Annotated in this window: 52 protein-coding genes and 1 pseudogene (2 of these 53 only partly in view); 25 read left to right on the top strand and 28 right to left on the bottom strand. The window is 65.7% G+C overall.

Annotated elements, in window-relative coordinates:
- A protein-coding gene (locus J2W14_RS16685) for an Nramp family divalent metal transporter (protein WP_307464571.1) crosses the window boundary here: on the top strand, positions 1-743 show its 3' portion. The gene continues 559 nt to the left of window position 1, outside the view; only the last 743 of its 1,302 coding nucleotides appear in the window; its start codon lies beyond the left edge, outside the window; it ends in the stop codon at positions 741-743.
- An 85-nt stretch (positions 744-828) separates the two neighbouring features.
- Here the strand turns inward: J2W14_RS16685 and J2W14_RS16680 are convergent, their stop codons facing one another.
- On the bottom strand, positions 829-1,365 hold the full coding sequence (locus tag J2W14_RS16680) for an ArsR/SmtB family transcription factor (RefSeq protein ID WP_307464568.1): 537 nt from the start codon (positions 1,363-1,365) through the stop codon (positions 829-831).
- Between the two features lie 74 nt (positions 1,366-1,439).
- On the opposite strand from J2W14_RS16680, the gene J2W14_RS16675 reads away from it, so the two are divergent.
- On the top strand, positions 1,440-2,690 hold the full coding sequence (locus tag J2W14_RS16675) for an MFS transporter (RefSeq protein ID WP_307464566.1): 1,251 nt from the start codon (positions 1,440-1,442) through the stop codon (positions 2,688-2,690).
- 27 nt (positions 2,691-2,717) lie between these two features.
- Here the strand turns inward: J2W14_RS16675 and J2W14_RS16670 are convergent, their stop codons facing one another.
- Both J2W14_RS16670 and J2W14_RS16665 read right to left on the bottom strand, forming a co-directional pair.
- A complete protein-coding gene (locus tag J2W14_RS16670) occupies positions 2,718-3,611 on the bottom strand; it encodes an NAD(P)-dependent oxidoreductase (protein ID WP_307464565.1) in 894 nt (297 codons plus the stop codon).
- Positions 3,612-3,799: 188 nt separating this feature from the next.
- Entirely contained in the window at positions 3,800-4,828 is a 1,029-nt protein-coding gene (locus tag J2W14_RS16665) for a LacI family DNA-binding transcriptional regulator (protein ID WP_307464563.1), read from the bottom strand.
- A 274-nt stretch (positions 4,829-5,102) separates the two neighbouring features.
- Here J2W14_RS16665 and J2W14_RS16660 point away from each other — a divergent pair, with 274 nt between their 5' ends.
- The 7 genes from J2W14_RS16660 (at position 5,103) to J2W14_RS16630 (ending at position 11,755) form a co-directional block, all read left to right on the top strand.
- A complete protein-coding gene (locus J2W14_RS16660; RefSeq protein WP_307464561.1) occupies positions 5,103-6,455 on the top strand; it encodes an NAD(P)H-dependent oxidoreductase in 1,353 nt (450 codons plus the stop codon).
- On the top strand, positions 6,452-7,717 hold the full coding sequence (locus J2W14_RS16655; RefSeq protein WP_307464559.1) for an ABC transporter substrate-binding protein: 1,266 nt from the start codon (positions 6,452-6,454) through the stop codon (positions 7,715-7,717). The genes J2W14_RS16660 and J2W14_RS16655 overlap by 4 nt, the downstream gene beginning before the upstream one ends.
- A gap of 26 nt (positions 7,718-7,743) precedes the next feature.
- Positions 7,744-8,691: a carbohydrate ABC transporter permease gene (locus J2W14_RS16650; RefSeq protein ID WP_307464557.1), complete on the top strand. Its 948-nt coding sequence runs from the start codon at positions 7,744-7,746 to the stop codon at positions 8,689-8,691.
- Positions 8,692-8,695: 4 nt separating this feature from the next.
- Positions 8,696-9,589, top strand: a complete 894-nt coding sequence (locus J2W14_RS16645; protein ID WP_307464555.1) for a carbohydrate ABC transporter permease — start codon at positions 8,696-8,698, stop codon at positions 9,587-9,589.
- Between the two features lie 2 nt (positions 9,590-9,591).
- Complete coding sequence (locus tag J2W14_RS16640; RefSeq protein WP_307464553.1) at positions 9,592-10,776, top strand: ABC transporter ATP-binding protein; 1,185 nt, start codon at positions 9,592-9,594, stop codon at positions 10,774-10,776.
- 170 nt (positions 10,777-10,946) lie between these two features.
- Complete coding sequence (locus J2W14_RS16635) at positions 10,947-11,258, top strand: putative quinol monooxygenase (RefSeq protein WP_307464552.1); 312 nt, start codon at positions 10,947-10,949, stop codon at positions 11,256-11,258.
- Positions 11,258-11,755: a gluconokinase gene (locus tag J2W14_RS16630; RefSeq protein WP_307464550.1), complete on the top strand. Its 498-nt coding sequence runs from the start codon at positions 11,258-11,260 to the stop codon at positions 11,753-11,755. The genes J2W14_RS16635 and J2W14_RS16630 overlap by 1 nt, the downstream gene beginning before the upstream one ends.
- A 92-nt stretch (positions 11,756-11,847) precedes the next feature.
- Here J2W14_RS16630 and J2W14_RS16625 read toward each other — a convergent pair whose 3' ends face one another.
- Positions 11,848-12,474 carry a dihydrofolate reductase family protein gene (locus tag J2W14_RS16625; protein ID WP_307464549.1) on the bottom strand — a complete coding sequence of 209 codons (627 nt, stop codon included), beginning with the start codon at positions 12,472-12,474 and terminating at the stop codon, positions 11,848-11,850.
- A gap of 82 nt (positions 12,475-12,556) precedes the next feature.
- Here J2W14_RS16625 and J2W14_RS16620 point away from each other — a divergent pair, with 82 nt between their 5' ends.
- Together J2W14_RS16620 and J2W14_RS16615 are read left to right on the top strand one after the other, a co-directional pair.
- Positions 12,557-13,450, top strand: a complete 894-nt coding sequence (locus tag J2W14_RS16620) for an alpha/beta fold hydrolase (protein WP_307464547.1) — start codon at positions 12,557-12,559, stop codon at positions 13,448-13,450.
- A gap of 92 nt (positions 13,451-13,542) precedes the next feature.
- Positions 13,543-13,647, top strand: a pseudogene (locus J2W14_RS16615) (flavin reductase family protein); the annotation flags it as partial.
- Positions 13,648-13,693: 46 nt separating this feature from the next.
- Here the strand turns inward: J2W14_RS16615 and J2W14_RS16610 are convergent.
- The 16 genes from J2W14_RS16610 to J2W14_RS16535 all read right to left on the bottom strand — a co-directional run bounded on the left by J2W14_RS16610 (position 13,694) and on the right by J2W14_RS16535 (position 32,952).
- Positions 13,694-14,854: an acyl-CoA dehydrogenase family protein gene (locus tag J2W14_RS16610; protein ID WP_307464546.1), complete on the bottom strand. Its 1,161-nt coding sequence runs from the start codon at positions 14,852-14,854 to the stop codon at positions 13,694-13,696.
- Between the two features lie 4 nt (positions 14,855-14,858).
- Entirely contained in the window at positions 14,859-16,073 is a 1,215-nt protein-coding gene (locus J2W14_RS16605; RefSeq protein ID WP_307464544.1) for a CaiB/BaiF CoA transferase family protein, read from the bottom strand.
- Positions 16,070-17,005, bottom strand: coding sequence for a fumarylacetoacetate hydrolase family protein (locus tag J2W14_RS16600; RefSeq protein ID WP_307464542.1), 936 nt, complete (start codon positions 17,003-17,005; stop codon positions 16,070-16,072). The genes J2W14_RS16605 and J2W14_RS16600 overlap by 4 nt, the downstream gene beginning before the upstream one ends.
- Positions 17,006-17,021: 16 nt before the next feature.
- Positions 17,022-17,795 (bottom strand): SDR family oxidoreductase, encoded by a 774-nt coding sequence (locus J2W14_RS16595; RefSeq protein ID WP_307464540.1) that lies wholly within the window; start codon positions 17,793-17,795, stop codon positions 17,022-17,024.
- Positions 17,795-18,700 carry a dihydrodipicolinate synthase family protein gene (locus tag J2W14_RS16590; protein WP_307464537.1) on the bottom strand — a complete coding sequence of 302 codons (906 nt, stop codon included), beginning with the start codon at positions 18,698-18,700 and terminating at the stop codon, positions 17,795-17,797. Before J2W14_RS16590 ends, J2W14_RS16595 begins: the two co-directional genes overlap by 1 nt.
- Before the next feature lie 117 nt (positions 18,701-18,817).
- Positions 18,818-20,989: a TRAP transporter permease gene (locus J2W14_RS16585; protein WP_307464535.1), complete on the bottom strand. Its 2,172-nt coding sequence runs from the start codon at positions 20,987-20,989 to the stop codon at positions 18,818-18,820.
- Positions 20,986-21,507: a hypothetical protein gene (locus tag J2W14_RS16580; RefSeq protein WP_307464534.1), complete on the bottom strand. Its 522-nt coding sequence runs from the start codon at positions 21,505-21,507 to the stop codon at positions 20,986-20,988. Before J2W14_RS16580 ends, J2W14_RS16585 begins: the two co-directional genes overlap by 4 nt.
- Before the next feature lie 6 nt (positions 21,508-21,513).
- Positions 21,514-22,530, bottom strand: coding sequence for a TAXI family TRAP transporter solute-binding subunit (locus J2W14_RS16575; RefSeq protein ID WP_307464532.1), 1,017 nt, complete (start codon positions 22,528-22,530; stop codon positions 21,514-21,516).
- Positions 22,527-23,219, bottom strand: coding sequence for a carboxymuconolactone decarboxylase family protein (locus tag J2W14_RS16570; RefSeq protein ID WP_307464530.1), 693 nt, complete (start codon positions 23,217-23,219; stop codon positions 22,527-22,529). Before J2W14_RS16570 ends, J2W14_RS16575 begins: the two co-directional genes overlap by 4 nt.
- The gene (locus J2W14_RS16565) at positions 23,212-23,949 is read right to left on the bottom strand and encodes an SDR family NAD(P)-dependent oxidoreductase (RefSeq protein WP_307464528.1); all 738 of its coding nucleotides are present in this window, start codon (positions 23,947-23,949) and stop codon (positions 23,212-23,214) included. The genes J2W14_RS16570 and J2W14_RS16565 overlap by 8 nt, the downstream gene beginning before the upstream one ends.
- Before the next feature lie 132 nt (positions 23,950-24,081).
- A complete protein-coding gene (locus tag J2W14_RS16560) occupies positions 24,082-24,768 on the bottom strand; it encodes a GntR family transcriptional regulator (protein ID WP_307464526.1) in 687 nt (228 codons plus the stop codon).
- 677 nt (positions 24,769-25,445) lie between these two features.
- Positions 25,446-26,654, bottom strand: a complete 1,209-nt coding sequence (locus tag J2W14_RS16555; protein WP_307464524.1) for an MFS transporter — start codon at positions 26,652-26,654, stop codon at positions 25,446-25,448.
- Positions 26,655-26,861: 207 nt separating this feature from the next.
- The gene (locus tag J2W14_RS16550) at positions 26,862-28,241 is read right to left on the bottom strand and encodes a glutamate decarboxylase (RefSeq protein WP_307464522.1); all 1,380 of its coding nucleotides are present in this window, start codon (positions 28,239-28,241) and stop codon (positions 26,862-26,864) included.
- Positions 28,241-30,355, bottom strand: a complete 2,115-nt coding sequence (locus J2W14_RS16545) for a chloride channel protein (RefSeq protein WP_307464520.1) — start codon at positions 30,353-30,355, stop codon at positions 28,241-28,243. Before J2W14_RS16545 ends, J2W14_RS16550 begins: the two co-directional genes overlap by 1 nt.
- Positions 30,356-30,594: 239 nt before the next feature.
- Positions 30,595-32,121 (bottom strand): FAD-dependent oxidoreductase, encoded by a 1,527-nt coding sequence (locus J2W14_RS16540; RefSeq protein ID WP_307464518.1) that lies wholly within the window; start codon positions 32,119-32,121, stop codon positions 30,595-30,597.
- 75 nt (positions 32,122-32,196) lie between these two features.
- On the bottom strand, positions 32,197-32,952 hold the full coding sequence (locus J2W14_RS16535; protein ID WP_307464516.1) for an alpha/beta fold hydrolase: 756 nt from the start codon (positions 32,950-32,952) through the stop codon (positions 32,197-32,199).
- 137 nt (positions 32,953-33,089) lie between these two features.
- Here J2W14_RS16535 and J2W14_RS16530 point away from each other — a divergent pair, with 137 nt between their 5' ends.
- The 3 genes from J2W14_RS16530 (at position 33,090) to J2W14_RS16520 (ending at position 36,006) form a co-directional block, all read left to right on the top strand.
- Entirely contained in the window at positions 33,090-33,419 is a 330-nt protein-coding gene (locus J2W14_RS16530; protein ID WP_307464514.1) for a hypothetical protein, read from the top strand.
- A gap of 80 nt (positions 33,420-33,499) precedes the next feature.
- Positions 33,500-34,864 carry a glutamine synthetase family protein gene (locus J2W14_RS16525; protein WP_307464512.1) on the top strand — a complete coding sequence of 455 codons (1,365 nt, stop codon included), beginning with the start codon at positions 33,500-33,502 and terminating at the stop codon, positions 34,862-34,864.
- Positions 34,864-36,006: an amidohydrolase family protein gene (locus J2W14_RS16520; protein ID WP_307464510.1), complete on the top strand. Its 1,143-nt coding sequence runs from the start codon at positions 34,864-34,866 to the stop codon at positions 36,004-36,006. Before J2W14_RS16525 ends, J2W14_RS16520 begins: the two co-directional genes overlap by 1 nt.
- Positions 36,007-36,038: 32 nt before the next feature.
- Here J2W14_RS16520 and J2W14_RS16515 read toward each other — a convergent pair whose 3' ends face one another.
- Positions 36,039-36,818: an ion transporter gene (locus J2W14_RS16515; RefSeq protein ID WP_307464508.1), complete on the bottom strand. Its 780-nt coding sequence runs from the start codon at positions 36,816-36,818 to the stop codon at positions 36,039-36,041.
- Positions 36,819-37,001: 183 nt separating this feature from the next.
- Between J2W14_RS16515 and J2W14_RS16510 the strand changes: the two genes are divergently transcribed.
- Positions 37,002-37,808, top strand: coding sequence for an SDR family NAD(P)-dependent oxidoreductase (locus tag J2W14_RS16510; protein WP_307464507.1), 807 nt, complete (start codon positions 37,002-37,004; stop codon positions 37,806-37,808).
- A 193-nt stretch (positions 37,809-38,001) separates the two neighbouring features.
- Entirely contained in the window at positions 38,002-38,262 is a 261-nt protein-coding gene (locus J2W14_RS16505) for a hypothetical protein (RefSeq protein WP_307464505.1), read from the top strand.
- 47 nt (positions 38,263-38,309) lie between these two features.
- On the opposite strand, the gene J2W14_RS16500 is transcribed toward J2W14_RS16505, so the two are convergent.
- From J2W14_RS16500 to J2W14_RS16480, 5 genes are all read right to left on the bottom strand, one after another.
- On the bottom strand, positions 38,310-39,350 hold the full coding sequence (locus J2W14_RS16500) for a metallophosphoesterase (RefSeq protein ID WP_307464503.1): 1,041 nt from the start codon (positions 39,348-39,350) through the stop codon (positions 38,310-38,312).
- Positions 39,351-39,397: 47 nt separating this feature from the next.
- Positions 39,398-40,255 (bottom strand): phosphatidylinositol-specific phospholipase C/glycerophosphodiester phosphodiesterase family protein, encoded by an 858-nt coding sequence (locus J2W14_RS16495; protein WP_307464502.1) that lies wholly within the window; start codon positions 40,253-40,255, stop codon positions 39,398-39,400.
- A gap of 183 nt (positions 40,256-40,438) precedes the next feature.
- Positions 40,439-41,314, bottom strand: a complete 876-nt coding sequence (locus tag J2W14_RS16490; RefSeq protein WP_307464499.1) for an aminoglycoside phosphotransferase family protein — start codon at positions 41,312-41,314, stop codon at positions 40,439-40,441.
- Positions 41,315-41,377: 63 nt separating this feature from the next.
- The gene (locus J2W14_RS16485) at positions 41,378-43,381 is read right to left on the bottom strand and encodes a vWA domain-containing protein (protein WP_307464498.1); all 2,004 of its coding nucleotides are present in this window, start codon (positions 43,379-43,381) and stop codon (positions 41,378-41,380) included.
- 23 nt (positions 43,382-43,404) lie between these two features.
- Positions 43,405-44,793 (bottom strand): sigma 54-interacting transcriptional regulator, encoded by a 1,389-nt coding sequence (locus J2W14_RS16480; RefSeq protein WP_307464496.1) that lies wholly within the window; start codon positions 44,791-44,793, stop codon positions 43,405-43,407.
- Between the two features lie 93 nt (positions 44,794-44,886).
- Between J2W14_RS16480 and J2W14_RS16475 the strand changes: the two genes are divergently transcribed.
- The 6 genes from J2W14_RS16475 (at position 44,887) to J2W14_RS16450 (ending at position 52,037) form a co-directional block, all read left to right on the top strand.
- Complete coding sequence (locus J2W14_RS16475) at positions 44,887-45,564, top strand: MSMEG_4193 family putative phosphomutase (RefSeq protein ID WP_307464494.1); 678 nt, start codon at positions 44,887-44,889, stop codon at positions 45,562-45,564.
- 30 nt (positions 45,565-45,594) lie between these two features.
- Positions 45,595-46,296 carry an SCO1664 family protein gene (locus J2W14_RS16470; RefSeq protein ID WP_307464493.1) on the top strand — a complete coding sequence of 234 codons (702 nt, stop codon included), beginning with the start codon at positions 45,595-45,597 and terminating at the stop codon, positions 46,294-46,296.
- A 68-nt stretch (positions 46,297-46,364) separates the two neighbouring features.
- Positions 46,365-46,967, top strand: coding sequence for a TetR/AcrR family transcriptional regulator (locus J2W14_RS16465; protein ID WP_307464492.1), 603 nt, complete (start codon positions 46,365-46,367; stop codon positions 46,965-46,967).
- A gap of 121 nt (positions 46,968-47,088) precedes the next feature.
- Positions 47,089-48,627: an aldehyde dehydrogenase family protein gene (locus tag J2W14_RS16460; RefSeq protein ID WP_307464489.1), complete on the top strand. Its 1,539-nt coding sequence runs from the start codon at positions 47,089-47,091 to the stop codon at positions 48,625-48,627.
- Positions 48,628-50,268 carry a GMC family oxidoreductase gene (locus tag J2W14_RS16455; RefSeq protein WP_307464487.1) on the top strand — a complete coding sequence of 547 codons (1,641 nt, stop codon included), beginning with the start codon at positions 48,628-48,630 and terminating at the stop codon, positions 50,266-50,268.
- A gap of 140 nt (positions 50,269-50,408) precedes the next feature.
- A complete protein-coding gene (locus J2W14_RS16450; RefSeq protein ID WP_307464486.1) occupies positions 50,409-52,037 on the top strand; it encodes an APC family permease in 1,629 nt (542 codons plus the stop codon).
- A 5-nt stretch (positions 52,038-52,042) separates the two neighbouring features.
- Here J2W14_RS16450 and J2W14_RS16445 read toward each other — a convergent pair whose 3' ends face one another.
- Positions 52,043-52,888, bottom strand: coding sequence for an aldo/keto reductase (locus J2W14_RS16445; protein WP_307464485.1), 846 nt, complete (start codon positions 52,886-52,888; stop codon positions 52,043-52,045).
- Between the two features lie 329 nt (positions 52,889-53,217).
- Between J2W14_RS16445 and J2W14_RS16440 the strand changes: the two genes are divergently transcribed.
- Together J2W14_RS16440 and J2W14_RS16435 are read left to right on the top strand one after the other, a co-directional pair.
- The gene (locus tag J2W14_RS16440) at positions 53,218-54,309 is read left to right on the top strand and encodes a type I restriction endonuclease (RefSeq protein WP_307464483.1); all 1,092 of its coding nucleotides are present in this window, start codon (positions 53,218-53,220) and stop codon (positions 54,307-54,309) included.
- Positions 54,306-54,974, top strand: coding sequence for a hypothetical protein (locus tag J2W14_RS16435; RefSeq protein ID WP_307464481.1), 669 nt, complete (start codon positions 54,306-54,308; stop codon positions 54,972-54,974). Before J2W14_RS16440 ends, J2W14_RS16435 begins: the two co-directional genes overlap by 4 nt.
- Positions 54,975-55,179: 205 nt before the next feature.
- Here the strand turns inward: J2W14_RS16435 and J2W14_RS16430 are convergent, their stop codons facing one another.
- Complete coding sequence (locus J2W14_RS16430) at positions 55,180-55,485, bottom strand: hypothetical protein (protein WP_307464479.1); 306 nt, start codon at positions 55,483-55,485, stop codon at positions 55,180-55,182.
- 230 nt (positions 55,486-55,715) lie between these two features.
- Here J2W14_RS16430 and J2W14_RS16425 point away from each other — a divergent pair, with 230 nt between their 5' ends.
- Positions 55,716-56,605, top strand: partial view of a Na+/H+ antiporter gene (locus J2W14_RS16425; RefSeq protein WP_307464477.1) — the 5' end (the start) only. It continues 985 nt past the right edge of the window; the window shows 890 of its 1,875 coding nt (coding positions 1-890); the start codon lies at positions 55,716-55,718; its stop codon lies beyond the right edge, outside the window.

Raw genomic sequence — 56,605 nt, 5'->3', positions numbered from 1 at the left:
TCGCGTTCATCGCCAGCACCATCGTCGCCCAACCGGACTGGTACCGGGCCATGGAAGGCATGACCCCGAGCCTTCCGGCGGGAAGCGAGATCCTCATCGTGGCCCTGGTCGGTACCAACTTCTCCATCAATGCCGCTTTCTACACCTCCTACGGCATCAAGGAAAACGGCCGCACCCGCGCCGACTACCGGGACATCACCCTGGTCGACACCATTCCCGGAATCGTCGCCCCCGGCATCATGACTGCGCTGGTCATCATGGTCTCCGCTGCCGTGCTGGGCAAGACCGGAGCCGAAGCGGGAACCATCAACGCCCTGGCCTCCGTCTTCACCCCGTTGGCCGGGCCAGTCGGAGCCACGGTTTTCGCCCTCGGACTCTCCGGGGCCGCCTTTTCATCCATGATCGCCAACGCCACCGCCGGTGGCACCATGTTCTCCGACGCCCTCGGCCGCGGCGCCACAGCCGGATCCCCCACGGCCCGCATTTTCACCGGTGTCATTCTGGCCTTCGGACTGGTCATCACACTGTCCTTCCAGTCCTCACCTGTCGGACTGATCGTCATCGCCCAGTCCCTCACCGTGCTCATCGCACCCATGCTCGGCGTCCTCATCGTCATCATGGCCAATAAGAAATCCGTCATCGGGGACCTGCGGAACAGATGGTGGCAGAACCTGTTCGGCGCCATCGGCCTCATCGCCATCGTCGCCTCGTCGCTGCGGCTCATCACCACACTGATCGGCTGAACGGACCGGCACCGAAGCGCAACCCACGAGGAGTGCCCCCCGCAATCGCGGGGGCACTCCTGTCTGTGGAACGCTATCCGGCGGTCTAGTCCGGCGATCGGTGCAGGACAAAGATGCCGCCGTAGGCGGGCTGGTCCGGCCGCTGCCGGTCACTGTCGGTGTATTCGCTCAGCACAGCGTGGATGCGCGTGGTGAGGTCCTCGGCGTCTGCCTCGGAGAGGTGCAGCACGAAGCGGGAGAGGCTGGCGAGCGCATCCGGCCCCGCCTCGGCCAGCTCTTCCCGAAACGCCTCGACCGGTGCCAGCGGACCGTCCGGACCGGCGTCGCGCAGTGCGGTGTCCAGATGCCAGGACCGCCCCGTGGAACGGTACGGCTTTTCCAGCGCTCCGCTCTCCCCTGTGCGGACCTCGGCGGGTTCGAGGAATCCGGTGGAGAGCAATTGCCGCACGTGATAAAGCATCGTCCCCGGATCCTGTCCCAGCCGGTCGGCAAGTTGCTTGTTGGTCAGTTCGTGGAGCCCGCACAGGCGCAGGATCCGCAGGCGCAGCGGATGGGCCAGCGCCTTGATTTCGCGGGCGGTGGCGGCGGGCTTCTGCTCCGCGCCCGTCGGTTCTGCGTCCATGTACCCATCCTACAAACTGATGTACTAAATTCAATCCCCTTGAATTTTATCAATCAATAGGGCAGGGTGCACCCATGACCAATTACGCCCCGCAGGTGAAAGAACTGGGTCGTGCGCCGCTGGGTGCGTCTTACTGGAAGCTGTGGACCTCATCCGGGCTGTCCAACCTCGCGGACGGTGTCTTCAAGATCGCGCTGCCACTGCTGGCCGTTCAGCTCACTCAGTCACCCACACTGGTTGCCGGGCTGACCGTCGCGGCGACGCTTCCCTGGCTTCTGTTCGCCTTGACTGCCGGAGCACTGGCCGACCGGCTGGACCGGCGCAAGCTCATGCTGTGGGCCAACCTTAGCCGCGCGGCGCTGCCCGCCGTGCTGGCCGCCGTGATTCTGCTGGATCTGGGCTCCATTTGGGCGCTGTACGTGGTCGCATTGATGGTGGGTGTGGCCGAGACGCTCTACGACACCTCCGCGCAGTCGATCCTGCCCCAGGTGGTGCACCGGGACCAGCTGTCGCGCGCCAACGGCCGGCTCTACGCCGTCGAGCTCACCGCCAACCAGTTCATTGGTCCCCCGCTGGGCGGGCTGCTGGTGGCCGTCGGCGTCGTGGCGGGCCTTGCCGTGCCGGCGGCACTGTGGCTTGGGGCCGTCGGCGGCCTGCTCCTGGTGCCGGGGGCTTTCCGCATCGAGCGGGAGCAGAAGACGACCCTGCGGTTCGACATCGGCGAGGGTCTGCGGTTCCTCTGGAACCAGAAGATCCTGCGCACGCTCGCGGTGATGACCGGGGTGTTCAACTTCGCCTCCAGCGCGGCCTTCGCGGTCCTGGTGCTGTTTGCCGTGGGCCCGGCGTCGGAAATGAACCTGTCCGAAGCGGGGTTCGGCCTCCTGTTGACGGCCTCCGCCCTCGGCGCGTTCGTTGGCTCCTTCATCTCCGAATGGGCGGAGGCGAAGCTGGGCCGGTCGAAGTCCCTGGCGCTCACCATCCTCGGGAGCGCGCTGTTGGTAGGTGCTCCCGCCGTGACCGACAATCCCTATATTCTTGGCGCTCTCCTCTTTGTGGGCGGCATGCTGATCATGCTGTGGAACATCATCACGGTGTCCCTGCGCCAGCGCATTGCTCCGGCCCGCCTGCTGGGCAGGGTCAACAGCGCCTACCGGCTGCTCGCGTGGGGCACCATGCCGCTCGGTGCGGCTGCGGGCGGCCTGCTGGCCCAGTGGCTGGGGCTGCAGGCCATGTTCGGCATCATGGGTGTGCTGACCCTCGCGCTGCTCGGGATGATGCCCATCCTCACGGACAAGGCAATTACCGCGGCCGACGTCGAATCCTGAGTTGCGCTGGCCGGTTCCGGCCCTGACCTACGAGAGAACCGCCAAGGTGCGGTGGATTCCGGTGTGGTCCAGCGCACCGTCGCCTCGGGCCACCATTTGGTCGAATAGCTCCCGCACTGTGCCGCTCAACGGCAGTTTAAGGCCTTCCTTGGCTGCCGCTTCCGAAATGAACCTGAGGTCTTTGAGCTGGTTCTGGGCACTCCCGCCACCGACGAAGTCGTCACTGATCCATCGATGACCCTTCTGCCGGAGGACAGCGGAATCGGCCAGACCGCCTTGCAGCAGCTCGAGCATCACGGCCAGGTCGAGACCCCCGTTGCGGGCAAGGAGCATGGCTTCCGACACTGCCGTCACAGTTGCGGCGACAACGATTTGGTTGCAGGCCTTGGCGAGTGCCCCGGATCCGCTCCGGCCCATATACCGGACCGTGGTGCCCATGGACTGGAATACGGGTTCCACCGACTGCGCCGCGTTCCGGTCGCCACCGACCATGATGCTGAGGGTTCCGTTCTCCGCACCAACAGTGCCGCCGCTGACCGGCGCATCAAGGACGGTGACCCCGTGGTCTTGGTGCACGCGTTCCGCAAAGGCAGCGACGGCGATCGGCGAAACCGTCCCGTGCACCACGAGGATGGGGCGCGCAATGCCCTTCGCCGCCCAGCCGGAGATCAATCCGTCCCGTCCCGGCAGAAGTGATTCGACCTGCTCCAGGTCGGGCAAGACCGTGAGGACGACGTCGGATGCGGCATCGGCCGGCGTTGTGGCAGTGCGCGCACCCAGCGCAACCAGCGGTTCCGCTTTCGCGGACGTCCGGTTCCAGACAGTCAGTTCGCCGTCGAAGGCCAGAAGCCGGCGGGCCATGGGCCCGCCCATGGGGCCGAGCCCCAGAAGGGCGAGCGAAGGTCGCGTGGTTTCCGTCATTTCAATCCTTTGATTCGTGGCAGCCAGCGGCTGCATAGCGGTCCGAAGCGACCAGGCTGCGCCGGTGCCCCGCCTGAGTGTAACTATGGTGGAATCGGTACACTTTTTGTACCACACGGGATGTCGAGTGTAAATCATCGTGTGATTCTTGCCGCCGCGCAGGTTTCCTGCGCCAGCGGTCGGGAGTTCTAAGCGCGAGCTTTCGGCGCTACGATGCTGGACCGCTCGACGAGCTCAGCGTCGACGCGGACGACCGTTGGCGTTGCCGAAGTCCTCCCGCTGGCATGGGCGAGTGCCAGCTGCACGGAGTGCCGGGCCAGCATGTCGATAGGCTGCCGGATGATCGTCAGCGGCGGCGTCATCAGTTCCGTCCAGGGGGAATCTTCAAACACAACAACGGAAAGCTCATCCGGGATCGAGACGCCGGAGTGGACGAGGCGGCGCAGCACCGTGGTCACCTGGGCGGTGTTGGCCACAACGAGAGCTGTCGGCGGATCCTGCAGGTTCAGCAGTGTTGTGGTGGCGTCGCCGCCGGCTGTTCCCCTAAACGCCGCGGAACGGATCAATGCATCGTCCTGCGGCAGTCCTGCGTCCCTGAGAGCCTCACGGTAGCCGGTGATCCTGTCGCGTCCGGTTGTCGAGGTGGCCGGGCCGGTGATCATCGCGATTCGCTTGTGCCCGTATGCGGCCAGCAGGGCCGTTGCCGACCGCGCAGACTCAATGTTGTTGATGCTGACGACGTCGACGTCCGGCATGTCCGGGATTGAACGGTCCACGAAGACCACACCCGTCCCGAGGCTCTGGAGCTTCCTCCAGATTTCAAGATTGTTCCCCGTGGGCGTCGCAATGATCCCGCTGACTCGGCGCTCCATCAGCGTCGAAAGGCGTTCGGATTCCAGCCGGTCATCCTCCTGCGTCGTCATCAGCAGCACCTGGATGCCGCGGGCATGCGCTTCCTGCACCACCCGATCGGCCAAGCGGGCGAAGAACGGATTGGAGACGTCAGCCAGGAGAAGGCCCAGCGTCGTGGGCGGGCCGTGCTTCAGCTCCCTGGCGGCGGTCCGGGGGTGGTAGCCGAGGGTCTCCATAACGTCGTTGACCCTGCTGCGAGTCAGAGGCGCAACGGGACCGGAGCCCGGATTGAGGACCCGGGATACGACCGCAACGGATACGCCTGCGGCGTGGGCAACATCGCGGATTGTCGGTTGCTTCTGCACGCTTGCTCCTCGTTCTGCCGTAGCCACTCCCCCATACGTCTGACGGTGACTTTTTCAGACTAGGGTATTGACCTTGATGAGTAGGTATGACATAAAAGTGTAACCGGTTCCACAATGTTTACCTACTTCAAACGGACGGGCCTGCGTTTCGTGGCTGTACGCAGCGAGATCACGTTTGAAGTAGAGGACGGAACCCCATTGCAACGGCACGCAAACGCCAACGCCGTCGGTTCGCATCCACTCCGGGACAGCGCCGTTTCCACGAAAGGTAACCATGAACCTCCACAAACTCCTGACACAGCGCGAGGCCGAGGGCCGGCCCATCCGGGTCGGGCTGATCGGCGCGGGCCGATTCGGCACGATGTATCTCGCGCAGGCCCGGAACATCCCCGGTATCCACGTGGTGGCCATCGCCGACATCAACGCGGAGCGGGCCAAGGGCGCGCTCAAGCTCGTCGAGTGGCCTGAAGAGGCGTTCGTCGAAGACATCGAGACGGCCATTGCTACGAGGGCCACCACGATCGTCACGGATGCGTCAGCTCTGTTCGACGCGGAGCTTGATGTCATTGTTGAGGCCACCGGCAACCCGATCGTCGGCATCAACCACGCGCTGCGGGCCATTGAAACCGGGAAGCACATCATCATGGTGACGGTCGAAGCGGACGCCCTCGCGGGCCCAGCCCTGGCCAAGCGTGCCACGGACGCCGGCCTCGTGTACTCGCTGGCATACGGTGATCAGCCGGCCCTGATCTGGGAACTCGTGGACTGGGCCCGCACGTCGGGTTTTGACGTCGTCTGCGCCGGCAAGGGCGCCAAGTACCTCCCGCACTACCACCAGATGAACCCGGACAATGTCTGGGAGAACTGGGAATTCTCGAAGGAGCTGACCGACTCCGGCCAGCTCAACCCCTACATGCACACCTCGTTCCGTGACGGAACCAAAGCCTCGATTGAGATGGCGGCTGTGGCCAACGCGGCCGGCCTGCGCCCGTCGGATGAAGGCCTGTCGTTTACTCCCGGGGACGTCGAGGGTATCGCCACAATCTGCCGTCCGGCATCCGTAGGCGGAGTTCTCTCCCACGAGGGCAGCGTTGACGTCATGTCGAGCGTGACCCGTGAGGGCGACTGGATCCCTCACAACACACAGGAAGGCGTGTTCGTCGTCGTCAAGGCCACCAACAAATACGTCTCTGGCTGCTTCCAGGAATACCCGTGGCACCCGGACCCCACCGGCCAGTACGCAGCCCTCTACCGCCCGTACCACTACGTCGGACTGGAACTCAACGTCTCAATCGCCAACGCCGTCCTACGGGGCGTCGCCACGGGCGCGCCTGAAGGCTTCCACGCTGATGTTGTCGCCTGCGCCAAGAAGGACCTGCACGCCGGAGGGATACTCGACGGCGAGGGCGGCTTCACGGTCTGGGGAAAGCTGATTTCCGCGGAAAAGTCGGTCCGGGACGGCGCGCTCCCCGTCGCAATGGCCCACCACGTCAAACTCGTCAAAGATGTCCCCGAGGGCGGCATCGTGGGCTGGGATGACGTCGAAATCGACAACTCACTGGGCGAAGCCCTAACCCTGCGCCGTGAAACCGAGGCCATGGCACTGAACCCGGTTCCGGCGGCATGATCGACCGGCGCACCTTCCTCGGAGCCACGGCTGCGAGCTTGGTTCTCGCCGGCTGCGGAGCCGCCCCGGTCCTCGACGCAAACCGGGCGGCATCCGCCGGCGGAACCCTTAAGTTCGGCAGCTGGCAATGGCTCGAACCGGGCCGCGGCGAGGCCATGTGGAAAGCCATCCAGGCCTATCAGAAAGCCAACCCGTCCGCGGTCCTGGCCCAAAGCACGACCCCGTTCCTCTCGTTCGCGGACAAGCTGAACACAGAGCTGGGCGGCAAGGGCGGGCCTGACGTTTTCGTCGTGCAGGACGTCAATTTCTATCCGCTGGCGGACGCCGGCATCCTGGCCCCGCTCAGCTCCGTGATCTCCTCGCACAAGGGCACGCCGTTTAACCACACCAACGAATCCGGTCTGGTCAACGGCGTGCAGTACGGAATCACGTGGGAACGGCTGAACTGGAACTTCTTCTGGAACCGCAAGATCCTGGAGACGGCGAACGTAACCCCGCCGACGAACGTCGCTGAACTGATCTCGGCCGCTACCCAGATCCGTTCCGCAACAGGCCTGGACGGCTTCGGCGTCCGGCATCAGATGACGGAATTCGATTCATGGTTCATGGACTTCGATGTGTGGACCTATGGGCATGGCGGAGCTTGGTCGGACGGCTCACGCCCGACCATCGACTCCGCGGAGAACATCGCCGGCGTTGAGGCATTTGGTGAAATCTACCGCTCAGGTGCTATGCCTATCGGCGACGACGCGTCAACGATGCGCACCAAGTTCCGCGAAGGCCGCCTCGGCATGATGATCGACGTCTCGTCCACAGTTGCCGGCATCCTGCGGTCCTCCAAGACCCTGACGTCGGCCGACATCGGCTTTGCCGAACGGATCCCGCTCCCCCGGCCCTCGGCCCACCAGGAGATCGTGCTGGCAGTCAACGGGTACGGCAAGAACAAGAACCTCGCTGTCGACTTCGTCGGCTGGGTCGGTTCGGATGAAGGCCAAGCGGCGCTCCGGGCGGCAATGGGCCCGTCAACGCTGGCCACGGACGTGCCGCTGGCTCCCGACTATGCTGCGGCCAATCCGTGGGCCAAGGCGTTCATCGATCTCGCGTCCGAGTCCCGCAGCCCCCTCATCAAGGGCTACGAGGCACAGACCAAGGCCATCATGCGCGAAGTCATGACGCAGGTGGAACGCTACCTCGTGGACGGCGGCGACGCTGCCAAGGCACTCGCCACCGCACAGACACAAGTAACTCAGCTGCTTGGCTGAGCAGACCTAGGCAAAGGATCCGGGCAATGTCGCTCCGAACTTCGATCTCCCCGCCCTCCGTGGCGGCGCCTCCCATACAGGATGCCCCTTCCCGGCATCACATGTGGCAGAGGATCTCTCCATACATCTACATCGGCCCCGCGGTCGTTTACCTGATCATCTTCATGATCATTCCGGTGGTGCAGGGCATCCAGCTCAGCTTCACGAAGACTCCGCTCGTCCGGCCCGACGGCGGAACCGGCGTCGGGCTGGACAACTACTCCCGCCTGCTCAGCAGCCCGCAGTTCTACAATTCACTGGGCGCCACCATCCTGTACACGGCCGCGACCGTCATCTTCGCCGTCGCCATCGGCGCAGGATCAGCCCTGCTCCTGAACCAGGCCTTCAAGGGACGCACGATTGTCCGGGCCGTCATCACCTTGCCCTGGGCCGTTCCCACGGTGGCCACCGCCCTGATCTTCAGCTGGATCTTCAACCGCTCCGACGGTGTCCTGAACGAAGTCGTCGGAGTGCTCGGCGTCGGCCAGCAGGGCTGGTTGGTCGAACCGAAATTCGGCATGGCCGCGGTCGTCCTGACCTCGGTCTGGAAGGTCATGCCCCTCGTCATGCTGGTGGTTCTGGCCTCGCTGCAATCAATCCCGAGCGAACTCTACGAGGCCACCCGCATGGACGGCGCCGGGGCCCTGGAAACCTTCAAGGCCGTCACCTGGCCGCACATTGCCCCCACCGTCAGGGTAGTCACGCTCCTCATGACGATCTGGTCCATCCGCCGTTTCGAGATCATCTATCTCTTGACCGGCGGCGGCCCGGTAGACACCACCAACACCCTCGTCGTCAACGTCTACCGCCAGGCCTTCAGCAACCAGGAACTGGGCCGCGCGGCGGCAATCGGCGCCCTCGGCCTGGTGCTGTCCCTGCTCGTCACGGTTGTCTACTTCATGATGGAACGGCGCAATGCCGCCAAGGAGGCCTAGAACAATGACCACCCAAGAAGCACCACCAATCCCTCGGCCGGCTCCTCACAAGTTGCGGCTGAAGGTACCGGGCAACCGAAACTTCAGCAAACCCGCCCGGTACGTCATGCTGGCCGCCCTCGTCCTCTTCTCAGGCTTCCCGCTCTACTGGATGCTGAACACGGCGCTAAGCCAGGACTCCGAACTGTACGGCCAGGCCCAGGGCTGGTGGCCCCACTGGGAACGGCTCGCTGACTTCGGCGACCTCATCGGCAGCGTCCCCATCTTCAAATGGCTCACGAACTCCGTAGTCATCGCAGGCGGCACCACGCTGCTTTCCCTCGTCTTCGCCGTTTTGGCCGGCTACGCCCTGTCCCGATTCAAGTTCCACGGCAAGGGCGCCGCGGGGTTCCTGCTCTTCGCCACCCAGATGCTGCCCGAGGCGCTGCTGGTGGTCCCCATCTACGCCCTCTTTGCGTCCCTGGGGCTCCTCAACGGCATGGGCGGCCTGATCCTGGCCAATGTTGCCTTCACGATGCCCGTAAGCGTCTGGATCATCAAGGGAGCGATCGATGCCATTCCCTACGAAATCGAAGAGGCCGCTGCCGTCGACGGGTGCCCCCGCGTCACCATCCTGTCGCTGGTGCTCACCCCTTTGATTCTTCCCAGCATCGCCGCAGCCGCCGTCATCAACTTCTTCGACGGGTGGAACGAATTCCTCCTGGCCAAGACGTTTATCGCCGAACGCGACCTCTGGCCGGCGTCCGTGGGCCTGGCCTCGTTCATCGGCCAGTACCTGACTTCGCTGAATTCGGTGATGGCCGCGGCCCTGCTGTTCACCCTGCCGGCTTTGATCTTCTTCCTCCTTGTCCAGCGTCGTATCGTCTCAGGCCTCACGGCCGGCTCAGTCAAAGGTTGATCATGGCAAAGCTCTCACTACGCAACATCAGCAAGCGCTTCGGGGACACCCAGGTCATCCACGACTTCAGTGCGGAAGTCGACCACGGCGAATTCCTCGTCTTGCTCGGCGCATCCGGATCCGGAAAATCGACCCTGCTCCGCATCATTGCCGGGCTCACCGACCCCAGCGCAGGCGACATCATCTTCGACAACCTGCGTGTGAACCGCCAAAGCCCGCGAGAACGCGACATCGCCTTCGTGTTCCAGTCCTACGCGCTCTATCCGCATCTGACGGTTCGGGAAAACATCGCCTTCCCCCTTGCCCTGGACAGGTTCAAGGGCTGGCACCACATCCCGGGAATCAGCGCCGTCGCACGCCGCGTCTTCGGCTCGTCCAAGGAGATCGCCAAGCAGGTGGCCAGTGTCTCGTCGATGCTGGGACTGGATGAGTACGCGCACCGCAAGCCCGGAGGACTCTCCGGCGGCCAGCGCCAGCGTGTGGCCCTGGCACGCGCACTGATCCGCGACCCTTCGATGTTCCTGCTCGACGAACCCCTGTCCAACCTTGACGCCAAGCTCCGGGCGGAACTCCGCGGCGAAATTGTCCGGCTGCACAGGCTGACCGGGAAGACCTTCGTCTACGTCACCCACGACCAGGTGGAGGCCATGACCATGGCCACTCAGATTGTGGTTCTCCACAACGGCGTGGTGCAGCAGCACGCCACCCCGCAGGAGATCTACGCCCGCCCCGCCAACACGTATGTTGCCCGCTTCATCGGCAGCCCGCCCATGAACCTCATGACCTCGGCCGTGGATGACGGGCAGCCGGCACTCGGAGGGCTGCGGCTCCCGGCGCCTGCTGGGATCCGGCTCAGGACCGGCACTGTGACCCTGGGCCTGCGCCCGGAACACCTCACAGTCTCGGCCGACGTCGGCGGTCCCGGCCTGGCGGGAACGGTCCGGAGAATCGAGGACCTCGGGGCAGACACCCTGATCGGCGTCCAGCCCGACCCGGCATCGGGACTGAAGATGTGGGAGCTCAACCAGGACGATCTCCTCTGGATCCGTCAGACGGGGCAGACCCGCCTGATGGCGGGCGATCCCTGCACCGTAACGCCCGAGGCGAGAATGGCCAGCTACTTCGACGGCGATACCGGGCTGAACCTGGCCCCCGCCGAAACTTCAGCTGCCCTGCTGCCCGGGTAGTTCAGCCAGCCAAAGGAAGCCCGCTGCGCGGACTGAATCCATCCGTCGGGGCAGCGGGCTTCTTGCATGCCCTAGGACAACAAGTCACAGCCATGGCGGGCACGTGTGCTGTGCGGCCACGAGCAACTCATCCCCTCGTCCAGACGACCCCCAGAAAGAGCAGGACACACATGTCCATCATCGTCACCGCAGTTTTCACTCCGATCCACGGCGCATTCGACAAGGTCGCCGCCGCCCTCACCCCCGCCATTGCGGAGGTCCACCAGGAACCGGGCTGCCTCCTTTATGCCATCCACGAAGCCCCAAACGGCCAGATCGTCATGATTGAGAAATGGCAGTCCGCAGATCTGCTCGATGCCCACGGCGACGGCGACGCAGTCAAGCGACTCAATTCCTCACTCGAAGGACTGTTGGAAGTGCCGGTAGAAGTCACCCGCTTGGTGGCCATCCCTGCGGGAACCGCAAGCCAAGGGGCACTTTGATGACGCGTCCGATTGTCGTTATGGGGGTTTCGGGCGCAGGCAAGTCCACGGTTGGGTCGGCCCTCGCCGCACGCCTGGGTGCAGAATTCCTGGATGCCGATTCACTTCACCCGCCGGCAAACGTGCAAAAGATGGCCTCAGGCAATCCCCTGACGGATGAAGACAGATGGCCCTGGCTCAAGCTGGTGGGCGCGGCACTTTCCGCGCCCACCAGTGGAGTTGTCGTAGCTTGCTCAGCCCTCCGGCGCGCATACCGGGACGCGATCCGGGCCTCGGCCCCGTCAACTACCTTTGTCCTGCTGAACGTCGCAACTCCGGTGCTGCAGGACCGGCTTCCCCTGCGCCCCGGACACTTCATGCCAGCTTCCCTCCTCACCTCACAGCTCGAAACACTTGAACCGCTCGAAGCCGATGAATCCGGGTTAGCCGTCATGTCGGAGGAAGGGATCGAGTCAACCGCAGAGCGGATACTGCTCCAACTCGGGGCGTCCGCCTGAGCCAGCTACGCCGTTGCCCTTGGGGAACTTCCACCGCGTCACGCCGATGGAGTGGTCCAAACCTTCAGTAGCCCCTTGGCGAGTGCTGCACCTTAAGGCACATCCGAGACGCCCGTGTAGGTCGCGTAGGTGGCGAGTCCGGCCCGTTCATAAACCTGGAGGGAAAGTCCGCCCGGGGTGCTCTGGCTGCTGACGAGGCGCTGTCCCGCGGACGGGCCGCGGTCGGGGAACAGGCGGCGGCCGAGACCGACGATGACGGGGGCGACCACGAGCCGGAACTCATCAATCAGGTCTGCGGCCAGCACGGACTGGACGAGGCGGGCGCTTCCGTGGATCTGGAGTTCCCGTCCGGGTTGTTGTTTGAGTTCCGCGACCTGGGCTTCGACGTCGGCGGAGAGGACCGTGGTCGGGTTCCAGGAGCCTGTTGTCAGGGTGTGCGAGGCGACGTATTTCGGCAGGCTGTTCATGAGCACGGTGAAGGGATCATTCGGGTCCGTGATCTGCGGCCAGTCCCGCGCGAAGGCGTCGTAGGTGCGCCGGCCGAGCAGGAGTGCGTCGGCCTGGCCGAGCCATTCCGCGGCCTGGCGGATGAATGTCTGGTCCATGTAGGGGACCAGCCATCCGCCCCGGGTGAACCCGTCGCTGGTGTCTTCCTCCGGCGATCCCGGGCCCTGCGATACGCCGTCGAGGCTCACGAATTCGGTCACTGTCAGCTTCATGGTCTTCTCCCTGCTCGGCACGGTAAGGCTATGCGTCGCAGACGCCAAGGGCAATGGCTGTGCGTTGGGTCAGAATGGCAGCATGAGCTTTTCATCCTTCGGCCGCATCCAGACCCCTGTGCTGGACATCGGGTACGAGTCCGCGGGTGATCCGGGCGGGACTCCGGTCATCCTGCTGCACGGGTTCCCCTACGACGTCCGGGCCTTCGACGACGTCGCGCCGATGCTCGCCGGCCAGGGCGCCTTCGTGCTCGCGCCGTACCTTCGCGGCTTCGGCCCGACGCGTTTCCTCGATCCGACGACGGTCCGCTCGGGACAGCAAGCCGCCCTCGCGCAGGATCTCCTCGACTTCATGGACGCCCTCAACATCGACCAGGCCGTCGTGGCGGGCTACGACTGGGGCGGCCGGGCGGCGTGCATCGTGGCGGCACTGGACCCCGCACGCGTCGCCGGCCTCGTCACCGTCGGCGGCTACAACATGCACAACCTCGCGCGCTCCGGCGAACCAGCCATCCCGGAATGGGAGCGGAGCTACTGGTACCAGTACTACTTCCACTCGGAGCGGGGGCGCCGCGGGCTGGAGCGAAACCGTGACGAACTGTGCGAGCTGCTCTGGCGCACCTGGTCGCCCGCCTGGGGTGGCGCACGCGAGGCGTTTCCCGCCAGCGCCCCGAGCCTGCACAACCCCGATTTCGTCGACGTCGTCATCCACTCCTACCGCCACCGGTACGGACTGGCCGACGGCGACCCCCGGTACCAGCGGTTCGAGGACCTGATCGCCCAGGAGCCGCACATCACCGTTCCGACGGTGGTGCTCGAAAGCGGGGACGACGGCGTCGGCGGCCCCACGGCGACGGCCGGCAGAGACTACTTCACCGGCCCCTACATCCAACGCGTCCTTCCCGGAATTGGACACAACGTTCCGCAGGAGGATCCGGAGGCGTTCGGGCAGGCCGTGCTGAGTCTGTTCGACTAGGTGCCTCGGCGTGGGCCCCTGGACAGTCGATGAGTTGGGTCGATGCGCGTTGGACGGCCTCTGCGAGGATGAGTGGGTTGCAGTGACCCCCACAGTGGCAGAACCTGATGTCCGACCCGCCCATGGTGATGTTTTCAGCCACTCAGTACCCCGACGGCCGCCGGAAGGACACCGTCATCAACGCCGAGGCCACCGGCAGAGACCTTCGAAATGAAAGCCACCCATGCGTCCGGCAGGGTCCCCTCAGCGGAAAGCCGGAATCCCGGTGATGTGGTTGCCCAGGATCAGCGTGTGCACCTCGTCCGTTCCCTCGTAGGTGCGCACACTCTCAAGATTGTTGGCGTGGCGCAGCGGGGAATAGTCCAAGGTGATGCCGTTGCCGCCGAGCATGGCGCGGGCATCGCGGCAGATCTTGATCGCTTCGCGGCAGTTGTTCAGCTTGCCCACGGAGATCTGGTGCGGCTGGAGGACTCCGGCGTCCTTCAGCCGGCCCAACTGCAAGGCCAGCAGCGTGCCCTTGTTGATCTCCAGTGCCATGTTCACCAGCTTCTCCTGGGTCAGCTGGTAGCCGGCGAGCGGCTTGCCGAACTGCATGCGCTGCTGCGAGTAATCCCGGGCCGTGAGGAAGCTGTCGCGTGCCGCCCCCATGGCACCCCAGATGATGCCGTACCGGGCTTCGTTGAGGCACTCGAACGGGCCGCGGAGTCCCTTGGCGTTGGGAAGCATGGCACTCGCCGGCAACCGGATATCCGTCAGCTCAATATCGCACTGAATGGAGGCGCGCATGGAGAGCTTCTGCTCAATGGGGGTGGCCTTGAAGCCCGGAGTCCCGGTGGGAACGACGAAGCCGCGGACGCCGTCGTCGGTCATCGCCCAGATGATGGCCACCTGCGCCACCGAGGCCAGCCCGATCCAGCGCTTGCTGCCGTTGAGGATCCAGTCGTCGCCGTCGCGCTTTGCGAAGGTCAGCATATTTCCGGGGTCGGATCCGGCGGACGGCTCGGTGAGGCCGAAGCACCCGATGGCAGTTCCGGCGGCCATGCGCGGAAGCCACTCGAGTTTCTGCTCTTCCGATCCGTGCTTGGCTATGGCGCTCATGGCCAGCGAACCCTGAACGCTGACAAACGTCCGGAGACCCGAGTCGCCGGCCTCCAGCTCCAGGGCGGCCAGACCATACTCCACGGAGCTCCGGCCGGGGCAGCCGTAGCCCTTGATGTGCATGCCGAGCAGGCCCAGTTCCGCCATGCGCGGGACAATCTCCAGCGGGAACTCCGCGCGCTCGTACCAGCCAGCGATATTCGGTTTGATGTCGGAGTCCACGAATCCGCGGACTTTCTCCCGCACGACGAGTTCCTCCGGCGTGAGCAGTGTGTCGATGCCGATGAGGTCTGAAGTATCAGTCATGGTTCTACTTTCCGGTGGGTGTGGGGTGGAGGGCGGCCGGTTTGTTCTGCTCCGTGAAGGTCGCGCCGCTGTGTTCGCCGAGCAGCGGCGGCAGCCGCCGGTACGAGGCGGGAGTTTCCGAGAGCCGGATGGGGTTGGCCACCTGTCGGGAGGTCCGGGGGCCGGACCCGTCCGCGATCTCCACCACGGGTTCCAGCCCGAGGTCGGCGGCCAGCTGGATCGCTTCCACGATGGAGTTGACCTTGCCGGCGGGTACGCCCGCCTCGCTCAGGAGTCCCGACCATTCCGCCGCCGGCTTTTTCCGAAGCTGCTCCTCTAGCAGGGTCTTCAGCTCATCGCGGTGGGCCACCCTGTTCGAGTTCCCGCGGAACCTGCTGTCATCAGACAGTTCGGGAACGCCCAGCACTCGTGTCAGGGAGGCGAACTGCTTGTCCGTTCCGACCGCCAGGGCGAGGGGCGCGTCTGCGGTTCGCAGCGTCTCGTACGGCGCAATGCTGGGGTGGGCGTTGCCCATGCGCTGCGGGGATTCGCCGGTGGCGAGGGTGCTGGATGCCTGGTTGACGAGTCCGGCAAGCAGCGAGGACAGCAGGTTGACTTCAACCCGCTGGCCCCTGCCGGTCTGGTCGCGGCTGCGCAGCGCGGCCAGGATGCCCACCACTGCGTTTTGGCCGGTCACCACGTCCACCAGTGCCACCCCCACCTTGCTCGGTTCCGACTCCGGGGATCCGGTAACGCTCATCAGTCCCCCCACGGCCTGGACCAGGAGGTCGTATCCGGGCAGGTGCGCCCCGCCCTTGCTTCCGAATCCGGTGATGGAGCAGTAGACCAGGTCCGGTCGCTCCGCCCGGAGGGTCTCATAGTCCAGGCCGAACCGCTGCATAACGCCCGGCCGGAAATTCTCAACAACGACGTCGGCGGCCAGTGCTATGTTCCTCGCCTGCGCGAGTCCTTCCTCGGTGCGCAGGTCGCACACGGCCGAGCGCTTGTTCCGGTTGACGCTGGAGAAGTAGGTGCCCGCGCCGTGTTCGTCCACGGGCGGCACCCAGGCCCGGGTGTCGTCGCCGGCCGGGCTCTCGACCTTGATCACATCGGCGCCGAAATCAGCGAGCATCATGGTGGCAAAGGGTCCGGCGAGGACCCGGGAGAAATCCGCCACCTTGATGCCGGCTAGCGGTGCGGCGGCGGGAGGGCCGTCAGGGACAAGTTGTGCGCTGTTCAACGAGCGTCAGCTCCTTCGGTGGTGGTGCCGGGGTCTCCGCTGGAGGCGGTCACGGGATTGCGGAGGGTTCCAAGCCCCGTCACGCGGCATTCGGCGACGTCCCCCGGTTCGATGTGGACGGCTCCGGGCGTTCCCGTGGAGATGATGTCACCGGGGAAGAGCGGCATGACCTTGCTGTGGAAACTGATCAGGTAGGCCGGGTCGTAGCGCATGTGCGACACCGTATTGCTGCGGCGCACCTCCCCGTTGACCACGGTGGATACCGTGACCTCGGCCAGGGAGCCGGCGGCAGCCTCCACCTCGGCGAGGGGCACGATCCGGGGGCCGAAGGAAAAGAATCCCGGAAAGTTCTTGGAGCGGGTGAGGAACCGCGGATTGCGCTGCAGGATGTCCTCGGCCGTCTGGTCCAGTACCGGTACGACGCCGGCCAGATAGGACAGCGCATCCTCCGGCTCGACATTGCGGCAGTACCGGCCGATCACGACGGCGACCTCCGCTTCGGTGGTAGTGCGCTGGCTTTGCTCCGGGATCGGGATGTTCTCGCCCGGGCCGATGACCGTATGGTCGCCCTTGATAAACGAGGCCGGCTCGTCGGGCACCGCCTCGGTGAGGTCGGAGGCGTGCTCCACGTAGTTCAGTCCGATCCCCCACAGCATGCGCGGGTGACGGTACGGGGCGCCGTAGGTGAGGTGTTCCGGGTCGCGGAAGACGGCGTCGTCAGCCTTGGCTGCGGCTGCTTCCAGGTCCCCGAGCAGGTCTCCGGTGAGGACGTCGAGGATGTCGCCGGTAAAGCCCGGGAGCAGGTCGCGGACCAGCGCGGCTCCGCGTTGCGGGTGGACGACGGCGGCCTCCTCGCGGGCCTGCCCGGGGTTGGCGGTGTCGGGGGTGGAGCCGTCGCGGATCGCGCAAAGGTGAAGGATGCGGGAAGTCATGGCCTTGTTCTTTCGGTTAGTAGGAACGGACGAGTCCGCCGTCGCAGCGGATCTGTTCCCCGGTCACGTAGGATGCAGGTCCGCTCGCCAGGAAGGCCACGACGGCGGCGAATTCCTCGGGCTTGCCGTACCGGCCGGCAGGGATCGATGCTTCCGAGGCCGCCCGCGTCTCCTCCGGCGATCGTCCGGTGCGTTTGGCCGCCGCTGCGTCCAGTGAGCCAACGCGGTCGGTGTCGATGCGGCCCGGGAGCACCATGTTGACGGTCACGCCGTCCTTGGCCACCTCCGCCGCCAGGGTCTTGAGGTAACCGGCGAGCCCGGCCCGGCCGATGTTGGACAGCGCCAGGTTGGGCAGCGGCTGCTGCACCCCGCTGGAGCCCACTGCCACGATGCGCCCCCACCCGCGCTCCCGCATGCCGGGAAGCACGAGGGAGGTGAGCCGCATGTGCTGCAGCAGGAGCTGGTGCACGGCGGCCAGGGCCTGTTCGTCGGAGACGTCCGCGGCGCCGCCGGGAGGCGGTCCGCCGCTGTTGAGGATGAGTACATCGATGGGGCCGAAGGCCCCCACCGCGGCGTCCACCAGGGCCGCCGGGGCGCCGCCGTCGGTGAGGTCGATGCCGATCCCGACGGCGGACTCCAGGCGCGCAGCTTCCGCCCGGACCAGGTCCCCGCGCCGGGCAGCCAAGACCACGTTGGCGCCTTCCGCGGCCAACGCCCTGGCGATGGCGAGGCCTATCCCCGAACTTGCGCCCGGAACCAGGACGTTTTTTCCCCTCAGACCGGTCTCCATCAGTCGGTCACCACCCGGACGGCTTCGAGGTGGGCATCGATCAGGTCCGCCAGCGCTGGCGGAAGTTTCGGGGCGGGAGGCCGCACGATGGATTCAGAGATGATGCCGCGGCGGCGCAGTACTTCCTTGCGCAGGGCCAGTCCGACGCCGGGCTGGGCCTCGAAATTCACCAGGGGCAGCCACGGGGCGAAGGCCTCCCGGGCGGCTTGGAAGCCGCCGTCGGCCCAGGCTGTCAGTGCGGCCTGGAGGCCCTCGGGATGCGAGAATCCGGTCATGGCACCGGCCGCGCCGGCGGCCAGCTCATCCAGCAGTCCCACTCCCCCCAGCCCGCCGTACACCGGCACGGATGTGCCGCGCGTCAGCGTGGCAATGGCGGAGGCTGTCGGCGGTGCTTCCGACTTGACGGCCACGATGAACGGGCACTGCGCCAGGACCTCAAGGATCTGCGCCGCACTAATGTTCACGCCGGATGCCACGGGGTAGTCCTGCAGCACGATGCCCGCGCCCGTGGCCCGGTGCACGGCGGTCAGGTGGGCCGTAAGCACCTCTGGATCGGAGCTGTTGGCCTGCACCATCAGTGCGGCGAGGTGGCTGCCGGCCGCACTGACCGCGGTATGGGCCTGCTCCAGCGCCACTGCCGTTGAGCGGGCTGAAAGGCCCACCACGAGAGGCGCGCCCTTCCCCTCCTCGGCGACGGTGCGCACAACCAGGGCCTGCTCCCCGGCGTCCAGGGATGCCCCCTCGCCGAAGACGCCCAGCACCACCATTCCGGTGGCCGGTATTGCGGTGTAAAGCCGCACTTCGCGGCGCAGGGAATCGGTGTCCACGGCGAAATCCGGTCCGCTAAACGGTGTTGCCAGGACTCCCCAGAGCCCGGGGGCGAGGTGTGGGATTGGTGTCGTCATAGTGATGTGTTGTCCTTTCGGCCATGGGCCATCGAAACTGTGGGGCGGCGCTGGCCGGCGGCGACGCCGGGGCCGGCGGCCGGGCATTGCGGACGCCGGATCAAACGCCTCTTGAGGTCACGTCCGTTCCGGCTTTGCCTCCCGGGACGTGGGCACGGCGGCGGCGCCGCCCGGTTCGTCCCGGCGATGCCGGCGCAGCCCGAGGATATGGACCAGGACGCCCACGGCAATGATGGCCGCCCCGATGCCGATATAGAGGGGCTCCATGACCAGCATGGGCAGTGACCCGACGCCCAGCAGAATCCTTTCGGGCCAGCGGGCCGGGCCGAGGAGCCAGGCTCCGGTTGCCACAGCAAGGGAGGCCACAGCCAGGAGCGAGACGACGAACGCCAGTGCAACCGTCCCCGGACCGCCCTGCAGGAGCAGCCCGACGCCGTCGTCGGACAGCACAAAGATGAACGGGACCAGGAACGCCGACAGCGTGTACCGCCAGGTCAGCCACATCGTCTTGATGGGTTTTCCGCCGGTAATGGCCGACGCCGCGAACGGCGACAGTGCCGTCGGCGGTGACACCTCGCTGAGCACCGAGTAGTAGAAGATGAACATTGCGGCCGCGAAGGCCGGCACCCCGACGTCCTGCAGGGCGGGTCCGATGATCACCCACGAAATGATGAAGCTGGCAGTGACCGGCACCGCGAGTCCCAGGAGGGTGACGGAGATCGCGGAGAAGATGGCGGTCAGGAGCAGGCTGCCGCCGGCAAAGTCCACGATGATGTTCGCGAGCTTCAGGCCCAGGCCGGTGAGGGTCATGATTCCGACGATCAGGCCGGCGGCCGCCATCACGGGGATTACGGAGAGGGCGCCCATGGCGCCCAGGGCGAGCGCGTCCCAGATGCGTCTGGGCGTCAGCCAGGACTGACGGTCCAGGAAACTGAGGATAAATGCGAGACCCGTGGCGTAGACCACGGCCCGGAAGGGTGTCATGCCCATGGACATGAACACCACGATCGCGATGAGGGAACTGAAGTGGTAGCCGAACCGCAGCAGCAGTTTGCCGACCGGCTTGACGTCCAGCTCAACCGCCCGGGTCTTGAACCGCCGGGCGTCCATTTCGATGGCGAGGATGATGCCGAAGTAGTAGAGGACGGTGGGAATGGTGGCCCAGATGAGCACCTGCAGGTATGAGACTCCCAGCAGCGCGGCGATGATGAAGGCTGCGGCGCCGAGGGTGGGCGGGGACAAGATGGCGCCAATACCGGCAGCCGCCAGGATGGCGCCTCCGTGTTCCTTCGGGTAGCCGGCCTTGCGCAGCAGCGGCCAGGAGATGCCGCCGAGGGTCACGGTGGTGGCGACGCCGGAACCCGACACGGTGCCGAGCAGGAAGCCGGCCAGGGTCACGGTCCGGCCCGGACCCGACTTCGACTGCCCGAAAGCGGAGAACGAGAGGTCGATGAAGAATTTGGTGGCGCCCGAGGCGCCCAGAACGGCGCCGTAGATGGTGAAAAGGATGATGTACGACGCCGCGACGTCGGTGGGAACCCCGAACAGCCCTTGCGTCCCCATGACGTTGTGGCCGACGAGCCGGATCCAGTTGAAGGAAGCCGTGTTGAACGGTGCAGGGACGAAGGAACCGAGCGCCGCATATACGAAGAAACCCATCACGACGAGCGGGACAAGGATGCCCACGGTCCGGCGGGCTGCCTCCAGCGTGACCAGGATCGCGATCACGCCCATGGCCAGGTCAAGGTAGGTCGGAGTGATTGCGCGGCGGAAAAAGCCGTCCCAGTCCGAGATGATGTAGGCGAACGGAACCACGGCAATTGCGGCGAGCAGCCAGTCCAGGATGGGCGGGTTGTCGGAACGTCCGGCCTCCTTGGCCGCAGCCGAGCGGCCCCACCCGCGGTAGACCAGGAAGGTCAGGGGCAGCCCGAACATCAGGAACGCGGGCAGGTAGAACTGGGTGGGCATCGGGTTGAAGACCCAATACAGCACAAACAGGGACATTGCCACACAAAGGGTTTTCACCACGGTGGCGGGGATCCCGCTCAAGTGGCGTGCGGGTTTCTCCGCCTCAAACTCCGCGATCAGCGCCTCTTCATCAATCACCCCGTCCCTGGCCAGGTCCATAGGGTTGACGTCGGCGTCATTGTCCGCGCCCGCGCGCTCGGTGTTTCCCTTCGGCACGGTGCTCCCCGCCGGCTCAGTGCTCCCCTTCCGCACGGTACTCCCCGGGGGTTCAGGCGAGGTGCGTGCGTCAACGGCTCCGTTGCCGTTGGGTGTCTCGGTCATGGGGTCTCCTTGAGGGATAAAACAACGAACGGGTCGCTGTCTTCGACTAACTTCCATAGTTCAAGCGGCGGGGCACCCGGGATGTACACGGTGCGGCGGCCCAGGTCCGTTGCTGCCAGGGACAGCCGGCTGAACTCCGCGGGGTGCCCCGGGTCGGGGTCGGTCACCCATTCCCTGCGGTCGGTGTCCCCGGCCGCAGACGGCGCTCCGGGGACGGCGTAATACTCTTCAAGCACCGCCAGCTGGTCGGCGGCCAGCTGCGCCAGGCGGTAGCTTCCGTCCTCCTGCACGGTGTACCGCTCTTCAGCGACGGTGCCGTAGATGGAATTGCGGTAGCTCACCGCGAACGTGTCCCCGGAGAGGGGAATGCTGGCCAGCACGCCGCCGTCGTTGCTGATCACCAGGGCGCGGGGACCGCGGGATTCAGCCGGCGCGCCGGCAACGGCAACGGCAATCCCACCCGCTCCCAGCATGGCGAGGCAAACGAGGCCGACGACGGCGGCGGCTGGCTTAGGCATGGGGTCCTAGCTTCCGGCCTTGTCGAAGTAGGCCTTCGAACCCGGGCAGGTCTCCACGAAGGCGACCTTCCCCGCGGTGGCCGGATCCATCTCACCGGCTGCGGGATGGACCTTGACCAGGGTCTCTTTGTTGTCAAAGAGTGCGGTGGTGATGTCCTGCTGAAGCTTCTGGTCCATTTTCTTGCTGGCAACCAGGATGTTCGGCGAAGCGATCGCCGGGACGGCCTCGGTCTGCCCCTCGTAGGTGTTGGCCGGGATGTCCTGCTTCACGTAGTAGGCGCCGTATTTCTGCGCGAGCGGGTCCGCGTACTCCCCGATCGGCAGCAGCTTCATGTCGCCGTCGCCTGCCAGGTCAATCAGCGCGCCGGTGGGTAGCCCGCCGGACCAGAATCCGGCGTCGATCGTTCCGTCGCGCAGCGCCGCGACGGTTTCGGCCGCTCCGAGCTGGCGGCGCTGGATGCCCGAGGTCGGATCGATTCCGGCGGCCTCGAGGATGCGCAACGCCCCTACCTCCGTGGCGGAGCTGGGCGCGCCGACCGAGACGACTTTGCCCGCCATGTCCTTTACGTTCTGGATCCCTTTGTCGTTGACAGTGACGGCCTGCATGAAGTTGTTGTAGATGTTGCCAAGGGAGCAGACCTCCTGCGGCTTTCCCTTGAATTCGCCCTCGCCTTTGACAGCATCGGAAACCACGTCGCCCACCGAGAAGGCGAGCTGCGCCGACCCATTCTCGATCAGCAGCATGTTGTCCACGGAAGCGTTCGTTTCCTGGACGGTGGCGTTATAGCCCTCGACTTTGTCCCCGATGACGGTGGCGAAGCCACCGCCCAGCGGATAGTAGACGCCGCCGGTGCCGCCCGTAGCGATGGACAAGGTGCCGCCCTGGCCCGACGCACCTCCGGCTCCGCCACCCCCGCTGGGAGCGGGGCTGCCGCACGCGGTCAGGAAAACTGCCGGTACAAGGGCTGCTGCCGCCCACAGACGCTGCATGCGCCTCCGGGCAGGGATGGTCATTGCGGTCATGGTTTTTCTCCCTGGGTAGTGATGGTGTTGATTGAATGAGTGTCAGCCGGTCTGGTTCGCAGTCCTCCGGTAGCGGCTGGCGGATGGGGAACATCTCCGGCGGAGAGGATGCCTGCCAGCAGGCGGTAGTACCCCACCAGCACCGAAATCTCCGTAATGCCACCGTGTCCGAAGTGTTCAAGGGCGGCCGCATGTACTTCCAGGCCGACGGTTTTGCCGCGTAGCAGGGCACGCGTCAGGCCCAGCGCCGCGCTTTCGTCCGCGGTCAGAGTGTCCGGGGATTCGCCGTCGTGAAGCTTCTCCAGCTCTGTGCCGCTGACGCCCACGCTCGTGGCGACCCGGCTGTGCGCATACCACTCGTAGGCGGACTCCAGTTCCGCGGCGACAGCGCAGATGACCAATTCCCGCGTGCGGTCCGGCAGTGATCCGCCAAAGCGCAGGACGGCACCCAGGGCCTGTACCGCGTCTCCGATTGCGGGCGAGTGCAGCAGCGCGTTGAAGGGGCCGGTGAGGCAACCGGCTTCGTCGGCGAGGGAAAACGGCCCGTTGCCCCTCGGCGGGCCTGCGATGGCGTCATACAGCCGGCGCTGCTGGTCCGAGAGTTCATGAGGGGCAAGGAGGGGAAAGCGCCCGCCCTGGCGTGGCCCGGAAACGGCGGACCCGGCTTCCTCGCGGACCGATTTACACAAGGGTCCTGCCCCCGTCCACGAACAGGACATGACCGGTGACGAACGCCGCCTGGCGGGAAGCCAGGTAGAGGACGGGACCGGTGAGGTCGTCGACCGTCCCGAGCCGGCCGGCCGGGACCATCGACGTGTAGTGCTCGCGTACCCCGGGGCGGTCCAGGTGCGCCCTGGTAAGTTCCGTGTCCACGTAGCCGGGGGCGATGGCGTTGACGGTGACTCCGCTGGAGGCCCATTCGCGGGCCATGACCCGGATCAACTGGTTGATGCCGCCTTTGCTGGCTGCGTAAGGACCATGGTCCGGATGTGCCAGGATGCTGGAGACCGACGAGCAGTAGATCTGGCGCCCGAAGCCGGCCTCGACCATGACGCGGCCGGCGGCGCGGCCCAGCCGGAAGGCGCTGGTGAGGTTGAGCTCCAGGATGCGTGCCCAGCCCTCATCCGTAGTTTCGAGAATCGGCACCCGGTGGTTGACGCCGATGGAGTGCACCAGAACGTCCAGGCCGCCGAGCCGTTCCTGGGCTGCGGCAACGGCATCCTCACAGCCCTGCGTGGACGTGAGGTCGAGCCGTTCGGTGGACACGCCTGGACCGAGGGCGGTCAGCCGGGAGTCATCGCGGTCAACCGCGAGTACGCTCGCCCCGGCTGCAACGAATTCGCCGATGCAGGCGCTGCCAATTCCGCCCGCCCCGGCAACCAGCACCCTCGCGCCGCTCAACCCGAGCCAGTCCTTCACGGACGCCACGACTTTCCGGCGGGCGGCCGTGGCACGCCTGCATTGAAGGCCGCATCGCTGCGGGTTGCTCGAAAGACCATTTGGATAATGTATCCAATTTTGTAATCAGATGTAACCCATGTCACACAATCTTTATATTACCTGGCGGCTTGGGACTTCCAGAAAGGTTCGGAGGGCATCCACTGCATGCTCCCGGTGCTCGTCCAGCAGTGCGACAAGCAGCTCCGCGTCGCCCTCCGCGTAAGCCTGGACGATGCGGGCATGCTCGCGCTCTACTCTGGCCCGGTTGCTTTCCGCCCCGTAGTACACGAACCGGTAGGCCTCAGTCGCGTCCCACAGAACCTGAACGATCCGTTCCAGACGCGGCATGCGGGCCGCTGCCAACAGTTCGAAGTGAAACCGCCGGTTCGCCTCGGTCATCTTGATCAGATCACCGGCGGCGCTGGCCAATTCAACGTCCCTGGCGGCCACCTTCATGGCGGCGAGCACGCTGTCGCTGCGGTTCCCTACGGCAACCCGGGCGGCCTCGGATTCCAGCAGCTGCCTGAGCCGGTAGACCTCCAGGAGGTCCGTGAGCGATAGGCTGGCGACTTTATGGCCGCGGTGAGGCTCGTAGACCACCTGGCCCTCGCTTTCGAGGACCTTGAAAGCTTCGCGGACCGGAACGCGGCTGACACCGAATCGCTCGGCGAGGGTGTTCTGGCGAAGCGGCTGTCCCGGCAGGAATTCCCCTGCGATGATTGCGCGCCGAAGCTCGGTTAGGACGAAAGCCTGGGCGGTGGGAGGGCGCCTAGACTCTTTCGCTGCGTCCTCGCTCATGCCGCCACCGCCAACACGTCTGCTTTCACCCCTGAATTCTAACTGGCGGCATCCGTGGCCGTTATCCACGGCCGGACACACCCCGGGCTCGAACGCTAGGACTGGCCTGGCGGCTCTGTTTTCTGGTCTTCCGTTTCGGTTTCGAAGGGCGCGCCCGCGGCTGGCGGCTCTCCCGCCGCGAGGCGGTCCGATTCACGAGCCCCAACAACAGACTGGGCTCCCCCGGATCCGGCTTCGGCAGGTGAAGGTCCAGGCGGTACGCCCCCGGTTGTTATTGGCGAGCCGGTCGCGGTCCGCTGCCCCTTGGTCATGGCGGGGTCGTTGAACACCTGCTCGACCGGCGCTTCGCCTGTCTTGGCCCGTTCGGGATGCGAGTGATCCCCCTGCGCTTTGGTGCCTGACTCCGCGATATCGATCGCCTCTCCCACATCTGCACCGCTGCGGGAGTCCTCGGCCTGGACGTCAGCACCGGACGAAGCGCGCCGGGCCTGGGATGTAGCATCTGGGGATTCTTCTGGTTCCAATTTTCTGGATGCTTGATCTGTAGGCAATTCAGAGTCGCTGCGGTCTGTCATGATCCTTGCCCTTCCGAAACGAATTCGTGCGTCTGCTCCGGCGCAATTCAAGTCTAGATAGAGCCGCGGCAGCCCGACAGGTCCGCACGATGGACCTTTATTTCAGGCTGACCCGCTGATCACCCGGTCACGCCCGGCAAGCAGACCCGTCACGGCGAGAACCGCCATGAGGCCCGCGGTGACCAGGAGCGGAAGCGTCCAGCCTCCGCTCGCGTCGCGAAGACCACCGAACATTACCGGCCCCGCCGCGGCGAGACCGTAGCCGACAGATTGCGCCATGCCGGACAATGACGCTGCCTGCGGGTAATTTACGGTCCGGAGGCTGAACAGCGACAGGGCGATGACTATGAGGCTCCCGCACCCGATTGCCCCAAGAATGACCCACAGCAGTATGAGGTCCGGCGCCAGTGCCAGCCCGAGAAACGTCACGAACGTGAGCGCGCCGCTCGTGAAGGAGACAAGCCGCTGGTCCGAACCGCGGTGCAGGATTCCCCCTGTGGCAAGGCTGGCGAACACGCTGATGAGCAGGAAGACGGACAGATGGACGCCCGCAACAGTGGCGGGAACCCCCTGGCTTTGTTCGATGGTGGGTAGCCATGCCATCAGGACGTAGAAGGCGATCGATTGCAGTCCCATAAAGATCGTCACCTGCCAGCCCAAGGCTGAGGTCCAGGGCGACCGGAAAGAGACCTCCGGCCTGGTGGCGTGCGCGGTCCCTGACCTGTGCCGGCGCAGCCACGGCAGGAGCACCGCCATGGCGATGAGGGCCAGTCCCACCCAGATTCCGAGGGCAAGCCGCCATCCCGCCGGGGATGTTTGTGCCACGGGAACGACGACGGCTGCCCCGATCGCGGCGAAGGCGGCCTGTGTGGCGGTGTAGCCTCCGGTGACCTGACTAACCCTCATCGGAAAGTCCCGCTTTACCAGGGAGGGCACCAGGACATTGAGAAACGCGATAGCCAAGCCGATCAGGGCGGTGCCCGCCCAGATAATGCCCGGCAAGGGTAGGGAGCGAAGCACGATGCCCGACGCGAGGATCAGCAGTGACACCCACAGTGCCCGGTCGAGACCCAGCCGGGAAGCGAAGCCGGGTGCCAGCGGGGAGAAGACTGCGAAAGCAATGAGCGGAAGACCTGTGAGGAGCCCTGCTGCGGCACTGGATAACCCGAGGTCGCTGCTGATGTTCCCGAGTACCGGTCCCACGCTGACGAAGGACACCCGAAGGTTAACTGCGATGAGCAGAAGGCCGATGAAGGCGACGCCGAACCTGGCAGTGCGGTCCGGCGCGTTCCGGGTGGCAGCGGGCATCATGCGTTCTTCCATCCTTCGAGAGGTGAGTGGGCGCCCTCGCGCCTCCTCCGATTCCGCCTTTGTCAGATAGAAGTTGACTAGGCATTTCAATTTGCCGACAACCCACCTTATGCCGAGCCGGTTGAAAACGGCGCCGAAGGCATAGTCCGACAGCCCGGCGAACCGTCCGCCCGGCCGGAGGTGTCGGGGCCGGCGTGTTGCACCGGGTCAATGGCCGGGTCCGGTGATGATCTTGTTGCGTTCGGATTCGTGCGCGCCGCCCTTCTTCGCCAGCGTGGAGCACGCCTCTTCGATGTCCCGGGCGAGCGTGTCGACGTGCTCGCGGCTCATCGTCTGCTTGACCAGGGCCCGCATGATCGTCACATCTTGGGCATTCGGGGGCAGGGTATATGCCGGCACCATCCAGCCGCGCTCGGCCGAGAGCTGCCAGGCGATGTCGAACTCGTCGTAGCCGGTGTCGGCGGCGAGCCGGAACGCGACGAGGGGAAGTTGCTCCTCGTCGGGGCCGATGATCTCGAACCGGCCCATGGCCTCCAACTTCTCGGCCAGGACGCGGGCGTTGGTCTGCATGTTCTTCATGATGTAGGCGTAGCCGGCGCGGCCATAGCGAACGAAGTTGTAGTACTGGGCGAGAACCATCGACGAGCCGGTGGAGAAGTTCAGGGTGAAGGTCGAGTCGGTCTTGCCGAGGTAGTTCTCCTCGAAAACGAGTTCCCTGGCCAGGTCGGCCTTCTCCCGGAAGATCAGCCAGCCGATGCCCGGGTAGACCAGTCCGAACTTGTGCCCGGAGACATTGATCGAGCGGACCTGCTCGAGCCGGAAGTCCCACTTGGAGTCCGGGTAGAGGAAGGGCCAGACGAACCCCCCGCTGGCCCCGTCCACGTGCAGCGGCACATCCAGGCCCCGCTCGCGCTTGATCCGCAGCAGCAGGTCGTTGATCCCGGCGATGTCATCCTTGTGCCCAGTGAACGTCGTACCCAGCACGGCTGCGACGCCGATGGTGTTCTCATCGACATGGGCCTGCACGTCTTCCGGGCCGATCGTGTACTTCCCGGGCTGCAGCGGCACGATCCGCGGCTCGACGTCGAAGTAGCGGCAGAACTTCTCCCACACGACGTGCACGTCGCCGCCGAACACCAGGTTCGGACTCGACGTCGACTCCCCGGCGGCCTCGCGACGCTTCCGCCAGTTCCACTTCAGGGACAGGCCGCCGAGCATGATCGCCTCGGACGATCCCTGGGTTCGGGCTCCCGTCGTCTCGCCCGGCGCGTGGAAGAGGTCGGCGAGCATCCGAATGCAGCGCTGCTCAATCTCGGCCGTGCGGGGATATTCGGCGTGGTCGATAAAATTGCGGTGCAGGTTCGCGGCGATGATCTGCTGGGCCTGCGGCTCCATCCACGTCGTCACGAAGGTCGCCAGGTTCCGGGCTGGATCACCCTCCAGCGCCAGATCCTCCGCCACGAGCCGCAAAGCGTCCTGGGCAGGAATGCCGGTCTCCGGAAACTCCCGGCTCGGAACCTCCTGGGTGACGAATCGGTTGCCAAACAGGGCCACGTCGGCATCCGCCGGCTGGAAATCTCGTGACATCACTTCTCCTTCAGGGACTGGTGAAAAGGGGTTCCGGATGAGGTCCCCGATACGCGGGAACCAAGGCGGCGGTGGATCGGACCCAGCATCAGGATCGCGCCGGCGAGGAAGCACAGGGCTCCCACGAATGTGCCAAGATTGGACAGCTCGGCATTCAAGACATTGCCGCTCGACGGGATGATAAAGGCCGCGACAGCCGAGATGCCGAACGCAACAGAGCCGGCCAAGTTGACCACGCCGATCTTCCACGTCCGGGGCCTGGGCCGGCCGGCCATGACCCCGCGACCGGCCTCCCGCAACGCCACAGCACTTGCAACGAGGAAGGCGATGGAACCCAGGGCGTCGGGTCGCCAGACCCGCTGCTCGGTCAGCGCCGCGCTGAGATTGTCCCGCAGGGCGTTTCCCGTGCTCCAGTTGAACCACAGGGTGCCGGCAAGTTGAACCGCGGCAGCGAGCCACACGAGGTTCCGCGGCGCCCACACCCAGAACGCATGGCGCCGCGTGGCACCCGCGGCCGGGAGCGCGTCAACGGACTCCCGGTACTGCAGGAACGCCGCACAGGTGAAGAACAGCGAACCGACGAAGAATGTGGCTGCACACCAGCGCAATCCCACGGCCTCGGCGTAGAACGGCATCGCCCCCAAGGCGAACAGACTCGAGCCAATGATGAACAGCCAGGCGATCCACCGGTCCCGTGCGGTCGACGGGCCCGCGCTCGCGATCTCAGTTGCCTGGCCGGCCGTCGGGGCACCCCGATGTTGGACGGGGCCGACGTCGGCAGGCGCCCCGGACGCCGTCGCGCCCGGTCCCGGGCCCGGGACCGGGAGCAGATTGGTGATCACGAAGGCCACCGCCACAGCCACCACCACCTGGGGTGTTACCGCCAGACCGTCCACACCCAGCAGCAGCGTGGCCAGCAGCGTCGACGTCAACGGCAGCCGCAGCATGGCTGCGCACATGGCTCCCATGCCCATGCCGATCCCTGCGGCGAGATTCATTCCGGGCAACCCGCTGGCGGCAATACCGAGCGCCGCACCGATGAACATCGACGGGAAGACCGGCCCACCACGAAATGCGCTCAGCGAGAGCCCGTAGACGAGGGTCTTGCAAGCGATCAGCAGGACCAGCACCGCAAGCGAGTAGTCCGTGGCGTGTTCCACCAGCTCCGGCAGTGCGTCCTGCCCCGAGAACAACACCTGCGTGAAACTGCGCCCGGAGATCAACTGGTACGCCATCGCGGTGAGACCGATCAGCAAGCCGAGCGCGGACGTCACCAACACCCGGTTCAGATGCACGACCGGGCGAAGCGACAGCGCGACCGACCGGATCAGCCATCCCAACAGCGCGCCGACCGCGCCCATGACCACCGCCCAGCCCATCGTCGCCAACGTCGGCGGCACCGCGGGCGGCACCACGGGCAGTGCCAGCGAGAAGCTGCCCAGCCCGGTCCAGCCGTCCAGTCCGACGAACACCAGCGCCCCGACGCCGGAAGCGATCAGCCCGGGCAGGGCCACCAGGCTCAGCGTCATTCCGCCGATCCCGGCGGCCTCCATGATCAGGAAGGCACCGAGCACGGGAGACCCGAGCAGGGTACTGATCGCTGCGAAGCTGCCGGCCGACGCCATGATGGTCAGGGACATCGGCGGTGCGTCTTTCTTCACCAGGTGCACCGCCAGCGCCCCGAGGCCGCCACCGATCGCGATCAGCGGCCCTTCGGGCCCGAGCACCGCACCCAGGCTTAGTGTGGTCAGGGCCGCGAGAACGATGCCCACGAGCTCCCGGCCGCTGGGCGGACCGCCGCCCGTCTTGAATCCGAAAGCGGGTGAGTGGCCCCCGGTTCCCGGCAGATACCGGATGGTCAGCGCCGTCAACAGCCCACAAAGTAGCAACCACGGAACCGGCCACCACGCAGGAGCCGGACCCCCGAGGACCTGATTCGGCAGCCCGACGAAAACGAACCGCTGGACCGCCGCGACAAAAGCGAGAAAACCGTAGGCAATGACCGAGATGGGAACGCCCAGGACCGCTGCCAGCACAAGCGCAGCGATGTACGGCCTGGAACGAATCACGGCGACCGGATCGATATCGGGCGGCGGCGCGGCAGGCTGGCTCATTCCCGTCTGCCCCGGGAGTCACCGACGATCAACGAGCAGAACATCACGCTGGGAACGGGTTCGGTGCGCCCGTGGTAACCGTTGAGCATCCCTCTCCTTCCGCTGGCCGCCCGCCAGACGGCGGGAGCCTTCAGTGGGGTTTCACAAGGAGTTGAGACCGGTCAATCACACGTTCGCAAATTTAGCGCTCCAAGCGGGGGCCGTCATCACCCAAAGCGGGTGAAAGGACTAATGCAGGATCATCCCTCATAGGGGGGTGAGGGGCGAGGGGCGAGGTTGGTGCTGGCCGGACCCTGAATGACCGTGCCGTCGGTGGCAAACCGCGAACCGTGGCAGGGGCAGTCCCAGGTCGTATCGGTGACATTGAACTCGACAGTGCAGCCCAAATGCGTGCAGGTCGCCGAGACCGACCGCACTCTACCGGCCGGATCAGCATAGACGGCGATCTTTTCGCCTTCCCGTTCGATGACTGCGCCTTCCCCCGGGGCGGGAACTACGGGAGCACTCTTGTCTTCCTGATCCGGCGCCACATGCTGTGGAACGGGCGGGTTTGAAACGCTCGGAAGCGCGGGCGCCGTGGCCTCGGCCCGTGGCGTCCGGGTGCTGTCGAACATACGCGCCCAAGGATTCGCCCGGCCGCACAAGCTGTCGGCCAGGATCAGGGCCGCCGCGGAGCCGTTAGTCAGGCCCCACTTCCGCAAACCGGTGATCACATGGATGTGCGTGGAGTCCGGGGACATGAGGCCCACGGACGGGAGGCCATCTACGGAAATGCTGTCCTGGGTGGACCAGCGGAATACGGGCTCATGGGTGCCGAGACGGTCACGGCTGAAAGCTGTCAGCCGGCGATACCGCTCTGCGGTGTCGCCGGAGTCTTCGGGCCGGTGGCCTTCGCCGCCAGCGAGCACGTAGCTGGCGCCATCGATCTCGATGCCCAGAATCGAGCGCATCGGCTCGTCGACGCTGATGTAGGTCCCCTCCAGTTGAGGGGAACCCGCCCGGCTGGCGACGACGTACGAACGGTGCAGGAAGGACTTCGCGGCGAAACTTCCCTGGTCGCTGAAGGGCACATTGGTGGCAATGATTACATCCCGCGCGCGGAGGGATCCCCGCTCTGTCGCCACGACAACCGGTGAGCCGTCCCGCAGCGCAAGGGCCCTGGATTCCTCAAACACAAAACTGCCGCCGCCGTCGACCGCGCGGGCCAGGCCCTGCACGTATCTCACGGCGTGGATCTGCACCTGATTATCAAAGCGGACGGCTCCCTTGACGGCGAAAGGCAGCGGCACATCGGCGGTAAAGACGGATGGGAGACCGAGCCTGGCGGCCAGCGCCGCCTCATCCTGGACGAGGTTCAGCGCCCCGTCCGTTTCCGCGTAGGTGAAGTTAGGTACGCGGCGGAAACCGCAGTCGATGCCCTCGTCCGAGACGACGCGGGCGATGTGCTCGATGGCCGCCTGGTTCGCCTGCCCGTACTGGCTCGCCGTGTCAAGGCCGTGGCGCCCGGCAAGCTCGGTGTACACCAAGCGATGCAGGGAGGTGACCTTGCCGGTGGTGTGGCCCGTGACGCCTGTGCCGACACGTGCCGCCTCAATAACCGCGACCGATTGACCAGCACGCTTTAAGGCCAGCGCTGCCGTCAGACCGGCAACGCCACCGCCGATCACCGCGACGTCGACGTCGACGTCGGTGCTGAGCGACGGATAGCCCGTGCCTGCAGCGGTGGCAAGCCATAGGGAAATGGCCTGCCCTTGCAGCACACCCATAACAGCCCCCTTCCAGGAGCACACCATACTGCTGCGGGCACAGCGCTGTCCCGCGATTCCACGGAGCTTGCGGCATCAGTTGAAGAACGTCGACACGACCCCGCTGAGAACGGCGTCAGGCACGTCATGCCCGTAGCCAGCCAGAATCCGCGGCTCGCCCTTCGGCGCTGCCGCTGCGATGTCGTTCGCTACGTTCACCGCCCAGGGCCCACGATCACCGGCGATGGCCAGGAGGGGAACCGTGACCTTGGCCAGTTGGTCTTGGGGGATGCGGCCGTCATTGCACAGCCTGACGTCGATGGGAAGAGTTGCCGCATAAGATTCCATCTGGTGCCAGCCCGGACCCTGCTTCATGCCCTCGATGGCTTCCGGGGGAATTCCCATCAGCTGCAGGAAACGCTCCACTGCCTCGCTCCGGTCGCCGGAGGCGACCAATGCCGCGAGTTGATCCGCGAGTTCGAAGCTGGGACCTTGCGTGAACGGCACCTCGTAGGTGGCAATCTTTCGAACTTCGACCCCGGCGGCTGCTGCCGCGATGACAATGGCGCCACCTGAGGAGTCAGCGAAGACGAATGGCTTCTCCCCTGTCTGCGCGACGACGGCGGCGAAGTCCTCGATCTCGCGTTCGACCGTGACACCACCGACCGGTCCGCTGTCACCTCGACCTCGGCGGTCGTACTGGAATACCGTGTACCGGTCCGAGAGAGCTGTGGCCAGCGAATTCTTCGAGTGACGATCGCAGAAGGCCCCCGCCACCACAATAAGAGCCGGCCCGGTTCCCGTTCTGTCGACGGCAATCGTCGTCCCGTCCGCTGATTTAACCCTGTTCATGTCGTCCTCCAGGTGTAGCCGGTGAAGGTAATCAGAGAGTTTGTCGAGTGTAGTCCCCAATCCGGTTCCGGTGCGGCCAGAGATCGGCAGGCATAAGCTGGTACCAGAACGTCTTTTCCAGCGCCGGGAAGGTCATCATGGACTCTGAAACCGCCGATGTAATCGATCATGATGTCACCACCATCACCTGCGTGTGCGGCAACACTGTCAGCAACGACGGGCTGATTCAGGCCAACTCCCAAGGCGTTCCCGTCTACATCGGAGACAGCAGCCCGGTTCCCGCCGGGCTGGCGGAATGGCCGGCGGATGAGGACCTCTACACCCTGTGTCCCTCCTGCGGCCGTGTCTACCGTGACTCGGTCATCGAAGAGACAGGGACCGCGCCCGTTGCTTTCCGGGTCGACGTCACCGCTGGCCCAATTGCTGAGGCCATCCGGGTCCACTGGAACCTCAGCGCCCAGGAATGAACATGCTGAGCGGGGCAAGCTAACAGCCGGCGCAGCTTTCGAACCTTTCATTGGGCGGGGAGGCGCCGCATGATAGGCGCATGAGTGAATTCGCGTCAGCCGGCGATTCCGCTGTTGCCAAGGCTCAACACGAGCTCCAAGAGGCCGGGGTCCGCACCGTGATCGGGACGGTGGTGAACGCTTCGGGCATCACGCTGGCCAAGAGCGTTCCGGTGGCCCGGCTCAAAACGTTCCAGCAATCCGGCATGGGCGCTGCCCCCGTCTGGCATGTCTTCACCATCGACGGCGGGATAGCGTTCACGGACAGCATCACCACCGTTGGCGATATGCGCCTCAAGATCGATATCGCGGGACTCCGTGTCCTGCAGGGTGGCCGGGCATGGGCACCGGGCAGCCTTTTCGAACAGGACGGCGCCGCGTCCCTGGCCTGTGCCCGCGGCCTTCTGGCCACTGTGGACGACAGCCTCGACGAGGCCGGATACCAGGCACTCGTGGGCCATGAACTTGAATTCTTCCTCGTCGCCCCGGACGGTTCAGCGCTGGAGACCGCACCCTGGGTTCCGTACGGCGCAACCGGCCTTCTGGACCGATCAGAATTCCTCGATGAGCTGTTGTCAAGGCTGAACCATGCCGGCATTCCGATGGAGCAGATCCACGCCGAGTACGGCAGAAACCAGTTCGAGTTTTCCCTGCCCCCTGCTTCGCCGGTTCAGGCCGCGGACACGGTGGTCCTTGCCAAGATCATCGTTGGCATCATCGCCCGGGCCCACGATATGCAGGCCTCGTTCTCCCCGTTGCCCTTTACCGGCACCGTCGGAAACGGTGCCCACCAGCACTTTTCGCTCCACAGGAACGGCCTGCCGCTGTTCTCCGGCGGCAGCGGACCGCACGGCATCCGCGACGAGGGGGGCGCGGCCATTGGAGGAATCATCGCAGGACTCCCCGATATCCAGGGTTTCCTCACGGGATCAATCTTGTCCGGAAGCCGCCTGGCACCCGGCACGTGGTCGGGTGCCTACTTGTGCTGGGGCCTGGAGAACCGGGAAGCCTCGGTGCGCTTTCTGAACGAGGGCGAGAGCAATCCGCACGGAGCCAACGTCGAGGTGAAAATCATCGACCCGTCGGCCAACGTGTATCTGGCGTCCGCAGCCATCCTTGCGCTCGCCCTTGACGGCATCCGCGGCGGGCGCAGGCTTCCGGCAGAGATCCCGGGCGACCCCGGACGGCTTTCGGAAGGCGAGCGGCAACGGGCCAACATCCGGCTGCTCTCAGACTCCCCCGCCGCCATCATCGACACGCTGGACAAGTCACGCCTGGCACGCGGGCTTCTGGGAGACGCCATCGTCGATGCCACGGTGGCCGTCCGGCGCTACGAACAGCGGATGTCCGCGGAACTCCCGCCGGACGAGCTTGCTGAACGCTTTCGCCTTGCCTGGTCCATCTAATGGCGGACGGTTCCTTCCCGGACTTCGTCGAACACGTCAGCCTGGTCGATCACCACGTGCATGGCGCGTTTCACGCCGACGGCGATGAGGCACGTTTTCAGAACTCGCTCAACGAAGGAAACACCGAACCCCTGGCCAACCCCGAGGACAGCTACAACACCCAAATCGGGCTCGCCATCCGGCGCTGGTGCAGCGGCATTCTCGAGCTGCCACGGCACGCCTCACCGGCGGACTACTGGAGCCGGCGCTCCGAGCTTGGAGAACTCGAGGTGTGCCGGCGTATGACCCGCGCTGCCGGCGTGAGCGACTGGCTGATCGATACCGGCCTGGATGCCGCTGACTACCTCGGCACGGCCGGCATGGCCGAGGTCTCCGGCGGGCGAACCCACGAGATCGTCCGGCTGGAACTGGTCGCCGAGTCGCTGATCCAGGAGATCGCAAACCCGGCAGATTACGCCGACGAGTTCGGCCGGCGGCTTCAAGAACTCACCCTCGGCGCCGTCGGCGTCAAAACAGTCCTCGCCTACCGCGCAGGGTTCGACCGGAATCTCAGCCGGCCGGCACCGGCCGCGGTCGTTGAAGCAGCCCGCCGCTGGCAGGAGAACCTGTCCCCCGGCACCAACCCGAAGCTCACCGATGTGACGCTCATTGCCCACGGGATCCACACGGCGGTGTCGATGAAGCTTCCGCTGCAGTTCCATGTGGGATTCGGCGACCGCGACCTGGACCTCCACAAGACCAATCCGCTGTACCTCCTGGATTTCCTGCGGACCCCCGAAGTCCAAGACACACCCATCATGCTGCTGCACTGCTATCCGTTCGAGCGCGAGGCCGGCTATCTGGCCCACGCCTTCGAAGACGTCTACATCGATGTGGGCCTTGCCGTGAACTTCACCGGGTCACGGAGCCGGGACCTGGTGGCCCGCTCATTCGAGCTGGCTCCTTTCACGAAAATTCTTTACTCCTCCGACGCCTTCGGCCCGGCCGAACTCCACTACCTCGGGGCGAGGCTGTGGCGCAACGCCATCACCAAGGTGGTCGGCGGATGGATCGACGACGACGACTGTTCCGAGGCGGACGCCCTCAGGATCGTGCAACTCGTCGCACGCGACAACGCCCGCCGCGTGTACAAACTCCCCTGAGCGCCCACCCGAGATCCCGAGCCGTGCGCCGTTCACTGGGTTGGCCCGGCCAGCAGCTTTCTGATCTCGGCCAGCTTCGCTTCGGACTCTTCGAGGCTCAGGCGGAGCCCTTCGACCGTCGCGGTCCTCGAGCCGGCCTCAGCGGCGGTCGGTGCGGAGGACTTCTTCCTGGGGGACAGGAAGAAGTTGGCCAGGTAGCCGGTGAACGTGCCGAAGATCCCGACACCGACGATGATGATGCCTGTCCCGATCATGCGGCCCGCATCGGTGACCGGATATTGGTCCCCGTATCCGACTGTTGAGATCGTGACGATCGTGTACCAGAGGGCGTCCGAGGCCGTCGTGATGTTGGCCCCCGGGGCGCCCTCCTCGACACCGAGGATCATGAGGCTTCCGAATTCCAGCACGAAAATGCCCATGAGCAGCAGTATGTACAGGGAACTGCCGGCCCGGTCTTTGATCAGAGCGCGGCCGACCGTGCGGGTGCCGACGTCGCGGAGCAGGCGGTACACCCGGACCAGCCGGAAGGCGCGCAGGATCTTGAATTGCGCCAAAGGCACGCTGGCCAACAGGTCGGCCCAGCCGAAGTGCCTGAAGAAATAAGCGCCCGCCGATGGCGCGGTGACGATCCGGTAGAGAAAGTCGACGACGAAGATCACGCTGAAAAGGGCGTTCATCACCGTCAGCACGGTGTCGAGGGATTTCTCCCGCACAACATACAAGAGCACGAGATTGACGATCGACAGGATCGAAAGGATACCGATAAAGATCTCGTATCCTACGCTCTTCAGTTCACTGCGTTCGTTGGTCATGTGAGGATTCTGGCACGCAAGCAGCGGCGTAGCCGATCCTTTTTTACCCAGGCCCCGACGGGATGTTGGCTCCCGAACGAAGCGTTATCGGGCGCCGTGCCCAAGGCGCCGGCTCCGGCTCCGGCTCCGGCTCCGGCTTACGATGGGGTCACGGACCAAAAAAGGTAAGCGGGGCAGCTTGGCATGACCAGCGAACGCGACGAGGCGCCAACGGGAAACGTTGCGCTCGTCACCGGCGCGAGCCGAGGGGTAGGCCGGGGCATTGCGCTGGCCCTTCTGGCCGCGGGGTTCCGGGTGTACGGCACGGGCCGCTCGATCGACCAGGCGGATCTGCCGCCGGAGATACGGCGGCTTCGCTGCGACCATCTCAAAGACGAAGAGACGGCCCGCGTGTTTGACGTGATCCGGTCCGAGTGCGGCCGCCTCGATCTCCTCGTCAATTGCGCCTGGGGCGGCTACGAGAAGATGGTCGAAGGCGGCGCGTTCACGTGGCCTGCACCGTTTTGGGACCAGCCGATGCACCGCTGGACCGGCATGATGGACGCCGGCGTCCGTGCCGCCTTTGTTTGTTCGGCGCACGCGGCGCGCCTGATGACGCCGCGGCGCCGCGGCTTGATCGTCAACATCAGCTTCTGGGCCGCGCAGCGCCACCTCGGCAACACGATCTACGGCATCGCCAAAGCGGCGACGGACAAGATGACGTCCGACATGTCGGACGAGCTGAAACCGTTCGACGTCCCGGTGATCTCGCTCTACCCCGGCCTGGTGCGGACCGAGGCGGTGCTGGCGGCGGCGCAGAGCGGCGCATTCGATCTCTCGACCAGCGAAAGCCCCGAATTCATCGGCCGCGTGATCAACGCGCTGGTCCACGATCCGACCCTGATGTCGCGCACCGGCCAGGTGCTCGTCGCCGCCGCGGTCGCGAAGGAGTTCGGCGTGCTGGACATCGACGGAAGTTCGCCGCCGGCCCTGACCCTGGCAGACATCTAGGACGGCGCGTTAATGCCCGACCGGGCCCATCTTTCCCAGCTTCTCGACTGGCCGCTTTGCGAGGGGCCGAAGTGTCGATTTCCCCGCTACCGCGGCATTCGAGGCCGTGGTACGTTCAGCGTGATCAGGACGTCCGGACGCGGCCCCTTGACCAGCCCGGCTCCTGGCACCACCCCAGAAAGCGGAGGCAACGATGCCAACATTAATGGTCTTCCACGAAGTCGACGACGTTGAGCACTGGCTCAGCTCACCAAAAAGGGAAGAGGTATTCGGGCCGCTGGGCATCACGGTTCGAACGTTTATCGACCCGGCAAAAAGCCACCGTGTAGGTTTGATCGTCCAAGTCCCCGACATGGAAATGTTCCAGCGGATCATGGAGTCCCCAGAGACAGCCGAAGCGATGAAATTCGACGGTGTCCGTCCGGAAACAATACTGATGCTCGTTGAGTCGTGAGCGGACGACGCCGGGACCTACCGACGTCGTCCGCTGCCCTCTGGTGCCTACTGGCTGAAGGGGACCTTTTCCCAGGCCAGAACGTCCGCGCCGTCGGCACTGTTGCCGGCGACGGTGAACCTGACGTAGTTGGTGGCGTTGGCGGATCCGTCCACGGTGATGCGCTGCAGGTCATCGGCTGCGGGCTGGCCGTAGATGTCCAGCCAGGGTGAGCCCTCCGCGAGCGGCTGGTTCTCGGCGAAGACGTGGCTGTCGCCGTTGATGAGGTAAACCGGGGCGTCGAAGCTGTTGGTTTCGTCGATGATGGCCTGCACGATTTCGCGGAAGCCGGACATGGTGTCCGGGTTGGCGGTCGCGGCGGCGAGCAGGGACGGGTCGAACATGTCGGCCTGGGTCATCAGGACAACGGCACGGTCGTTGCGGCGTTCGGCGTCGGCGAAGGTGCTGCGGATCTGGGCCAGGACGGCGTCCGTGCGGAACTCAACTTCGTCCAACTGCTCGGGCGTGGCCGTGGTTTCGCCCAGGCCGGTCCACGGCTGCAGCGAGTTGTTGCTGCCCTGGATATTCAGCACGGAAAACGCCACCCGGTTCTGGGTGAAGCGGACGTTTTCCGGCAGACCGAGGTCCGCCTGGGTCTTGACGGGCATGGTGGCGCCGAGGGTCTTGCCGGGCTCGTCGAAGAAGACGTCCCGCAGCTTGTCGAGCCGTTCCAGTGGGTTGTACGCACCGTTGTTCGTGCGGTGGCAGTCCACCCATTCGTTGTCGCCCGGGGTGAAGACCAGCGGGTGCTCGAAGGTGTCGAACTGCGTGCGGATGTTCTCGAAGTACTCGTCCGAGCAGACCGAGGAGCCGTTCTTGATGTCGCCCACGTGGGTGACGAACTTCAGCGTGCTGTCGGCGTTGATGTCCTGGATGCGGGCGGGGAACTTCGCGATTTCGGCCTCGCCGTAAGGGATGTCGCCGATCACGCCGAACGTGAACGCCTGGCTGTCGGCGGTGTTGTCGGCGGCGGTGGCGGGCTGGGACGCAAGGAGGCCGAGCGCCAGGACGGCTACCGCCGTCGTCGTTTTGATGGTCTTTGAAGGCATGACGGTGTTCCTCTTCTTTGCGGGGTAGGGGGCTTGAGGTGCGCGGCTTAGGCCCCGCGGGCGGTCAGGAACTGCTGCAGTGCGGCGAGGTCGTCGGTGTTGATGTGGTCCACGCCGGCGTCGAAGAGTTCGTTCCAGATGGCTTCGCGTGCGGTGCCGGGCGCGTCCGGGGTGGCCCAGAAGCGGACGCGGTAGCCGTTGGAATGCGCCTCCGCCACGTAGTCGCGCAGTTTGGCGCGCTCGGCCTCCGGCATGGGACCCACGCCCTGCCAGGTGAAGAGCTTGGTCCAGTTGTCGCTGACCAGCGGCATCAGGCCCGAAGGCTTTCCGGAGGTGAGGTCTGCGGAGCGGCCATCGTAGAAGCTGAAGCGCTTCTCCTGTGCCTGCATCGTGGCCAGCGGGCGGTTTCCGCTGATGACCGCGGTGACCGGGCCGGTTTTGGTGGCGCCGTGGCTGTAGCGGCTCATGATGTCGCGGTGCTCGGCCAGTTCCTGCTCGATTGCGGCGTAGGTGGATTCGCCGTCGCTCTTGATGTCGATCAGAAGCTGCAGGCTACCATCCCAGTTCGGGTAGACGCTGTGGCCCTGGCCGCGGACCAGGTCCTGGAGCGGATCGAGGTAGAGGCTCTCGAGCGTAACGCCGGGCTGGACATCCTCCAGGTCGTGGCCAACCAGCAGCTCGCCGTCCACCAGCCACACGTCCGCTTCCACGCTGGTGAAGCCATGCTCCAGCGCATCATTGAGGGGACGGTCATGCTCATAGTCGTTGTGCGCATGCGCCTGGGCGAGTGGCTGGCCGACGACGACGGGAGCCGGCTTGGCCGCCTCTGCCTGGGCAGGGACTGCTACTGTCCCGGCCAGGGAGGCAAGGACGGCGACGGCGGCAAGGGTGCTTTTCACGAACAAGGAGTACTCCTTAGATACCGGGGATTCTCCGCCCGGCACATGGGGACGTGCCGGGCAAAAGGGTGCGTGAAAAGACTGCTGGTCGCGGGAGAACGCTGGAGGGCGTGTTGGTTGCTGGCGGGTGAACTGGGAAGGATCATTGGCGTGGTGGGCTGAGTGTGGCCCTGCCAGTGTTTCCCTGCGTCAGTCTTCCAGGATCTGCCTGATCCCGAACGCTCCCACGGAGAACATCCGCGGGTTGTCGTCGGAGTTGCTCAGCAGGGCGGTGGAGAGGATGAGAGCCCAGCCCCGGGCCCTCATCCAGGTGTCGCCATCCATTGCAGGGCCAAAGGCGTCCATAAAGCGGTGGCGGGCGCCGGCGTCGAACATCAGCCATCCCACCGCAAGATCGACAGCCGGGTCCCCTGCCCCGACGTCGCCGAAATCGATGACGCCAGCCAGCGAGCCGTCGTCCGTCAGCAGGACGTTGCCCGGGTGAAGGTCCCCGTGGAGCATCATCGGGGGACGGTCCCAGGCTTTAGCGGTACAGGTCTGCTCCCACACCGCTCTCAGCGCTGCTGCGTGCGGGTAGCGTTCGCGGTCCCCGAGCCGTTCCACGACCGCAGAGTCACGATCCAGCAGCGGCACGCCGCGGAAAGGATTCACCGGGACACTGGTTTCGGCGGGCACGTGCAGGGAGAGGAGGAAATCGGCCAGACCTTTAGCGGCCGGCCCACGGCCGGCGGGGCCGACGTCGTCCGCACCGGCTCCGGGGACCCACTGCACGATGCTCCACGGGTAGGGAAAGTCCGACGTCGGTTGGCCGGCATGGACGGGGACAGGAACCGCCACCGGGGAACGGCGGGCTATGTCAGGAAGATAGCGCTGCTCATGAAGGATCAGCGGCACGGCCTCCGCCCTGCGCGGCAGCCGGACGGCCAGGTCGTCGCCGAGCCGGAAGGTCGCGTTGTCCCAGCCATTCGCGACCCGGACCAGAGGACGGTCGCCGAGATCGGGCCGCTGCTGCCGGACGAGGCACTGGACGACGGCATCACTGACTTCCATCGTGGCTGGTGGCATTCCCGCCATTCAGGGCTCCGCCTTCCGTCTCCCGGAATACAATCCGGCCCTCGAACAGCAACTCTACTGGGCCCAGTCGGCGTCGTCGTAGGGGCGTCCGCGGAAGTGGGCGCGGAGGTATTCCCCGACCACGGCTGCACCCAGGTCCCCGGCCTCGGGCGCGACGACGCGGCCGCCGATCCGGCGGGCCATCTTCTGGACGAACCGTTCCAGGCCCGGGTCATCGCCCAGCCGGAAAAACGTCGCCTGCGTGCCGGCACGCCCGAGCCGGTCCAGCTCGGCGACCGTCACGCGGATGGTCTCCGCGGCCGGCGGATATCCGAACCATGACTCGCCGTCGGCCAGCAGGTGTGCGGTGGGTTCGCCGTCGGTCACCACCAGCAGGACGGGCTGCATCGACGGGTGCTGGCGGAAGAACCGGCCGGCCAGCAGCAGCCCGTGGTGCAGGTTGGTGCCCTGCTCCCGCAGGGCCGGCAGGGCCGTGAGCTCGCCGATGTCCATGGACTGCGCGTAGCGGCCGAACGTGATCAGCTGCAGCCGGTCGCCGCGGAACTTCGTGGAAACGAGGTGGTGCAGGGCGAGCGCGGTGCGTTTCATCGGCACCCAGCGCCCCTCGGCGGCCATCGAGAAGGACACATCGACCAGCAGGACGACGGCGGCCTGCGTGCGCGCCTCCGTCTCCGTCACCTCGATGTCCCCCACAGCCAGCCGTAAGCCGCGGCGCGGATCGCCGCCGTCGGCGATGGTGCGACGGATCGCGTTGGTGATGGTCCGGGTGACGTCCCACGGTTCGGCGTCGCCGAACTCCCACTGGCGACTGGAGCCGGTCTGCTCCCCCGCCGCCCCGGCCACCCGGGTGTCCCGGCGCCCCTGCCGGCCGGAGAGCTGCTTCGCGGTGTCCCGCAGCAGCGACCTGCCCAGCCTGCGCATGGCCTGCGGTGAGAGCCGGAGATCGCCGTCGGCCCCCCACCGGAGGAAGCCGCCGTCGTGCATGGCCCGCTCGATCTCCGCGAGGGTGCGGGCGGTCACGGCGGCGTCCTGCCCGAGCTGGCGGGCGAGGGCGTCCAGGTCCAGGTCGTCGAGGCGTGAGCCGTTGTAGGACTGGGAGAGCTGTTCGGCGAGCTCGTCCAGTTCGGCGAGGTCCTGCAGCACGCCGGTACCGTCGCCGAGCCCGAGCCCGTCCTCCCCCTCGAAGCGTTCGGAGCCGGTCCAGTCCTCGCCGGGGCGCAGTGCGCGCAGGCTGTCGTCGAGCTGGCCGAGCTGGGCCATGAGCTCGGGCGAGCCGAACGCCTGGGCGGAGAGCTGCATCAGCTCCTCGCGCTGCTCGGCGGACATGGAGCGCAGGAGCCGCTGGGCGGCGGCGGCGCGCTGGGCCAGCGCGTCGATCAGCTCCTCGACGGACTGCGGGTTCTCCGGGAAGAAGTCGCCGTGCCGGGCCATGAACTCCCGGAAGTCCGCGTCGGTGTCCTCGCCGCGCCGGTGCTTGCCGAGGAGCTCGTTGAGGTCCTGCAGCATCTCGCTGACGGCCGCGCGGTCCTCGTCCGTGGCGCTCTCGAGCGCCTGCTTCATGCCGGCGAACCGCTGGTCCAGGAGTTCGCGGCCCAGCAGGTCCTTGATCCGCTCGTAGGCTTCCCTCGCGGTGCTGGACTGCCAGTCGTAGGAGGCGAGTTCGTTGACCGCCGCGGCCGTGGATTTGGGCAGGTTCTGCAGCTGCATCTCCCGGAAGGCGCGGTCGGTGTTGTCCATCATCGCGTCGCGGGCCAGCTGCTTGCGTTCCTCCAGCACCGCGGTGTCGAGCAGCTTCTGCACCTCGTTGAGGGTGCCGTCCAGCCGGTGGCGGCCCAGCAGTTCGCTGCGCCGCTGCTGGACGCGGCCGGCGAGGTCGTCGAGCCCTTCCCGGCTGCGGCCGCCGCGGCGCAGGTACTCCTGCAGGGCGTGCCGGGGGGAGTAGCCGGCCATGACGTCCTCGGCGATGGCGTCCAGCGCCTCCGCCAGGTCCACCGGCGGGGCGAGCGGATCCGGTCCTCCCGTGTACCGGCCGTACCGGGACCGGTTGTGAACGCTCATGGGCCCTCCTGTGTTTGGCCTGCCTACCCGTAGATCGTCGTCTCGTCGTCGGACTCCTTGGAGATCCGCCGGGCGAGGTAGAGACCTTCCAGTGCCAGTTCGACGGCGGCGGCGCGCTGTCCGTCGTTGGTTGCGCCCAGCCGCTCAGTGATCTGGTCGTAGAGCCGCGATCCGTTGAGGGGCGGGAGGTTTTCGAGGAACTCCCGCGCGGTGACCAGTTCCCCGGTGGTCACCGAGGTGTGGCCGTCCAAGGCTGCCACGAGCGCACCCATGTCGATGCCGTGGAAGTGCGCCCGCACGGCTTCCGCGGTGGCCACGCGCAGGAGGTGGTCCAGGATGTCCTGCTCCCGCCCTTCCTCGCCCGATTCAAACTCGATCTTTCCCGCGAGGACTTCCACGGCGGCGTCCAGGTCGATGATCCGGGCGACGGCCTCGTCCTCCCCGCGCACGCTGGCCCGGCGCAGGGCCGCGGCGGCGACGGTTTCGGCACCGGCGATGGCGAACCGCGCGGACACCCCGGAGGTCTGGTTGACCGCCGGGGACTGCCGCAGCGCCCGGGTGTAGCGGGCCAGAATCTCCAGGATGACGGGCGGGACGCCGGCCACCAGGTGGCCCTCCTGGCGGATGACGGCGACCTCGTCGTCGAGCTCGATCGGGTAGTGCGTGCGGATCTCGGCGCCGAAGCGGTCCCGCAGCGGTGTGATGATCCGGCCGCGGTTCGTGTAGTCCTCCGGGTTGGCGGACGCGACGACCAGGACGTCGAGCGGCAGCCGCAGCACATAGCCGCGGATCTGGATGTCGCGCTCCTCCATCACGTTGAGCATCGAGACCTGGATCCGCTCGGCGAGGTCGGGCAGTTCGTTGATGGCGATGATGCCGCGGTTGGAGCGCGGGACCAGGCCGTAGTGGATGGTCTCCGGGTCCCCCAGCCGGCGGCCCTCGGCCACGCGCATCGGGTCGACGTCGCCGATCAGGTCCGCGACGGAGGTGTCCGGCGTCGCGAGCTTCTCGACGTACCGTTCCGAGCGGTGCCGCCACGCCACCCGCAGCCGGTCCCCCTCGGTGAGGACCAGGGCGCGGGAGTGCTCCGTGATGGGTTCGTAGGGGTGTTCGTTCAGTTCCGAGTCCTCGATCACCGGCGACCACTCGTCCAGCAGCCCGGCCAGGGTGCGCAGGAGCCGGGTCTTGCCCTGGCCTCGTTCGCCGAGCAGGACGACGTCGTGCCCGGCGAGCAGGGCCCGCTCGAGCTGGGGCAGGACGGTCCGGCTGAAACCGTACATCCCGGGCCACGGGTCGCGGCCGGCGGAGAGCGCGGCGAGCAGGTTGTCGCGGATTTCGCGGCGCAGGTCCTTGTGCACGTGGCCGGAGGCACGCAGCTCACCAACAGTGAAGATATCGGGGCGATCACTCACCCCTCTAAGGTAATCCCCCGTTGTGCCGGGAATCGAGCAAATTCTTCAGATTCCTTGCTCACTGGGCAGCGGTGCGACTTACGCTGGATGCTGATGACTGAACCAACACCGCCGGCACCACCGGCACCCGGAACCTCACCCGAGCAGCAGGGCACGCTCCTGCTGCTGGTGCGTCACGGGGAGACGCCGACGACGGGCACGGTGTTGCCGGGGCGGGCCCCGGGACTGCATCTGTCCGACCGCGGCCGGGCCCAGGCCGAACGGGTCGCGGAACGGCTCTCTGGCCTGCCGGTGGATGCCCTCTATTCGTCGCCGCTGGAGCGCGCCTGCGAGACGGCGGAGCCGACGGCGGCCCGCACGGGTCTGGCCGTGAAGTACGACGACGGCCTGAATGAATGCGACAAGGGTGACTGGACTGGCGCCGCGATCGCCGAAATGGCGGCCCTGCCGGAATGGCAGATCGTGCAGCACAGCCCGGCTGAGTTCCGCTTCCCGAACGGTGAGAGCTTTCCGGAGATGCAGGCACGGATTGTCGGAGCATTGGAGGTTATGCGTGCAGCCCATGCCGGGGGCGTCATTGTGTGCTTCTCCCACGCCGATCCCATCAAGGCCGCGGTCGCCCATGCCCTCGGCACGCCCCTGGACCTCTTCCAGCGCATCGTGATCAGCCCGGGCTCGGTGTCGGCCGTTTCATTCGTGGACGGTCAGGCACCCACCGTGCTCATGGTGAATTCGACGTCGGAACCACTGAGCGGGCTAAGGGGGCTGTGACATGGGGCAGTCACTGAATCGGGAGCGACATTGTCCGGCCGGGAGCTGACGCTGCTCGCCGAGGGCCGGGTCGAGCTGCTCGGACGCATCCCGCGCAGCAGCAATGAGACGTTCCTGGCCCAGGTCTCCTGCGGGGACGACGAGGCGTATGCGGTCTACAAGCCGGAGGCCGGGGAACGGCCGCTGTCCGATTTCGAGCCCGGGCTCTTCCGGCGGGAACGCGCCGCCTACCTGCTCAGCGAGTCCCTGGGGTGGGGCATCGTGCCTTTGACTGTCATTCGCGATGACGCTCCTTTGGGAATCGGCTCGCTGCAGCGGTTCATCGAGTGCGACTTCCAAGAGCACTACTTCACGCTGTACGCAGACGCCCCCGAGACCCACCCCGAGCTGGCGCGGATCGCCCTGTTCGACTACGTCGCCAACAACACCGACCGCAAAAGCGGCCACGTGCTGCGCGGCGACGACGGACGGGTCTGGGGCATCGACCACGGGCTGTGCTTCTCGGCAGCTTACAAGCTGCGCACCGTAATCTGGGACTTCGCCGGCGAACCCATTTCCGACGCCCTGCTCGAGGACATCGCCCCGCTCGCAGAGGACGTGCCTCCCGAGGTGGCCGAACTCCTCGACGAAGAGGAGGTCACCGCCCTGCAGCACCGCGTCCTGCACCTTCTGCACCTAGGGGTGCTGCCGGTTGACCGTACCGGCATGAGGTACCCGTGGCCGCTGGTTTAGCCGGCTGCACCAAGGTCATGCGGCCCCTGGAAGTGCACTCGTTACGGGTTAGGCAATAGTCTGGCCAGATGGGGACCAAGGCCGTGAACTCCGGCGAACAGATGGACAGGCAGTCGCGCATTCTCGAGGCGGCGCTGGATCTGCTGTCCCGCCACGGGATTTCAGGTGTGAGCATGCGGGCCGTGGCCCGCGAGGCCGGCGTCGCGCTCGGCCTGGTGAATTACTATTACGACGACAAGACGAGCCTGATCCGGGCAGCCCTGCGCCGGGTCGACGAGCACGACCTTCTGCTGGTGGCGTCCGATCCGTCGTCAGACCCGGAAGAACAGCTGCGCCGCGCCTTGCGGCGAGTGGCAGCCGCCGATCTGCTGACGACCCGCTACCTGTCCCTGCGCCTGCACCTGTGGGCCCTCGCCCAAGCGGACGAGGGCTATGCACAGATCAACGCCGAGGCCTTCGACCGATATCTCGACGGACTCGCTGCACTGGTTTCCAACGCCCAACCCGGTCTGGCGTGGGAGACATGCCGGGAGCGGGCGGCTGACATTGTCGTCATCCAAAACGGCATGTGGCTGACGGCGCTTCTCGGTGTTGATGAGGCCTCCATCCAGCGAAGCATCGCCCGCACGGAGCAAATCGCCTTCGCACCGCGTCAGGACCACACCCGCTAAGACCATGGACTGCACAAGTCCTGAACACCCGGCGCCGGGCAGTCTAGCTCCATAAATAGCATTGAACGATTGTTCAAGAAAAACATTGAACACTCGTTCAATCTGCACTACTGTCCTTCGTATGACTTACGCCACACCAGCCCACGACGTCATTCGAGCCTCAACGACCAAGGCAGCATCCACCCTGTTCATCAACGGTGCCTGGGAGCCGGCCGCCTCCGGTGCCGTGCGCGAAATCCACAACCCCGCCGACGGCGAACTGGTGGCCACGGTGTCCGAGGGCGGCCGGGAAGATGCGGAACGCGCAATCGCCGCAGCCCGTGCAGCCTTCGACTCCGGCGTCTGGTCCTCCATCCCGGCACCCGAACGCGGCACCTTCCTGCTCGAAGTCGCCGCCGGACTGCGCGAACGCCGGGAAAAGTTCGCCCGGGCGGAGTCGCTGGACACAGGCAAGCGCATGGTCGAAAGCCGCATCGACATGGACGACATTGCCGCCTGCTTCGAGTACTTCGGCAGGCTCGCCGGGCAACAGGCGGGCCGTATCGTCGACGCCGGGAACCCCGCTGTCGCCAGCAAGATCGTCTACGAACCCGTGGGCGTCTGCGGCCTGATCACGCCGTGGAATTACCCCCTGCTCCAGGCCGCGTGGAAGATCGCACCCGCACTGGCCGCCGGCTGCACCTTCGTCCTCAAGCCCTCCGAGCTGACCCCATCCACAGCCATCCTGGCCATGCAGCTGCTGCAGGACCTCGGCCTGCCGGACGGCGTCGCCAACCTCGTGACCGGACCCGGCGCGGAGGCGGGCGCACCGCTCTCGGAACACCCCGCCGTGGACCTCGTCTCCTTCACGGGCGGGCTGGAAACCGGCAAGCGGATCGCGGCGGCCGCCGCTGGCACCGTCAAGAAGGTGGCACTGGAGCTTGGCGGCAAGAACCCCAACGTGGTGTTCGCGGACGCGGACTTCGACGCCGCCGTCGACAATGCCCTGAACGGCGCGTTCGTCCACTCCGGGCAGGTCTGCTCCGCCGGGGCGCGGCTGGTGGTGGAGGAATCGATCGCCGAGCGCTTCGTGGACGAGCTGGTCCGCCGTGCCCGGGAGATCCGGCTGGGCGGGCCATTCGATGACGCCTCCGAAACCGGGCCGCTGATTTCCGCGGCCCACCGTGACAAAGTCCACGCCTATGTCCAGCGCGGCGTCCAGGAGGGTGCGCGGCTGCGGACCGGCGGCGCGGCACCGCAAGGAGGAAAGTACGACGGCGGGTTCTACTACCAGCCCACCGTCCTGGACCGCGTCCAGAGGGGGATGTCCGTGGTCTCCGACGAGGCGTTCGGCCCGGTGGTGACGGTGGAAACGTTCCGCACCGAGGACGAAGCGGTGGCGACGGCCAATGACACTATCTACGGCCTGGCCGGCGCGGTCTGGACCCAGGATGCCGGGAAGGCGCAGCGCGTGGCATCCCGGCTGCGGCACGGCACCATCTGGATCAACGATTACCACCCCTACCTCCCCCAGGCCGAGTGGGGCGGCTTCGGCCAGTCCGGCGTCGGCCGCGAGCTGGGCCCCACGGGCCTGGCCGAATACCAGGAAGCCAAGCACATCTACCAGAACACCAGCCCGCAGGTCACCGGCTGGTTTGCTGACCACGGCGAGGAGAACTAGATGCACTTCGACAACATTGAGGACCTCACCGAGCGCGGGTTCGACTACGTCGTTATCGGCGGCGGGTCAGCGGGTGCCGCCGTCGCCGCCCGGCTGAGCGAGGATCCGGACGTGACCGTGGCCCTGGTGGAGGCCGGCCCGGATGACCGCAACCTGCCCGAAATCCTGCAGCTGGACCGCTGGATGGAGCTGCTTGAATCCGGCTACGACTGGGACTACCCGGTGGAACCGCAGGAAAACGGCAACTCCTTCATGCGCCACGCGCGCGCCAAGGTGATGGGCGGCTGTTCGAGCCACAACTCCTGCATCGCCTTCTGGGCACCCCGCGAGGACCTGGACGAGTGGGAGTCCAAGTACGGTGCCGCCGGCTGGAACGCCGACGCCGCGTGGCCCCTCTACCAGCGGCTGGAAACCAATGAGGACGCCGGTCCGGACGCACCCCACCACGGGGACTCAGGACCCGTGCACCTGATGAACGTGCCCCCGGTGGATCCTGCCGGCGTCGCGCTCCTAAACGCCTGCGAACAGACGGGCATTCCCCGCGCGAAGTTCAACACCGGCACCACCGTGATCAACGGAGCCAACTTCTTCCAGATCAACCGCCGCCCGGACGGCACCCGGGCCTCCAGCTCGGTCTCCTACATCCACCCCATCATGGACCGCGGCAACTTCACCCTGCTCACAGGCCTTCGCGCCCGCCAACTCGTGTTCGACGCTGACAGGCGCTGCACCGGCGTGGACGTGGTGGACTCAGCGTTCGGCCGGACCCACCGGCTCTCAGCGCGTTGCGAGGTCATCCTGTCCACCGGCGCCATCGACTCCCCCAAGCTGCTCATGCTCTCCGGCATCGGCCCGGCCGAGCACCTCGCTCAGCACGGCATCGAGGTGCTGGTGGACTCCCCCGGCGTGGGCGAAAACCTGCAGGACCATCCAGAAGGCGTGGTCCAGTTCGAAGCCAGGCAGCCCATGGTGCAAACGTCCACCCAGTGGTGGGAGATCGGCATCTTCACCCCCACCGAGGACGGCCTGGACCGCCCGGACCTGATGATGCACTACGGTTCCGTCCCGTTCGACATGAACACCTTGCGGCACGGCTACCCCACCACCGAGAACGGCTTCAGCCTCACCCCGAACGTCACGCACGCCCGCTCCCGCGGCACCGTCAGGCTGCGCAGCCGCGATTTCCGCGACAAGCCCATGGTGGACCCGCGGTACTTCACGGATCCCGACGGCCACGACATGCGCGTCATGGTGGCCGGCATCCGCAAGGCCCGCGAAATCGCCGCCCAGCCCGCCATGGCCGAATGGACCGGCCGCGAGCTATCGCCCGGCGTCGGGGCGCAGACGGACGAGGAGCTGCGGGAGTACATCCGCAAGACCCACAACACCGTGTACCACCCCGTGGGCACTGTCCGGATGGGCCCGGCCGACGACGGGATGTCACCGCTGGATCCCGAGCTGCGGGTCAAGGGCGTCACCGGCCTGCGCGTTGCGGATGCGTCCGTGATGCCTGGACACGTCACGGTCAACCCCAACATCACCGTCATGATGATCGGCGAGCGCTGTGCGGATTTCATCCGCGCCGGCCGAACCGGTGAAACAACGACGGCGGAGCCGGAGCTCAGCGCGTCCCTCGCCTGACCGGCGGCGCGCCCATCAACGCGCCCACCAATGGGAGAAATCGGCCAGGTGCCCACAGTTTGGCGCCCGGCCGTTGATTTCACCTGCGTCCAATGGCGGTCGCGGGCATCACCATCGTGCTTTTATACATAGGAGCTCACATGCTAAAACCCAGCAAGGCAGGACCCGGCAAGAGCACAGACACCAGCGGAATGGACGAGTTCGGCTATGCCCAGACTCTGGACCGGAGCATCGGCAAGTTCGCCAGTTTCGCCGCAGGCGTCAGCTACATTTCCATCCTGACCGGTGTTTTTCAGCTGTTCTACTTTGGTTTCGCGATGGCAGGACCTGCCTACGCGTGGTCGTGGCCGCTCGTTTTCGCCGGGCAGTTGATGGTGGCGCTGTGCTTCGCCGAACTGGCCGGCCGTTATCCGGTGGCCGGATCGGTGTATAACTGGGCCAAAAGGCTTTCCTCCGGCACGTTTGCCTGGCTTGCAGGATGGCTGTTGCTGATTTCCTCGATCATGGCGCTGGGGGCTGTGGCCCTGGCCCTGCAACTTACGTTGCCGCAGATCTGGTCCGGGTTCCAGCTGGTCGGTGACGGGACAGGCCCATACGATTTCGCGGTCAACGGCGTTCTCCTGGCCAGCATCATGATCGGCATCTCCACCCTCATCAACGCCTTCGGCGTGAAGCTCATGACCAAGATCAACAGCATCGGCGTGTTCGTGGAGCTGCTTGCGGCGGTGCTGCTCATCCTGGCCCTCGCCTGGCACGTAGTGCGGGGTCCCGAGGTTTTCTTCGACACCGCCGGCTACGGGGAGGGGCACGACCTCGGCTTCTTCGGAGTGTTCCTTATCGGTGCCATGGCGTCCGGCTACGTCATGTACGGCTTCGATACCGCCAGCTCCCTCGGTGAGGAAACAATGGATCCGAAGCGTACTGCACCCAAGGCCATCCTGCGGGCCATCACCGCATCCTTCGTCCTCGGCGGGCTGATCCTGCTCGGCGGACTCCTCGCCGCCCCTGACCTGGGCGACCCGAAGCTCGGCGCTGCTGACGGCGGCCTGCATTACATTGTGCTCTCCGTGCTGGGCGGCCCGTTCGGCAAGGCGTTCCTGGTGTGCATCGTGGTGGCCGTGATCGTCTGCACCTTGGCCGTGCACGCCGCTGCCATCCGGATGATGTTTGCCATGGCCCGCGACAACAATCTGCCCTTCAGCCGCCAGCTCAGCAAGGTCCATCCGGGCCGGAAGACCCCCACGGTGGCGGCCATAGTCGTCGGCATCATCGCGGTCATTCCGTTGATCGTGAACGTTGCCCAGCCTGCCATCTTCACGATCCTCTCCAGCATCAGCATTGTCCTGATCTACCTGTCCTACCTGCTGGTCACGGTTCCCATGCTGCGGAAGCGCCTGGTCAGGGAGTGGCCGCTGCCCGACGACGACACCGAGCCCGGTTTCAGCCTGGGCAAGTGGGGACTGCCGGTGAACGTCCTCGCCGTCCTCTGGGGAGGCGCCATGACCCTGAACCTGGTCTGGCCGCGGCCGGAGATCTACAACTCGGTGCCGCCGTTCGAGTGGTACCTGCAGTGGGGCGGAGTTCTCTTCGTCGGCGCCGTCGTCGTCACAGGTGTCCTGATGTACCGCCTCAAGCTCAGGCACCAGACCGGCGTCCTCGCCGAGCACGCCGCGGCCGTGGCAGCACATCCGTCGTCGGGCTCCTCCCACACCGTGACTTCGGCTGACACCCAATGGGCGCCGGATCCTGTCCAAGCCAGAACCCGGTGAACGGGCTACAGCTGGCTGTGCGCGGCAACGGCAGGATCGGCGCCGGCTCGGGCGCCTGCCTCCAGCGCCGTTATCTCCCCTACTTCGGCCGGGGTGAGCGAGAGCGCCGCGGCCCCCAGGTTTTCCCGCATGCGCGCCCCATCGGCAGACTTCGGGATGACGATCGTTCCTTGGGCGAGGTGCCAGGCGAGCACAACCTGGGCGGGCGTTCCACCGTGCCGGGCTGCCAGGGATTGCACTGCCGCTGCACCGAGGTCGGCGCCCTGTCCCAAGGGACTGTACGCCTCGACGGCAATGCCCAGCGACCGGCTCCTGGCCGCCAGGTCTCGCTGCTGGAAGGTGGGATGGATTTCGATTTGGTTGACCGCCGGGACGATATCCGAGGCCTGGAGAAGCGTATCCAGATGCTCGGAGAGGAAGTTTGAGACTCCGATGGCGCGGACCTCGTCCCCGGCATAAAGCTTTTCCATGACCTTCCACGCCGCGGTGTACAGTCCCTGGGACGGCACGGGCCAGTGGATCAGGTACAGATCCACGTAGTCGACGCCGAGGGCCTTGCGGCTGCTCCGGAACGCCTCGAGCGCTGCGCCCTGTTCGCCGTTGCGAAGTTTGGTGGTGACGAAGATTTCCTCGCGCGGAATTCCGGACGCGGCGATGGCGGCGCCGACGCCGGACTCATTCCGGTAGGCGGCGGCGGTGTCGATGTGCCGATAACCGGCTTCCAGGGCATCCTCCACGATGCGCTGAGTCTCCTCGGCCGGGACCTGGAAAACGCCGAAGCCGAGTTGAGGGATCTGCACTCCGTTGTTGAGTGTCACGGTGGGGATGGGGGTTTCACGAATGTTGGACATCGTCAGTTCTTCCTTGTGTGGTTTTCCTGGAGGGGCGGAATGCACAGGCGGATCGTTCTGGGCCCGTTTCTTCAGGCTAAGCCGTAATAGTTTCGGGGGCTCCGCGGCCCGCCGATGGCGGCGGTCAACGGCGGGGCTGTCCCATTGGCCGCCGGCGGGGGTGCCGCTCCCCTACAGTGCGGACCAGCCGCCGTCGGGGACGGTGGTCTGCATCAGCGGGCCGAGGCGTTCGGCCGCGAACTGGGATCCCGCCTTTCGACAGCTACTTTCGTCAAAGCGTCACAGGGCTGCGCTACATTTGGCAGCACCATCAATTTTCAGGGGGACAAATGGAGTTTGCAGAGAAACTTTCCGCGTTGGCAGCAAAGGTGCGTCAACAGCGAGGTGTGATCCAAACAGAAGAAGCAACAAAGAATGCCTTTGTCATGCCCTTCATTTCCACCATTCTTGGCTATGACGTCTTCAATCCCATGGAAGTCGTTCCGGAGTTCATCGCGGACGTGGGGCTCAAGAAGGGCGAGAAGATCGATTATGCGATCGTCAAGGACGGCGAGGTCCAGATCCTGATCGAGTGCAAGAAATCCACGGAGCCAGTGAAGATCGAGCACGCATCTCAGCTCTTCCGGTACTTTGCCGTTACCAACGCCAGGATCGCAATCCTCACCAACGGCGAGGTCTACCAATTCTTCACTGACCTCGATGCACCGAACCGTATGGACGCCAAGCCGTTCCTCGTGCTCGATTTGGACGATATCGACGAATCCCTCATTCCGGAGCTGAAAAAGCTGTCCAAGGACGTCTTCGATCTCGACTCGATCATCAGCGCGGCCGGCGAACTCAAATACATCGGTGAACTCAAGAGGAGCCTGGCAGCACAATTCAAGGAGCCGGAGGACGAGTGGATCAAGTTCCTTACCGGCCGGGTGTATCCGGGTCCCTACACCCAGAAGGTGCGGGAGCAGTTCACCGCGTTGGTGACCAAAGCGTCCAGGCAGTTCCTGAACGACCAGGTGAACGAGCGACTAAAGAAAGCCCTCGGCGCCCCGGCCTTCCCGCCAAACGACGACGCGACATTGGCGGCCAGCGTTACCAGCGCCCCGGTGGCCGAAGCGGACCTGGCCGAGGCCGACGGCCTGGAAACTACGTTGGAGGAAATCGAGGGGTACCAGATCGTCCGCGCTATCGTCTGCAGCGAGGTCAAGCCGGCTCGCGTGGTTCAGAGGGACGCCAAGTCTTACTTCGCGGTGCTGCTGGACGACAATAACCGCAAGCCAATCGCGCGCTTGCACTTCAACCGCACACAGAAATACATCGGCATCTTCGACGACAGCAAAGAAGAGACGCGGGTGCCTATTAACTCGCTGGAAGAGATCTACGAGCACACTGAAGCCCTCCGCGCGAGCGTAAAGAGCTACCTGTGAGTGCGTCTGATCACGAGCTCGACCGACTCCTCATCGCAATCTCGGCCATTGCGACACCGTGGAAGAAATGGCCCGGCGGTTATAAGCGCATGGATTCGGCATTAGTCGATGCGGTCATGTCGATCCGTTTCCGGTATGGCAGACCACGCAGCGACGGGTCGTGGACCGGAGCCCGGGGTGCCGTTCTCCGATACGAGAAGCACTCGGAGCACATCACCGATTCAGAGAGGATGCGGTACTTGGCGTCCCAGGACCCGATTGCACTCGAAAGGATTCTGAATCGCCAGAAAGTGCATGCAGGAAAGACCAAGGCTTTTGCCATCGTGGAAGCGGCCAAGCGCTTCGTTGCCATTGGTGTCACCGAGCCAGCGCACCTTAGGCCCGACGACGCTCATCACAGGGCTCAGTACACAGAAGTGTCGGGCCTCGGCCCCGTAACGTGGGAATACTTCACCATGCTTCTGAGCCATGACGGCGTGAAGGCAGACACATGGATCACTGAATTTGTAGGGCGCGCAGTCGGGCGGCGGGTACCTTCTGAATTTGCCGGCGCCCTCGTCAAGAAGGCTGCCGAGAAGCTCAACAAGGGGCAGAAGGAACTCGACCACGCCATTTGGAGCTACGCCAGCACAACAGGACTGAAGGGCATGCCGGAATTTCCCTGAGCCACAGCGAGCAGGATAGCGGGCGAGGGCGGGAACTTCCCGCAGTCGCCCGCTTCTGTTTGGTGCCGCTCCCCTACAACGCCGACCAGCCGCCGTCGGAGGCGAGGATGGCGCCGGCGGGAAACCGATCCGGGACAACGGTCCTGCTGGCCTCGCACGAAGTTGCAGTTAACTCACCCGGCGAGGACCGCGGGATTCTCAGTCGTCAGCCGGCGCCCTGGCCCTCGCGGGCCACTTCCTCCAGAGTCCTGGCTGTCGGCGATGCGGACACCAACTGCCCTATCACCTCCGGTTTGTCCCACACCTGGCTGCGTAGCCGTTCCAGAAAGACGGTCGCAGCGTCCTTGGTGTCGAAGTCCAGGAACACGGCGACGCTGTTCTGGTCCTCCGCATCCCGGAATACCCGGACGGACCGGGCGCCCGACGCGGCGCGGCCTGCGGGATCGCTGTCGAAGACTTTCTTCCATGCCCCGTAGTCCCGGACCTGATAGCCAATCTGCAGAGTGAACATCGTCATTCCTTTCCTCGGGCTGTGCCAGGATCACGATAGGCCGTCCAGCGTCATCCCGGTAGGGCAGGAGGGCGGCCTTGCCCGCCACGGCGTGGTCCGCGGCCACCACCCCGGGACGCTCCGCCGGTGGTCAAAGTACTGCTCTCCGCCCGGGCGAGGGGCGTGGCGTAGGCCGCAGAAGATGCCTGGTTGGCCCAGGCACCTTTTCCTCCAACTGAGACAATGTCCCAATGGACATCGCGCTGGGACTCCTGGTTCTCGTCGCTGTGGTCTGCGCCGGCAGCGCGCTGGGCAGAAAGCTCAACATTTCAGTACCACTGCTGCTGGTGTTGGCCGGCGTGGCGGGGTCCTTCCTCCCCTTCGTTCCGCCCATTGAGCTGAACCCTGAAGTGGTCCTTGTGGGACTGTTGCCGCCGTTGCTGTACGCCGCGGCGCTGCGGACTTCGCTCTTCGATTTCAGCTCCAACCGCCGTGACATCGGACTGCTCTCGGTGGGGTATGTCATCTTCGGAACCTTCGCAGTGGGCTTTGTTGTCTGGTGGTTGTTCCCGGAAATCCCGCTGGCTGCCGCCATCGCTCTCGGCGCGGTCGTGGCGCCCCCGGATGCTGTGGCGGCGACCGCCATCGCGAGGAAGGTGAGGATGCCACGCAGGATCGTCACCATCTTGGAGGGCGAATCCTTGGTCAACGACGCCACCGCCCTGATCTGCCTTCGCGCTGCCATCGCCGCCATCTCGGGGTCAGTGTCCTTGACGGGGATCGCCGCGGACTTCCTGCTCGCGGCCGGGGGCGGGGTAGTGGTGGGCATGGCAGCCGCCTACGTGCTGACCGAGCTCCGCAAGCGGACCCGGAACGTCGCCATTAACACGTCGACGTCGTTGATAGCCCCGCTCGTCGCATACCTTCCCGCGGAGGCGATCCACGCGTCCGGCGTCCTCGCCGTCGTCGTCACCGGGCTGATAATGGGCACCAAGGCGCCCTCAATGCCCAACGGCGCCGCCCGGCTGAGCCAGCGCAGCAACTGGAACACTGTGCAGTTCCTGCTGGAAAACGCGGTATTCCTGCTGATCGGGCTGCAGGTGCGGACCATCATCGACGGCGTCCAAGACGACTCCCTGGG

This window comes from Pseudarthrobacter oxydans (assembly GCF_030812335.1).
GTDB classification, from domain to species: Bacteria; Actinomycetota; Actinomycetes; order Actinomycetales; family Micrococcaceae; genus Arthrobacter; species Arthrobacter oxydans_B.
Note: the sequence above shows the minus strand (reverse complement) of the source record. Positions and strands in the feature narration are given on the sequence as shown.

Coding starts and splice junctions, on each gene's coding strand:
- J2W14_RS16680 (WP_307464568.1), bottom strand. CDS start 1,365: ATGGACGCAGAACCGACGGGCGCGGAGCAGAAGCCCGCCGCCACCGCC.
- J2W14_RS16675 (WP_307464566.1), top strand. CDS start 1,440: ATGACCAATTACGCCCCGCAGGTGAAAGAACTGGGTCGTGCGCCGCTG.
- J2W14_RS16670 (WP_307464565.1), bottom strand. CDS start 3,611: ATGACGGAAACCACGCGACCTTCGCTCGCCCTTCTGGGGCTCGGCCCC.
- J2W14_RS16660 (WP_307464561.1), top strand. CDS start 5,103: ATGAACCTCCACAAACTCCTGACACAGCGCGAGGCCGAGGGCCGGCCC.
- J2W14_RS16655 (WP_307464559.1), top strand. CDS start 6,452: ATGATCGACCGGCGCACCTTCCTCGGAGCCACGGCTGCGAGCTTGGTT.
- J2W14_RS16650 (WP_307464557.1), top strand. CDS start 7,744: ATGTCGCTCCGAACTTCGATCTCCCCGCCCTCCGTGGCGGCGCCTCCC.
- J2W14_RS16645 (WP_307464555.1), top strand. CDS start 8,696: ATGACCACCCAAGAAGCACCACCAATCCCTCGGCCGGCTCCTCACAAG.
- J2W14_RS16640 (WP_307464553.1), top strand. CDS start 9,592: ATGGCAAAGCTCTCACTACGCAACATCAGCAAGCGCTTCGGGGACACC.
- J2W14_RS16635 (WP_307464552.1), top strand. CDS start 10,947: ATGTCCATCATCGTCACCGCAGTTTTCACTCCGATCCACGGCGCATTC.
- J2W14_RS16630 (WP_307464550.1), top strand. CDS start 11,258: ATGACGCGTCCGATTGTCGTTATGGGGGTTTCGGGCGCAGGCAAGTCC.
- J2W14_RS16625 (WP_307464549.1), bottom strand. CDS start 12,474: ATGAAGCTGACAGTGACCGAATTCGTGAGCCTCGACGGCGTATCGCAG.
- J2W14_RS16620 (WP_307464547.1), top strand. CDS start 12,557: ATGAGCTTTTCATCCTTCGGCCGCATCCAGACCCCTGTGCTGGACATC.
- J2W14_RS16610 (WP_307464546.1), bottom strand. CDS start 14,854: ATGACTGATACTTCAGACCTCATCGGCATCGACACACTGCTCACGCCG.
- J2W14_RS16600 (WP_307464542.1), bottom strand. CDS start 17,005: ATGACTTCCCGCATCCTTCACCTTTGCGCGATCCGCGACGGCTCCACC.
- J2W14_RS16595 (WP_307464540.1), bottom strand. CDS start 17,795: ATGGAGACCGGTCTGAGGGGAAAAAACGTCCTGGTTCCGGGCGCAAGT.
- J2W14_RS16590 (WP_307464537.1), bottom strand. CDS start 18,700: ATGACGACACCAATCCCACACCTCGCCCCCGGGCTCTGGGGAGTCCTG.
- J2W14_RS16585 (WP_307464535.1), bottom strand. CDS start 20,989: ATGACCGAGACACCCAACGGCAACGGAGCCGTTGACGCACGCACCTCG.
- J2W14_RS16580 (WP_307464534.1), bottom strand. CDS start 21,507: ATGCCTAAGCCAGCCGCCGCCGTCGTCGGCCTCGTTTGCCTCGCCATG.
- J2W14_RS16575 (WP_307464532.1), bottom strand. CDS start 22,530: ATGACCGCAATGACCATCCCTGCCCGGAGGCGCATGCAGCGTCTGTGG.
- J2W14_RS16560 (WP_307464526.1), bottom strand. CDS start 24,768: ATGAGCGAGGACGCAGCGAAAGAGTCTAGGCGCCCTCCCACCGCCCAG.
- J2W14_RS16555 (WP_307464524.1), bottom strand. CDS start 26,654: ATGATGCCCGCTGCCACCCGGAACGCGCCGGACCGCACTGCCAGGTTC.
- J2W14_RS16550 (WP_307464522.1), bottom strand. CDS start 28,241: ATGTCACGAGATTTCCAGCCGGCGGATGCCGACGTGGCCCTGTTTGGC.
- J2W14_RS16545 (WP_307464520.1), bottom strand. CDS start 30,355: ATGAGCCAGCCTGCCGCGCCGCCGCCCGATATCGATCCGGTCGCCGTG.
- J2W14_RS16540 (WP_307464518.1), bottom strand. CDS start 32,121: ATGGGTGTGCTGCAAGGGCAGGCCATTTCCCTATGGCTTGCCACCGCT.
- J2W14_RS16535 (WP_307464516.1), bottom strand. CDS start 32,952: ATGAACAGGGTTAAATCAGCGGACGGGACGACGATTGCCGTCGACAGA.
- J2W14_RS16530 (WP_307464514.1), top strand. CDS start 33,090: ATGGACTCTGAAACCGCCGATGTAATCGATCATGATGTCACCACCATC.
- J2W14_RS16525 (WP_307464512.1), top strand. CDS start 33,500: ATGAGTGAATTCGCGTCAGCCGGCGATTCCGCTGTTGCCAAGGCTCAA.
- J2W14_RS16520 (WP_307464510.1), top strand. CDS start 34,864: ATGGCGGACGGTTCCTTCCCGGACTTCGTCGAACACGTCAGCCTGGTC.
- J2W14_RS16515 (WP_307464508.1), bottom strand. CDS start 36,818: ATGACCAACGAACGCAGTGAACTGAAGAGCGTAGGATACGAGATCTTT.
- J2W14_RS16510 (WP_307464507.1), top strand. CDS start 37,002: ATGACCAGCGAACGCGACGAGGCGCCAACGGGAAACGTTGCGCTCGTC.
- J2W14_RS16505 (WP_307464505.1), top strand. CDS start 38,002: ATGCCAACATTAATGGTCTTCCACGAAGTCGACGACGTTGAGCACTGG.
- J2W14_RS16500 (WP_307464503.1), bottom strand. CDS start 39,350: ATGCCTTCAAAGACCATCAAAACGACGACGGCGGTAGCCGTCCTGGCG.
- J2W14_RS16490 (WP_307464499.1), bottom strand. CDS start 41,314: ATGCCACCAGCCACGATGGAAGTCAGTGATGCCGTCGTCCAGTGCCTC.
- J2W14_RS16485 (WP_307464498.1), bottom strand. CDS start 43,381: ATGAGCGTTCACAACCGGTCCCGGTACGGCCGGTACACGGGAGGACCG.
- J2W14_RS16475 (WP_307464494.1), top strand. CDS start 44,887: ATGACTGAACCAACACCGCCGGCACCACCGGCACCCGGAACCTCACCC.
- J2W14_RS16465 (WP_307464492.1), top strand. CDS start 46,365: ATGGGGACCAAGGCCGTGAACTCCGGCGAACAGATGGACAGGCAGTCG.
- J2W14_RS16460 (WP_307464489.1), top strand. CDS start 47,089: ATGACTTACGCCACACCAGCCCACGACGTCATTCGAGCCTCAACGACC.
- J2W14_RS16455 (WP_307464487.1), top strand. CDS start 48,628: ATGCACTTCGACAACATTGAGGACCTCACCGAGCGCGGGTTCGACTAC.
- J2W14_RS16450 (WP_307464486.1), top strand. CDS start 50,409: ATGCTAAAACCCAGCAAGGCAGGACCCGGCAAGAGCACAGACACCAGC.
- J2W14_RS16445 (WP_307464485.1), bottom strand. CDS start 52,888: ATGTCCAACATTCGTGAAACCCCCATCCCCACCGTGACACTCAACAAC.
- J2W14_RS16440 (WP_307464483.1), top strand. CDS start 53,218: ATGGAGTTTGCAGAGAAACTTTCCGCGTTGGCAGCAAAGGTGCGTCAA.
- J2W14_RS16430 (WP_307464479.1), bottom strand. CDS start 55,485: ATGTTCACTCTGCAGATTGGCTATCAGGTCCGGGACTACGGGGCATGG.